The sequence below is a fragment of the Flavobacterium sp. AC267 genome (genome assembly GCF_979258715.1).
This window is the reverse complement of the sequence record NZ_OZ409875.1, coordinates 2,879,851-2,937,521: the sequence shown is the minus strand read 5'-3', so window position 1 is coordinate 2,937,521 and position 57,671 is coordinate 2,879,851. Positions and strand designations below refer to the sequence as shown.

Here is a 57,671-nt window from a genome sequence, read left to right as displayed (position 1 = left end):
CATTCTTCAGTTTTTAGGAGAATTTGAAACGGCTGTTCAAACTTTATTACAAGCTTCAGAATATTTTCCGGAAGAAAATGAAATTGAATATCGTTTGGCTGGATTATACTTTATGATTCAAGACAGCACGAAAGCTAAATTTCACTTAAGTAATGGTTTACGTCTGAATTTTGACAACTATATCTTAATTGAAGATTTATTTCCAGTTGTATGGGCAAAGAAAACAGTAAAAAATTATATAGAAAAACATCGTAAATAATAATGGTTGATATTTTACTAAGAAGACGTTTTGGATTATTGGGTCGTAATATTAGTTACTCTTTTTCAAAAGGTTATTTTACAGAGAAATTTAATAATGAAGTTTTTGAAGGCAACAGCTATGAAAATTTTGACATTTCAGAAATAAATTACTTTACTGAATTGATTAAAAACAATCCAGATTTAAAAGGTTTAAACGTTACAATTCCGTACAAAGAACAAGTTATTCCTTTCTTAGATAAACTATCAAAAAAAGCGGCCTTAATTGGCGCTGTCAATACTATTAAATTTACCAGAAACGGTAAGTTAAAAGGATACAATACGGACTATTACGGATTCAAGAAATCGCTAAAACCTTTATTGGAACCGCATCATAAAAAGGCACTTATTTTAGGTACCGGCGGAGCTTCTAAAGGCGTGGCTTTTGCTCTGGATGAACTTAATATCCCTTACACTTTTGTTTCAAGACAAGCCAAAGAAAACATAATTGATTACGATTTGATTAATGCCACAACTTTCGACAATTTTCAAATTATAATTAATTGTACGCCAGTTGGAACAAGTCCAAATATTGAAGCATGTCCAAATCTGCCTTATGAGTTTTTTACAGAAAAGCACATCGCATACGACTTAATTTACAATCCGGCAGAAACGACTTTTTTGAAAAAAGCTAAAGAAAAAGGAGCCGTAATCAAGAATGGTCATGACATGTTGATTTTTCAAGCAGAGAAAGCCTGGAAAATCTGGAACAAATAAATAAGAAATAAAATAAAATGTTAATGTATTTTTTGTATTTTTAAACCACTTACTAACAGGTGGTTATGAGAAAAATACAAGTACTTAGCATTTTATTTTTTTTATGTAACAATCTACTTTCGGCTCAAGAAAATGATACTTTACAAGGTCCTTTTTCCGAGCCTCGCTATCATTATTTTCTCAAGACAATCATTTTATTTGATGAATATCTAGACACTGATAACGGATCTTTTAATACCACTCAAGTACGTGTCTTACTGCCAATAGGAAACAAAGCCTGGAATTTACGTTTTGATCTTCCGCTGATTTCCGCAAATACCAATTCCATTAATAAAACAGCAATTGGCGATGTTGGTATGGGTGTCACCTATATACCTTTTATGCAAAATAGTAACGGTATAGCTTTACGAACGAGAGTGTATGCTAATACTGCAAGCAGATCCAAATTTTGGAACTGGAAAATGGGTCGTTATGCCGGCAGTTGTTTATGGAAAATACCTCTATGAGAAAAAATTTCTCTGGCTTTCAACTTTAGAATATCAAGGCTGACTTTGCGGGCGCTGAAGACCGAAATGACATTAGCGTCACCGTTTTTGAAAATGTTATACTTCATTTTTTTGGCAAAAACTGGATTGCCGGAGATGTAGCATTTAGATATAACGCTATTTTAGACGGATTTCAAAACAATGCTTTTCTTGAATTCGGTCGTAAAATTACGCCGACCAATTTAGTTTACATACATCCGAGCGCAGGATTTGGTGTTAATCGAACCTATAATTTTGGTATTGAAATGGGAGTGTCGCTCCTTTTTTAAATATTAAAAATTAGAAAATACTTTTATAAATTTACAGATATAGAAGAATATTGTAAAAAGAATATATAATTTGAATTTATAGATACTGTAATAATTCAATAAAAATATATTCAACATAATAGCGAATAAGTCCAAAGAATAAGAATTTCATCGTAAAATACAGCATAAACAAGCGATTTATTTTGTATTTAGAAACACCTTTACTATCTTTCGCACTGTTAAAAACCAAAACCTTACACATTTTAAAGATGTTAGAAGAAAAGAATGATAACCTGCATGAAGCAGACGGAAAAACAGGAATCGAAATAAACGATTCTATAACAGATGATGCGACTGAAATATCTAATTCAGAAACTCTAGCTGAAGATGCGGCTCCAGAGACTGAAAGCACATTAGATACAAATGAAAATGATCATCAAGAAGCGCTGGATGTAATTACTAATTCAAACGCAAGCAGAAAGTGAAGACGAAACATTAAAAGACCGTCATGACATTCCTATGCAGGATTATAACACATTTTCTCTAGATGCTCTTGTTGACGAACTTAAAAAATTAGTTAGTACAGACAAAGTAATGTCTGTAAAAGAACATATTGAAGAAATTAAAAAAGCTTTCTTACTACAATACCACCATCTTCTAGAGGAAAAAAGAGAAGAATTTAATGCTTCTAATCCAGATCCAAACGAAGAATTTGAATATCATCTGCCGCTTAAGTCAAAATTTGACGAATATTATAACGTTTTTAGAGACCAAAGAAATGCTCACTTTAAACATTTACAGACTAATTTAAAAAGCAATTTAGAAAATCGTCTGGCAATTGTTGAAGAATTGAAAGAGTTAATTAACCCTCAAGAAAACATTAAAGACACTCTTAAACATTTTAATGAATTAAGAGAAAGATGGAAAAATGCAGGTTCTATTCCAAAAGACAAATACAACCACGTTTGGAACAATTATCATTTCCATGTGGAGAATTTCTATGATTATCTTCATTTAGACCGTGAGGCCAGAGATTTAGATTTCAAACACAACTTAGAATTAAAACAAAAAATAATTGCCCGCGTTGAAGAATTAGTAGAAGACACTGATGTAAGTAAATCTTTCCGCGAATTACAGGATTTACACAGAATCTGGAAAGAAGAAATCGGACCTGTTTCTAAAGAACACCGTGATGCTATTTGGAATAGATTCAGTGAATTAACTAAAAAAATCCACGATAAGAGAGAAATTTTATTTGAAAACCAAAGAGCCAACGAACAGCAAAACCTCGAAGTTAAAAAAGAGATTATCGCTAAAATTGAAGTACTAGGAACAGAAAAAAGTGAATTCTCACTCGCAATGGCTGGTACAAATTCAAAAAGTAGAAGATCTTAGAAACGAGTTTTTTGCAAGCAGGAAAAGTGCCTTCAGAAGTAAATGAAGAAACTTGGGTCGCTTTTAAAACAGCCGTTAGGAATTTCAATGCATTCAAAAATTCTTTCTACAAGGATATCAAAAAAGACCAAAACGACAATCTTAATAAAAAATTAGCTCTTGTTGCTAAAGCCAAAGAACTCCAAGAAAGTACCGATTTTCAAGCTACAACTCCTGTAATGAAACAAATTCAGGAAGAATGGAAACAGATTGGCCACGTTCCTAAAAAGTATTCAGACAAAATCTGGAAGGAATTTAAAGATGCCTGCAATCACTATTTCGACAAGTTAAAAGAACACAAATCGGAAGAAAACGGTGAAGAAGTTGTCGCTTTTGACAACAAAAAAGCATACCTAGAAACACTAAGAGCTTTTCAGCTAACAGGAGATCATAAAACAGATTTAGACGCTATAAAAGCTCATATTGAGACTTGGAAAGGATTTGGAAAAGTTCCTTTTTCAAGACGTCATATCGAAGGGAAATTCAATAAAATTTTAGATGCCCTTTTTGAAAAATTAAGTTTGAGTAAAAAAGAAACTGAAATGATGCGTTTTTCTAACAGAATCGATTCTCTGTCTGACAGCAACGACACTCGTAAATTAGACAATGAAAAGATCTTCTTAATGCGTAAAATTGAAGAAGTACAAAATGAGATTTTCCAATTAGAAAACAACATTCAGTTTTTTGCCAACACAAAAAATGCTAAAAAAGAAAATTCAATTGTTCTTGAAGTTCGAAAAAACATCGCCATTCACAAAGAAAGCCTTGAGGTTTGGAAAGACAAATTGAAGCAATTAAGAAACCTAGGTCAAGAATAATTATTTGGCTGAGCAAAGGCTAAACTATTTAAATATAAAAGGTGTAATGAGATTCATTGCACTTTTTTTGTGTTCATTTTTTAACGCAAAGACCGCAAAGATTTTTTACTAAGGAATGTTTAAAAACATAAGTTCGCAAAGCTGTTGTCAAAACAAAACTTTGCGAACTTTCTATACTAGTATAAAAACAAAAAACTTTGCAAACTTTGCGCAAATCCTTAGCGTTCTCTGCGTTAAAATCCCAATCCAACTTTCAACAAAAAACTTTGCGTGCTTTGCGTAAATCTTTGTGTGCTTTGCGGTTAAATTCTCATTCCAAAACCCAAAACTTAACATTCTCGTTAAATTCTATAAAACAATTCTGCTAAATATTGATTATATTTGAGTTACCACTATTATTTGGTAATCAAACAAATAACATTTAATACTAATTTTTTAAATAAGAAGAATATGAAATTTACAAGAAAAGCACACGCCAACTGGCAAGGAACTGGTATGGAAGGAACTGGAAAAATCAGTACACAAAGCACAACCTTAGATAATGCACAATTGTCATTTAAAACCAGATTCGCAGACGGCGTTGGAACAAACCCTGAAGAATTAGTTGCTCGCGACGCATTCTGGATGTTTTACGATGCAGTTAAGTTTTTTATTGAATGAAGCTGGGTTTACAGCAGATGATTTAACCACAGAAGCTACAGTAACTTTTGAAGATGGTACAATAACATTAATTCATTTGGATTTAAAAGGAAAAGTACCTTCTATCTCTGCAGAAGAATTTGCTTCGACAGTTGCTAAAGCAAAAGAAATTTGTCCAATTTCTAAATTATTAAACACAACTATTACACTTTCTGCAGAATTAATCAGTTAGAAAAAATAGAACACATAAAAAAAACCATTCGCCGTGACGAATGGTTTTTTTTATACACTCAAATGAGTTTATTTATTACATTTTAGCTTTTAACGCTTTAGCTTCAGCAGTCATTTCAAGAGCACTGTAAACCCCTAATAAAGTTTTAGCAACGTCTTGATTTTTAGGATCTAATTCGTTTGCTTTTTTAAGGTAAGGAATTACACCTTTGAAAACATTTTCTCTCTGTGCTTTTAAAACATCATAACGCTTCATATCTTTTGCAGTTGTACCCAATTTATTCATTTCATCAATGATTGGTTTCTCAGCTTCTAATTTTAAAGCGACAAGGTTTAAATAAGCATTAGTATACTCAGGGTTGATTTCAATTGCTTTTAAGTAATATTTCTCAGCATCTGCATTGTTTTTTGCACCTGCACTAATAACTCCTAAGTTGAATACTAAATCAGCATTTTTTGGATCTTTCTCTAAAGCTTCACCAACCAATTTTTTGTACATATCAAAGTCTTTAGTCTCTAGGTACAAATTAGCTTCAGTTAGTAGCAATGAACTATCTTCTGGATTCGCTTTTCTAGCTTCAGCAATTGCTTTTTTAGCATCTTCTGTACGTCCTTTTTGAACAAGGATTAAAGCCAAGTTTTTGTAGATTTCACCTCTTTTAGACGGAACTGCTTCTGTTCTTGGTTTTTCATGTGTTCCCAATTTAACAGCCATGTCTCTATCTTTAGCACTTGCGAAGTTATCTTCATTACTGTTAACTTTATTTGTAGCTAAGTATAAAGTTCCTTTTCCAGAAAAGTTCAATTGTTTTAACTCTTCGTACATTGGTAAAGCAAGGTCAAAATCTTGTGCATTTACAGCAGTTGATGCGAGCATAGTACAAGTTAATTGTATCTTTTTTATCCAATGCGTATGCATCATATAATTTTTTCGCTCCTTCTGCATTTTTATTAGCCTGCGTATCAGCGATAGCGACATTGATTAATTTTCCTTTAATCTGCCCAATTGAAGTTGCAGCTTCTGTAGAATATTTCTGTTTTCCCGAAGCTTTTTCAACTTCGATTAACTTTTTGTAGCTTTCAGCAGAAAGAGATAAATTTTTGCTTGTTTCAATATTTTTATCAGCAAGATTCAAATAAGCATTTCCTTTTACATAATAAAATTGAGCCTGCTCTGTATCTTTAGCATTAGCAACCATATTTTCAGCGTCATTTAAAATTGAAACTGCTCCTTGAGCATCGTCGCTTTTCAAAGCTTTTTCAGCACTTTTAATTTGATCCTTTTGCGCAAAAGAAGCTACAGAGATCAATAACGCTGAAGCAAGTATTACATATTTACTTTTCATAGTGATATTTATTTGTATTTAATTTTGTTTTAATCTAATTTAATTATTCTTCTGATTCTTCTTCGTCAGCATCTTCACCTTCATCATCAATTACTTCGTCGTCAGAATCGTCATCGTCTTCAACAGGTCCTTCATCTTCTAAAACTTCCAAATCAGGCTTAACTCTTTCAATTACAGATTCGATTACATTACCGTCTTCATCAACAACAACTTCTTCCACATCGTCTTTCATAACCTTTGTTACAGCAGCGATAGAATCTTTTCCTTTAAGGTTAATCAATCTAACCCCTTGAGTTGCACGTCCCATTACACGTAAATCCTCAATTGCCATTCTAATTGTTAATCCAGATTTATTAATAATCATTAAATCATCTGCATCTGTAACGGCATTAATAGAAATCAATTTACCTGTTTTCTCCGTAATATTTAGAGTTTTCACACCCTTACCTCCACGGTTCGTAATTCTGTAAACATCTTCTCCATCTTCGTCGACCAATTTGGTACGTTTTCCGTATCCGTTTTCAGTTACAACCAAAATTTGCGAATCGTTAACATCATTTTTTCCAACAGTAACCATACCAATTACTTCATCGGTATCGTCTTTTAACGTAATTCCACGAACTCCAGAAGCTGTTCTTCCCATCGGACGTGTTTTAGTTTCTTCAAAACGAACTAGTTTACCAGACTTAACAGCCAAAATAATCTGGCTTTCACCATCTGTTAATTGCGCTCCCATTAATTCGTCACCTTCCTTAATAGTAATAGCGACAACACCATTTACCCTTGGTTTAGAATATTTCTCTAAAGACGTTTTCTTAACCTGTCCTTGTTTGGTAACCATTACAAGGTTATGACTATTGATATAATCTTTATCTTTTAAGTCTTGTGTACAAATGAAAGCTTTTACTTTATCATCACTTTCAATGTTTACCAAGTTTTGGATTGCTCTACCTTTTGCGGTTTTACTTCCTTCAGGAATTTCGTAAACACGCATCCAGAAACATTTTCCTTTCTGGGTAAAGAACATCATATATTGGTGGTTGGTTGCGACGAACATATGCTCAAGGAAATCCTGATCTCTTGTTCCTGCACTTTTTTGTCCAACTCCTCCTCTATTCTGCGTTTTGTATTCTGTTAAGTTTGTACGTTTAATATAACCTGCGTGCGAAATTGTAATTACTACATTTTCATCAGCAATTAAATCTTCGATACTTACATCCCCACCAGAATATTCGATTTTAGAACGACGCTCATCTCCGTATTTCTCACGAATTTCTTCAAGTTCTTCCTTAATTAAGTTAGTTCTTAAATTTACATCTGCTAATAAAGCTTTTAAGTGCTCGATTAATTTCATTAATTCCTCAAACTCAGCTCTTAATTTATCTTGCTCTAGTCCTGTTAACTGACGTAAACGCATCTCAACAATAGCACGAGCTTGAATATCTGATAATTTAAATCTTTCGATTAATTTTTCACGAGCTTCCTCTGTGTTTTTAGAACCTCTAATTATAGCGATTACTTCGTCAATATTATCAGAAGCAATAATTAAACCTTCTAAAATATGTGCTCTTTCTTCGGCTTTACGCAATTCAAACTGCGTTCTTCTCACTACTACATCATGACGGTGCTCAATAAAATAGTGAATCATATCTTTTAGATTCAACATTTGTGGGCGACCTTTTACCAATGCAATATTATTTACACTAAAAGATGATTGTAATGATGTGAACTTATATAAGGTATTCAAAACTACGTTTGGCGTAGCATCACGTTTCAGGATATAAACGATACGCATACCGTTTCTGTCAGACTCGTCACGAATATTGGCAATACCTTCGATTTTTTTATCGTTAACTAAATCAGCCGTACGTTTGATCATTTCGGCTTTATTCACCTGATATGGAATCTCTGTTACGATGATACATTCTCTTCCGTCAACTTCTTCAAAACCAACTTTCGCACGCATTACAATACGTCCTCTGCCGGTTTTAAAAGCTTCACGAACACCTTCATAACCATATATTACACCTCCAGTTGGAAAATCTGGAGCTTTAATATGCGTCATTAATTCATCAACTTCAATATCATTATTATCAAGGTATGCTAAAGTACCATTGATAACTTCAGTTAAATTGTGTGGCGGCATATTGGTTGCCATACCAACTGCAATACCAGTTGCTCCATTTACTAATAAAGTAGGAACTCTAGTAGGCATCACTTTTGGTTCATATAAAGTATCGTCAAAGTTTAGTTGAAAATCAACTGTTTCTTTTTCGATATCTGCCATAATATCTTCTGAGATTTTACGCATTCTAGCCTCAGTATAACGCATTGTCGCCGGACTGTCACCATCGACAGAACCAAAGTTACCCTGACCGTCCACTAATAAATATCGCATACTCCATTCTTGGGCCATACGCACCATCGCATCATAAACAGAAGTATCTCCGTGCGGGTGATACTTACCCAGAACCTCCCCTACGATTCTTGCAGATTTTTTATGGGCAGATCTTGAAGTTACACCTAAATCATACATTCCATAAAGAACTCTTCGATGCACTGGTTTCAAGCCATCTCTAACATCAGGAAGCGCTCTCGATACGATTACTGACATCGAATAATCGATGTAAGCTGATTTCATTTCATCTTCTATGTTAATAGGAATTAACTTTTCTCCTTCAGACATAAGTTGTTATATTAAATAATTATATTAGTTTCAAAGCGTGCCAAGATACGTTTTTTTGAAATTTTTTCAGCTATTTCCTTACACTTATTTCAATGATTTATTAACAACTTTATTTTGCTATTTAGTTAATAAATTAAGCGTTTTTTAACGCTTTTATTGTCTTTTTTTTCGTCTATTAGCTGTCAGGAGTTCTTGAAGGGTACGGTTTTTGTTTTTAAAACTGTAATTCACTAAATTTACAATACCAATTATATATTATGGATGATAATTTTTCACCAAGAGTAAAAGATGTTATTACATACAGCAAAGAAGAGGCTTTACGTTTAGGCCACGACTTTATTGGTACAGAGCATCTAATGCTGGGCATTTTAAGAGATGGTAACGGAAAAGCTATTCATATACTTAATAACCTGGCAGTCGATCTAGATCATTTACGCAGAAAAGTAGAAATACTAAGTCCTGCCAACCTGAGCGTTGAAGTAAATGCAGAAAAGAAAAACCTTCATCTGACCCGACAGGCCGAAAGGGCGCTGAAGACCACTTTTCTAGAAGCAAAAGTATTTCAAAGTTCATCAATTAGCACGGCCCACCTGCTGTTATGTATCTTACGCAACGAAAACGATCCAACAACCAAGCTATTGAATAAACTAAAAATAGATTATGACGTAGCTAAAGAACAGTATTTAAATATGACTCCAAACGAAGAAGAATTCTTAGAAAACTTACCAAGAAACGAATCGTATAATGACGATTCAGGACAAGATGACAGTCTTAAAGAAAGTAGTTTTAATAATCCCGCCAATAAGTCAAACAAAAAATCTAAGACACCGGTTTTAGATAATTTTGGGAGAGATTTAACAGAAATGGCTGAAGAAGGAAAATTAGATCCAGTTGTAGGACGCGAAAAAGAAATTGAGCGTGTTTCACAAATTCTAAGCCGTAGAAAAAAGAATAATCCGCTTCTTATTGGAGAACCTGGGGTTGGTAAATCTGCTATCGCAGAAGGACTTGCTTTACGCATTATACAAAAGAAAGTATCACGTATCCTTTTCAACAAACGTGTTGTAACTCTTGATTTAGCAAGTTTAGTTGCTGGAACAAAATACAGAGGACAGTTTGAAGAAAGAATGAAAGCCGTAATGAACGAGCTGGAAAAAAACGATGATATCATTCTTTTTATTGATGAGATCCATACTATTGTAGGTGCTGGAGGAGCAACAGGTTCGCTTGATGCTTCAAACATGTTCAAACCTGCTTTAGCAAGAGGAGAAATACAATGTATTGGTGCTACTACTCTTGACGAGTACAGACAATATATTGAAAAAGATGGCGCTTTAGAAAGACGTTTCCAAAAAGTAATTGTTGAACCAACTTCTGTTGAAGAAACTATTGCAATTTTGAATAACGTAAAAGACAAATACGAAGATCACCACAACGTAACTTATACTCAGGAAGCAATTGAAGCTTGTGTTAAATTAACGAACAGATATATGTCTGAGCGTTTCTTACCAGACAAAGCTATTGATGCTCTTGACGAAGCTGGTTCTCGTGTACACATTACGAATATTGATGTTCCAAAACAAATTTTGGATTTAGAACGTCAGTTAGAAGAAGTGCGTGAAAACAAAAATATGGTTGTTAAAAAACAAAAATATGAAGAAGCGACCAAACTTCGCGATGATGAAAAACGTATCGAAAAAGATCTAGCTATTGCACAAGAACAATGGGAAGAAGATTCTAAAAATAACAGAATTGAAGTTACAGAAGATAATGTAGCCGATGTTGTTTCTATGATGACTGGAATTCCTGTAAACAGAATTGCGCAAACGGAGAGTAACAAATTAGCTCAATTGCCTGAATTAATTCAGAACAAAGTAATTGGTCAAAATGAAGCTGTTCTTAAAATTGCACGTTCTATTCAACGTAACAGAGCCGGACTTAAAGACCCTAATAAACCTATTGGTTCATTCATTTTCTTAGGACAAACTGGAGTTGGTAAAACACAGTTAGCTAAAGTATTAGCAAAAGAATTATTTGATTCTGAAGATGCTTTGGTTCGTATCGACATGAGTGAATACATGGAGAAATTTGCGATCTCTCGTTTAGTTGGAGCGCCTCCGGGATATGTTGGTTACGAAGAAGGTGGTCAATTGACTGAAAAAGTTCGTAGAAAACCATATTGTGTTGTACTTTTAGATGAGATCGAAAAAGCGCATCCAGATGTATTCAATATGATGCTTCAGGTTTTAGATGACGGATATTTGACAGATAGTTTAGGTCGTAAAATTGACTTTAAAAACACTATCATTATCATGACATCTAATGTGGGTGCTCGACAATTGAAAGACTTCGGACAAGGTGTTGGATTTGGAACTGCTTGCGAAAGTGGCTCAAGCTGATGAAAACTCAAAAAGCATTATCGAAAATGCATTGAAAAAAACTTTTGCTCCTGAATTCCTAAACAGAATTGACGACGTAATTGTATTCAATAGTTTAGAAAAATCTGACATTGATTTGATTATCGAAATCGAATTGAAAAAACTGTATTCTCGTATTGCTGAACTAGGTTACAAATTAAGCTTAACAGACAGAGCAAAAGCATTTATTGCTGAGAAAGGTTTTGACAAGCAGTTTGGAGCTAGACCATTAAAAAGAGCAATTCAGAAATATGTTGAAGATTTATTGGCAGAAGAAATCATTACTTCGAAAATACATTCAGGTGATGAGATCATGATGGATCTAAAAGATGATTCACAAGAACTTTCAGTGGAGATTCATAAAGCAGAAGAGCCGACTAATCAATAAATTAGTTTAATTTTATAACAAAAATAATTTACCCGTTACGTTTTCATAACATAACGGGTATTTTTTTTGCGGAAATTACTATCTTTAGTAAAAGCAATTAGCTATTTTTGATTTTAAATTCTATAATAAAAAAACAATATATGCTTCAAAACAAAGTCATTTTAGGCGACGAAGAATGGTGCTCATTTCCAGAACTTGGAATCCCGACAATCAAGGCTCGCGTTGATTCTGGTGCTAAAACTTCTGCAATGCACGCTTTAAACATAGCTCCTTTCATAAAAAATGATGCCAATTGGGTAAAATTTGATATTAATCCAATTCAGAATAATATTAAAACCATTATCCATTGTGAAGCACCTTTGGTAGATAAACGAATTGTAAAAAGTTCTAGTGGTTTTAGAGAACACCGTTATGTAATTCAGACGAGTATTAAAATTGGCGATTCAAAATGGCCGATCGAGATGACTTTGACGAATCGTGATTCAATGGGTTTTCGTATGCTCTTGGGCCGCGAAGCCATGAGCGGACGCGTATTAGTAGATCCTGAAGAAAAATATCTTTTAGGACAGCCTACTCCAGAATCTCTTAAGGAATTATACCAAAACTCAGAAAAAGCAAGCTCTGGTTTACGAATTGGACTTTTAGCCAGTAATCCTGAATTGTACAGCAATAAAAGAATCATGGAAGCCGGCGAAATGCGCGGTCACGAAATGCATTTTTTGAATATCAAAGAATGTTACATGAAACTGGACGCAAAAACTCCTGAGATTCATTATAGAGGCGGAAAAATATTAAATCAATTTGACGCCATCATTCCGAGAATCAGACCAAGCATTACTTTTTATGGCTGTGCTTTAACGCGTCAGTTTGAAGCGTTGAAAGTTTTTGTTTTAAACTCGGCTACGGCAATAACACAATCTAGAGATAAATTATATTCTTTACAATTGCTTTTAAACAGTGGTATCGACATTCCAACAACTGGATTTGCTAATTCTCCGCTTGATACAGACAATTTAATAAAGATGGTTGGCGGTTCACCTTTAATTGTGAAATTATTAGAAGGAACGCAGGGAAAAGGCGTTGTTTTAGCTGAAACCAAAAAAGCGGCAGAAAGTGTAATTAATGCTTTTAAAAGTTTAAATGCCAATATATTAGTTCAAGAATTTATTAAAGAAGCAAACGGAAAAGATATCCGTTGTTTTGTAATTGACGGAAAAGTGGTTGCGGCGATTCAGCGTGAAGCTATGCCAGGCGAATTCAGAGCTAATATCCACCTTGGAGGAACAGCATCTGTCATAAAAGTAACTGCCGAAGAAAAAAAGATCGCTATTAAAGCCGCAAAAGCAATGGACTTAAAAGTTGCTGGTGTAGATATTATTCGTTCTTCTAAAGGTCCTTTATTGCTTGAAGTAAATTCTTCTCCAGGTCTTGAGGGAATTGAAGGTGCCACAAACAAAGATGTTGCAGGTGAAATGATTAAAGCAATTGAAAAAGAATTTCAAATTATAGTTAAGTTCATTTAAACTTAATTACTCTTAAATAATTTAGCGACTTTGTCAAAGTTTAGAACTTTGGCAAAGCTTTTTTTATTTAACTTTAAGATAAAAAATATGCATTTTCCTTATATAGATATTATTATACGCAGTGTTGCCGTTTATTTTTTTATGACAATCGCTTTACGTATTTTCGGCAAAAAAGAACTTTCGCAATTAAATACTGCCGATATTATTCTGATTTTATTAATTAGTAATTCTGTTCAAAACGCCATGGTTGGTCCAGACACCAGTCTTGTCGGAGGTTTGGTTCTTGCTTTGGTTTTATTTGTGATTAATTTTGTCATAAAAAAACTGACACGCAGATATAAATTTTTTGGAAACTTATTACTTGACAAACCAGAAGTTTTAATTCATGACGGAAAACTTGATTTTAAAGCTTTAAAGACGCCTAGATATTTCCGACGAAGAATTAAAGGAAGCCATGAGAGAACACGGAATCGAATTTTTTAAAAATGTAAAACTCGCTATGTTAGAGATTGACGGAACAATCAGCATTATTTCAGAAGATAAAAAGCATTTGAAACAGACGCATTATAAGAGAAAACATAATCATAAGAATTTGCAGAAGTTTTAATTGACTTTAGTTTTTTCTATAATATTTGATCTGCACATTTTAAGACGATTTGAATATTCTATATCTTCTTTAAAGTATTCTATTGGTATTAATACCTGACTATTAACATCAATAGCTCCCCATTTTCCATTTAAACTAACTAAAGCTACTCCATCTTCAAATGATTTTGCATCATCATATTTTATTTCTATAACTAACTCTCCTTTTTTATTAATAAAGCCATATTTCCTATTTAATTTCACTAGCGCTAATTCATTTTTAAATAATTCTGCTCGATCATATTTCATTTCTATAATCTGCCTTCCTTTTTTATTTATAAAGCCGTATTTGTTATCCAACTCAACTAGCACTAATTCATCTTCTTTTATTGTAAGTAGATAATCATACTTAATTGGAGCGATAAGTTCTCCTTTTTTATTTATCAATCCATATTTCCCATTCAAAATTACCTCCGCAACCCCATCTTCAAATGAAACTACTTCATCATATTTTGTCTCTATAACAACTTCACCTTTTCGATTTACAAAACCATACTTCCCATTTAGTTTTACAAACGCCAACCCTTCAGCAAATAATCCTGTATCTTCAAATTTTAGATTTACTACTGGCTTTCCTTTTTTGTTCAGAAAACCATTCTTTCCATTCAAACTAATCGCCACCAAGCCATCAATAAAAGGCTGATCCACAGCTTCACAAAACCTCTCACAACAATCATAATCATAAATTGTTGGAATAATTTCTTTACCAGTTTTATCAATATAACCGCATTTTGCAATATTACTACTATTAGAAGAGCCTTTGCCATTTGAGTTACAGTTGACAATTACCTGTGCCATTCCTTCGTGAAAGTCATGTATATCCGAATATTTCAAAGAAATTGGGATTTCTTTTCCTTTTTTATCTATTATAAACCACTTATCATTTAAAAATGCAGATGTTACTTCTTTATTAAATTCATTTATTAAATCATATTTACAACCTATTATTTCTTTTCCTGCTTTATTGATAAAACCTGTTTTTCCTGCTAACTCAACAAAAGCAATATCATTATAAAATGGATAGATATAATCATAAATATAAGGCACTATTTCTTGCCCAGTTATATTCAGTATTCCATATTTCTTATTTTTTTTAATAATTGCAAAACCATCGTCAAAATTCCCAATAGAATCATATTTAAAAGCAGTAATTGAGTTATGCCTAATAATTTGATTAGACGCTTTAGTTAGACCATAAACCTTACTATGTTTATTTGAACACTTTGCTTCATTATACTTTAATACATGTAATACAAAACCTCCTAAAACAATAACTAATATTGATAAATATACTTTTTTCATGTTGATTTTATTGTATCATATTAGATCCCAAAAATTGATAATGGAGTAGACAGGAAAACCATATTTAGTAAATTTCATTTCTGCTATTGCCAAACCATTATTAAATTCTTCTATTACATCATATTTAATTGGAGTTGTAAGTTTATTATTCTTACCGAGAACACCCCATTTCCCGTTAATAGAAACTAATGCAACTTTTGCATAACACTTCTCTATTTTATCATATTTTAAGGTTTGCGCGACCTTTCCTTTCATATCGATTATGTACGAATTATTATTAATCGTTCCAATAGAAAATCCCCATGCAAAATCTGTCATACTATTATATTTTGGCTGAACGATGTTAACACCAATACTGTCAATTGCTCCCCATTTATTATTTTCTTTGTAAATCAAGATTCCTTCGCCAAAATAATTATACATTTTTGAAAGCGGAATATTAAATTTTGCAGGTATTGTTTCCCTACCGTTTTCATTTACATAGCCACATTTTTTATTAACTGCGACAAATGCTCCTCCTAAATAGCGACGTTCGATTGAATCATATTTTACTGGGGTTACAATTTCTCCTTTTTTATTAGTAAAACCATATTTATTATTCTGGTATAATAACAACAAGGAACTTACCTCAGTAATATTACCACAAACTTTACTAAAAAAATCATGATCGTTAATGTAGTCATTTACAACAGGAACAATGACTTTTCCGTTGCTATTAATGTATCCGTACTTTTTATTTGTATAAACTGCACAGATTTCTCCTGACGCGTCGATTGCGTCATAAATGGGAGGAATTATAATCTTGCCGTTTTCGTTTATTATTCCAACTTTATTAGCTGAAGTTGTTATTCTGGCTATTTTTTTTGTATTATAAAAAAAACGATTTGCCATCTGTGTTCGCTGATATTTTAACGGAGCAATTAATTTACCTGTTTTCTCATTTACGACACCCCACATGTAAAAAAAAGAAGAGGTGTTTATTCCAACATATGCAAATCCATCATCTAATCGTTCTATCTCATCATAAATGGGCGGTATAATTTCTTTTCCGTACTTATCAATTAACCTTTCCTTATAATCGACAGTTACTTGAGCTCTTCCGTCTTCAAAATCACCTGCATCTTCATACTTTATTTTGATTATTTCTTTTCCCTTTAAATTCATGTAACCCCATTTATTGTTTAATTTAACAGATAAAATCCCTTCATGAAAAAATCCGTAACTATCATATTTAATAGAGGTTATTTCTTTACCTTGACAATTAACAAAACCCCATTTATCATTTAATTTTACTGCATAAACACCTTCTCCTACATAATCAAAATAATCATATTTAAAACTTGTAACTTCCTTCCCTATTTTATTTATAAATGCCCATTTATTTTTAATTTGAACAGGTGCTAAATCCCCCTCAAACCTCCATACATCATAATACTTTACCGGAGCTATTATTTTTCCTGTAGAATCAATAATACCGTATCTAGTTTTTTTATTTACGATTATATATCCATTATAAAAATCACAGATATAATAATAAATAGGAGGAATTATTTCCTTTCCATCTGCATTTATGACTCCGTATCTGGAGTAACCATATTTTCTTGTTTCTATTTTTTCTGTTTTTATTTTTCCTTGATTAGGGGCATTAGTTTTATAAAATCTAACGATAAAAAAAGACTGCTTAAAAATATAAGAATTGTAAATATGTATATTATCTTCTTCATTTGTCAAATCTCACTCGTTTATCATTTTTACAACAGCAAAATCTTCTTTAAAATCTTCTATCTCATCATATTTCAATGACGTGATTTCTTCACCGCTTGAATTGATGCGACCCCATTTATTATTTATTCTAACTCTCGCAAAACCATTTTTAAACGAATGTGTTTCATCATACTTAAAAGGAGTTATTTCTCTACCAGTTTTATCAATAAATCCAACTTTTCCAGCGTAGACAACATCTGCAAAACCTTCATTAAAGGAGTCTCCATTACTATAGATCGGCTTTATTATTTCATTACCATTTAAATCAATAAAACCTATTTTTTTTCTTAGTTCTACCATAGCAAATCCCTCCTTAAAATCCTTTATAAAATCATATTTAATTGGTGTTAGTTCTTCGCCTTTATTGTTAATGATACCCCACTTTCTACCGTTGCTATCCTGAATATAGAAGCGAGCAATTCCATCGAAAAAAAAGTCTACACTACTATATTTAAGCGGTGTAATTTCTTCTCCTTTTGTATTTATCAAACCAGATTTTCCATTTAGACTTATTTCAGCCACTCCATCTTTAAAATCACGCGCGTGTTCATATTTGAACGGAATAACCATTTTTCCTAATGTATCAGCAAATCCATACTTCCATCCATTCTCATATTTTTTTCAATAATCTTAAATCATCATAAAAAAACTGCATTTTTGTTCTTCCAGAGATATAATATAAATTAGCCACAGAATCATATATTGTTGATTTTACTTCTTTACCTTTTTTATCTAAAAAAATATATTTTGGATATTTAGCACTCCAATTATAGTCTTTATATATATTTTTAGCACGCACACAAACTAATCCGTGATTAAAATAAGTATGCTCTTCGTCAAGATATTCTGAGTCATAATAATCAATATGTTTTCCGTCTTTATATAAGTAAATAGGTCGAACATAATTACTGATAAGCGATTCAAAGATATGTCCAATTTCACGATCTGATTTAAAATCAAAAGGCATTGATTCATCTAAAAAGTCGTAAACCAAGGAATAACTTCAGTACCTAATTCATTAATAAATCCCCATTTATTATTCAATAAGACCCTTGCCATTCCTTCACTAAAAAAGAAAACGTAATCGTATTTTATTGCTGAAATTTCTTTACCAGTTTTGTCTATAAATCCCCATTTACCGTCTGCGCAAACTTTTGCAATTCCTGAATCATCAAAATAAGATGTAGTATCATTAAAATATCCTAATGGATTTGCTTCTATTAGCAAGGAACTTTCATCTATCAACATCTTTTTATCTTTTCCTTTTAAACATAAAATACCGTATGAATCAGTCTTTTGCATATAATCATATTTCAAAGGAGTAATTTCGTTTCCTTTATTATCAATAATTCCCCACTTACCATTTATTTTTACACAGGCAACATCATGATCAAAACGTCCAATATTGTCATATTTTAGCTCAGTAATTTCTTTTCCTGTTACATCAATTAAACCATATTTTCCATTGAGTTTAATTTTTGCAACACCACTTTTGAAAGTATATGCTTTATCGTATTTTATAGGGGTTATTTCTTTTCCATCTTTATTAATAAATCCCCATTTTCCTTTTAAACTTACTTTTGCTATACCTTCAAAAAAGCTGTCAGCATTATCGTATTTCAGATCGGTAATTTCTTTACCCTCTTTATTTATATAGCCGTATTTGTAACTATCAAATTTATTTTTTTGTGAATGGCAAAAACCTGTAATTACTAAAAAAAGAATGAATGTTATTTTTTTCATTTCTTTATATAATCTTTTATCTAATAAAAAACTCAAATCAATAATTACAATTACTAATTTGAGTTAATCTATTTTTAATCTATTTTTAATTATTTTACTGCTTTGATTTGATAAGGAGGATTTGCTATTCTTCTAACTAACCATAACAAACACAACAGCGTTAAGATAATTGTCAGAACCAAAAATGGAACATATCCGACAGCTTTCGCTAATTTGTCAAATAAATAAACATACCACTTTATTCTTCTGCGTCGCGTTTCATAATCCTGAACAGCATAAGCAAACCAAGTAAGTAACGCACCGCCACCAGCTACAAATAAAGCAGATAGTCCTGGAGTAACAGTCGCTTTCAATGGTGTTAGCTGTATTTCTGCTCTTTTAAAACCTAGTTGTTTAAAATGCTCTTTAAAAGTTATTTCGGCATCTTTGGAAACTTCAACATTCTGAAAATACATTTCCTGACTAGATTTTTCTCCATTTTTTTCTATCGTAAACGTAATATTCGAATCACATCCAAGTTCAAATTCATATTCTGTAACATCTCTTACATCTACAATTGATTCAAATTCAGAAGCATTAAATACCTCTTTATTAACTCTTTCAATAATTAAATCTGTCTCTTCTTTGGCAATATTTCCAATAATATAGTTTCCGTAAAATAATACTACACTACCACCTTGTCCATTAATAAGCAATGGCTTTTCAAAAATTGATGTCATTTTGCGAATTTTAAAATTGTTATCTCTTTAATTTGCAAAAGTCCTTCTAATAAGCTTCAATAATAGCCCTTAAAAATTTTATGACTAACACTTTAAGACATAATTTCAATATTAAAATTTTACCCAATAAAAAAGCCGATTTCAGTTTTGAAATCGGCTTTCGTAAATTATTTTACAGCACTAATCTTAATTGGAGGATTTGACATTCTTTTAATCATCCATATCAAACAGCCAACTGTCAGAACTACCGTAATAATTAAGAATGGATAAAACCCTACTACTTCCGCTACTTTTTCAAAAATATAAACATACCATTTTATGATTCGTGTACGAGTTATAACTCGAGTTTCAAGATACTTTGCATACCAAGTAAAATTCCTCCCATCACGGCAACAAAAGCCGCAACAGATCCAGGAATAACAGCAAGACTAAGAGGCGTTATTTGTTTTTCCTCTCGCTTAAACCCTAATTGCTTAAATTTTTCACTTATTAATTTCTCTGCTTGTCTTGTAGTTTCAGAATCTTTAAAATCAATAGTTTTATAAGTTATAGAATCACTATTTCTAACTTCGAACATAATATGTGAATCATTTGCAGGTTCGAATTCATATTCAAAGATTTCGCTAATATTTATTATTGTTTCAAATTCAGCAGAATTAAAAACGCTTTTATCTATTCTCTCAATACTTAGATTTGCATTTTCTTTTGTAATATTTCCAATTATATGTTCTCCATAGATTAATACTACACTTCCTTCGTCACCTTCAAGAATTATTGGTTTATCAAAAATCATTGCCATTTGCTTTTAAATTAATTTATAAATTTCTTTTAAAATAATTTTGCAAAAATCTTTATATAGAATTCAATAAATAATCCCTAAAAGTTTTTAAATCGTCATTTTAAGACATTTTTTAACCTCCATTTTTATTCACAAAAGCCATTATTTCTATAAATTCACTTCAAATAACGTTTAATCAATTCTCACTTTTACAGTAGCAATACCCTCTCTATAAAAATGTGCTCTACTATCACTTTCAATTGGTAAAGTCACTTTATTACCTTCATTATCAATCAACATCCACTTGTCATTTATTTTAACTTTAATCAAATCAGAAGTTCGTTGTTCATTTTTTTCTTGCTCCAATCTATCATCACGATTAGAATTTCCGCTTCTAGTGCCGCAATAATCGTTATAGTAACTACCTTTATATACAAGTTTTTTCTTTTTAGAAATGATGTTGCCTTTTTCATCAAAAACTATTGTCTTATTTTTTAGGGTTCCTGTAATTTTTGAATCTACAGGTGAAAACAAAAATGATTCGTCATACTTGGCTGGAATAACTATTTGATCTGCCCCACTAACAACCCCCCATTTATCATTTATTTTGACAGCAAATAAATCATTATGATAATGAAATTCTATCTCCTGATACTGGGCGGTCAAAATTTCTCGGCCACTTCGATCCTTAACTCCCCATTTCCCATTCATTTTAAAAAAATAAAACCAGAATATTGTACATCTATTTCATCACATTCAACTCCTACAAGTTGATTCCCCAACATATCAAAAACTCCCCATTTATTATCTAATTTTACATTAATAACATTTAGATTTTCTCCTAATTGCTTAAAATAAATTTCATCGTATTTCGGCGGAACTACTTCTATTAGATTTTCATTAATACACCCCCATTTACCATTATTGCTTATCTTCATCATTTCGTATAAATTAGAAGAAAATCCTAAACTTTCATATGCATCGTATTTAACTGGAAAAGCTTCTTTACCCTCATCATTAAAAAAACTCCATTTATTGTCTATTCTGGCAGGAGTAAGTGAAACTTTCCCAATATTAACCACGTATCCAATTTGGTCATATTTTATCTCTGTTGTTTCCTCACCTTGCTGATTAAAAAAGCCATGTTTGCCATTAATTTCTACAACGTACAAGGGTAAAGTATCATCTATATAACTAATCGAACGAATCTGATCATAAATAGGAGCATTAAGTTCAAATCCCTCTAAATCAAAAGCTCCATATTTACGCTTATTTTCTACAACGATCATGTATTTGTACCTAAAAATGTAGTCAAATGCAACTGGGATAATTTCTTTTCCTACCCTATTAATGATTTCAAATTTTCTATCAAGCTCAACTACGGCCAGCCCTTTTTTAAAACTACGTATTTTGTCGTATTTTAAAGGAGTAATTTCTTTACCTGTTTTTATATCAATAAAACCGTATTTATAAGTGCCTTCCTGACCATAGAAAACATTAGTTACCAGAATAAAGAATAAGATTATTTTTTTCATTTGTGCTTCGTTTATGATTGTTTAATAGCAGTAATTATAAATGCTGTATTAAAATCTCATAAAGATCATTATCACTAACAACAAAAATGGTCCCGAAAAGTTTTTAAACTTGTATATTAAGACAATGATTCAACTCCAGTTTTATCCAATAAAAAAGCCGATTTCAAATTTAAAATCGGCTTTTTTGTTATTTCCAAAATTGAAACCATTTTCTTCTACTAGATGCAGTCGTTTTCAATTTATTTATATCAATAGTTTTAATTTCTGTAGAAGACAATCCGAAAACTTCAAGATTACGGTTTAAATTTGATAAGATGTAATCCTCTTCTTTTGGATATCGCTCCGCAATCACTTTATAATATTGCAACAGTTTTTCATCTTTAATTCCATTTAAAGCCTGTATTGAAGCATGCACAACCCAATTAGATTTGTCTTTTAACCCTATTATAAACGTATCAAGGTAATCTTTTTTATTTTCTAATTGTCCAAGCGAATAATAAAGCTGTCTTCTAATTTCTTCATTTTCATTGAATGCAAATGGAACAATCATGACTCCATAATCCAACTTCATTTCTTTTAGCAGATAAGTACAGAATTGAAATGTTTCTTCATCATTTATTCTTTCAATATTTTCTTGTATAAATTCAAGCCAGTCAGCACTTCTATCTTTTGCATACCAAAACACAAATTGAAACGCAGATAGAATATCCTCTTTAGCAAATTCCATCAAATAAGGATATGCCCTGCTATAATCAAATTTTGTAAGTATTTGAAGCAGTTTTTTCTGGATTTTATCTTCACTTGTATTATACTCTTTTTCTAAAATATCTAATGTTTGCGAAGCTATCTTTTTCTTTTTTAAAATTGCAAACAAACATTCTAATTTAATTTCCTCATCATCCGCAGATTTGTACACCTCTAAAATATGAGTTACTCCGCCACCCAATGTATGATTAAATAGATCATTATCATCATTTGCATTTTCTGCTGTGATTTCATCAAGCCAGCGTTCATACCAATCTAAAAAATCAGATTCAAAAGCAAAGTATGGTTTACGTCGATCGACATCAATATTAACAACCCTTCCCTTAAATTCCCCATTTAAAATAAGACCATAATAGTAAGTACAGCCTTCTGTTCCAATAGGCAAGATCCCTGCGAAAATTTTACCTAATTCGTCTTCAAAATCCTCATCAGAATTATCTCCATCAATTTTCTTATTTAGTTCTTTCCAAAAATCATCACTCATTTCAGGATGAATTTTGCAATCTTGTTTTAAGGAATTTTCAGGATTACTATAAACAAATTCTGCAATATTTTTACCAAAAAGGAAATATTCCGTACCCAGGGCCTGCAACGAGATTTTTCATAAGACATTCCTCCATTGCCAATATGCATTAAAAACGCTTTGTAACATTCAGGAAGAGAAACATTATAATCGCTTTCAAATTGCAAAATATCCTCATTACGCAACGTTTCTCCAACAACATAATTATGACTGTCCGCGACAAAAACTTCAAAATCACTATCAGTATCTTTTGCTAAAATCAGCTTCTTTTTTATTCTTTCTATTTGGCTTAAAGTTTTTTGATCGATCATAAATGGCTTTTAAATTGACATCAAATATATTACTTTATAAGTATTGAAAAAGATGTTTTAGAAACAAAAAAAAAAACCGATTTCAAAATTGAAATCGGCTTTAAAATATTTTGATAAATGTGATTTTATCCCTCACATTTCACAATAATCATTTATTAAATAAATACGCTCAGTATAAAATAAACTAATCCTGCTAATAAAGCCGAAATTGGAATAGTTAAAATCCAAGCCCAGATTAAGCTTACGGTAACTCCCCAGCGAACTGCAGATACACGTTTTGTTAATCCAACTCCAATAATAGATCCTGTAATAGTATGTGTTGTACTTACTGGAATTTTTAAATGTTCTGTAAAGTAAAGCGTTAAGGCTCCAGCAGTTTCAGCAACAACACCTTCAAATGAACTTACTTTTGTGATTTTAGAACCCATTGTTTTTACAATTTTCCATCCACCACTCAAAGTTCCAGCAAGAATTGCAGAATAACACGCTAAAGGAATCCATGGCGGCATTTTAAAAGCACCATCTTCAGAAGGAAGAGCCACATCTAACCAAGAATCCATATGAACACCAGGATTTGTATTAACATAAACCACAACAGCGTACTGCTATGATACCCATTACTTTTTGTGAATCATTTCCTCCGTGACCTAAACTAAAGGCCGCAGAAGATAATAACTGCATTTTTTTCAAAGCCGCATCAGCCTGATGAAGATTCAAACTACTAAATATCAAACAAAAACCACTCACCGTCAATACAATAAACGCAACCAAAAACCACTTAATATTATGTGGCTCAAATGCTACACTCCAAAAAACAGAAGTTGCAAAACGAGGTTGATGTCCATCTTTTACAATTTCGTCATATGGAATCATTTGTACGTAAACAAACCAAATAGTGGCAATCATTAAAGCAACAGTAAATATTTTTGGTCCTATATTTTTACGAGAAGCATTTAAAAGCCAGATCGAAATTAAATAAGAGGCCAAAGCTCCTAATAATGGTGCTAAAACAATAAAAGCAATAATGATAAGTACTCCCGAAGGCATACCACCATCTTTTCCAGCCTTATACCAACTCACTATATCATACCAATGATGTGTTGTACCATCTGGTCCCACATAACCTGAAAAACCATGAATTGCAATGGCATGCGCCACCGCAACTCCAGCAAAACCACCAATAAGAGTATGAGATGAACTTGAAGGGATTCCTAACCACCATGTTAATAAATTCCAGCAGATTGCAAGCAATTACACCCGCTAAAATTACCACTAGGTCAATTTGCATTGTATCTGCTGTTTTTGCAACAGTATCTGCAACACCAAATCCGAAAACCCAATAAGCTAAAAAGTTAAAAAATGCGCCCAAAGAACGGCCTGAAAAGGCGTTAAAACCTTTGTAGCAACAACAGTCGCTATAGCATTTGCCGCATCATGAAAACCATTGATGTAATCAAAAATTAAGGCTAATACTATAATTAATATAAGTAGCGTCATAAATTATAACTTCAGAATGAAAAATTGAATTAAGAATGTTTTACAGAAATAGATTCTAGTATGTTTGCAACACTCTTACATTTGTCTGTTGCTGATTCTAAAACAGATAACACTTCTTTATATTTAATAATATTTTTAGCGTCTGTTTCGTTTTCAAAAATTTCAAAAACTGCTTTGTTATAAACGTTATCAGATTTGTTTTCCAGTTTATTAATTCTAGAACAAGCATCTTTAATAACCTTGAAATTCTTTAAATTTCTCAATTCTTTAACCGCACTGTCAATGTTTTGACAAGCCTCAAGGTTGATTTCTGTCATCTTTCTGATAGATTTTGTAATCTTATCAACTTGATACAATCTCATACGGCTTGCGAGCACCGTGAAGGTAATCTGCAACGTTGTCAATAGAAGTAATCAGCGTATGAATATCTTCTCTATCAAATGGAGTAATAAAGTTTCTGCTTAATTCCAAATTGGTCTGACGTGTAATGTCCTCACCTTTTTGCTCTAATTCGTCAATCTTTTGAAAAAGAACTTCTCTTTCTTTTAATGGTAAATTTACAGCTTCGTGTAAGTTAGAAGCTAATTCAATTAAATTGCTTGAAGCCTCTTCAAAAAGTGGAAAGAATTTTTTGTCCTTCGGCACTAAAAATTGGAAAATACTGTTTATTGACATTGTTTTATTTTTGATAGTGCAAAATTACTTCAATAATATTTTGCAATGTTAAGCCATTGTTAACAAATCGTTTTCTATTTGGAAACTCTCCAAGAATAAAACGGTGTTTTCTATATCGTTATGTAAGATTCTGTCTTCTTTTACCAAAGGCACAACTTCTCTGTAGCTATTTAGGAACATTTCGATGAAATCACTTGATTTTAGAGGCTCTCTGTAGGCAATTGCCTGAGAAGCATTCAACAATTCGATTGCCAAGATACGCTCTAAATTATCTAAAACTCGTAAGGCTTTTGTAGCTCCGTTTGCTCCCATACTCACGTGATCTTCCTGTCCGTTGCTCGAAACAATGCTGTCAACACTTGACGGCGTTGCCAATTGCTTGTTCTGGCTTGCAATACTTGCTGCAGTATATTGCGGAATCATTAATCCTGAATTTAATCCTGGATTATCTACTAAAAATGCGGGAAGATTGCGCAGTCCTGAAATCAATTGATAGGTTCTTCTTTCAGAAATACTTCCTAATTCTGCCAAAGCAATTGCCATAAAATCTAAAGCTAAAGCTAAAGGCTGTCCATGGAAATTTCCGCCAGAAATAATCTGATCAGCTTCAATAAATATATTAGGATTATCTGTAACCGAATTAATTTCTGTTTTAAACACTTTTCGAACATAATCAATGGCATCTTTTGAAGCACCGTGAACCTGCGGCATACAACGGAAAGAATACGGATCTTGAACATGTTTCTTTTCCTGAGCGATAATTTCGCTTCCCTCCAAAAATTCTGTAACGCGCTGTGCAGTTATAATCTGCCCTTTATGCGGACGTATATAATGTATCAATTCATTAAATGGTTCAATTCTTCCATCAAAACCTTCTAAAGAAATCGTTCCAATTAAATCTGCCAAGTACGAATATTTGTATGCTTTAATTAATATATGAGCTCCATAAGCGCTCATAAACTGCGTTCCGTTCAACAAAGCCAAACCTTCTTTTGACTGTAAAACAATTGGTTCCCAGTTAAAATGCTTGCAAAACTTCAGCTGATGCTGTTTTCTTTCCTTCAAAAAACACAATGCCTTCTCCTATTAAAGGTAATGACAAATGTGCTAAAGGTGCTAAATCTCCTGAAGCTCCAAGTGAACCCTGCGTATAAATTACAGGTAAAATATCATTATTATAAAAATCAACTAAACGCTCTAACGTTTTCAACTGCACTCCAGAATGTCCGTAGCTTAAAGATTGAATTTTAAGCAAAAGCATCATTTTTATAATTTCCGACGGAACTTCTTCTCCCGTTCCGCAAGCATGAGATTTTACTAAGTTTTCTTGAAGTTTAGATAAATTTTCATTCGAAATCTTCACATTACAAAGTGATCCAAAACCTGTATTGATACCGTAAATTGGTTCAGAATGTGATGCCATTTTTTTATCTAAGTAATCACGGCACTTTTGAACATTTACTTTTGCTTCTTCAGATAATTCAAGCGATTTATTATTAGATAATATTTCTTGTAAAGTTTCTAAAGTTATAGTTTCAGTACTTATATAATGGATTTCTCTCATGACGTTTTTCAATTTAAGATGTCAAAATTCAACAAATCAATATTAAAAAGCAACATTTTATCACAATAATTAAAATTTCGGCATTGGCTATTCTAAGCTTTTAACTTTTCATCAATATTAAAAATCAAGCTGATTAACGTATTTCAGTCATTTTTTCATTAAAAATCAAATCATTATAAGCCATAAACAAAAGAAAATGAAGTCTTAAATATATCAAAACCTCAGTTTAGCATCTTTAATTTTAACAAATGCTCAATATTAAATTATTGATATTTGAATTATTAAAATATTCGCAAAAAGCCTTTAAAAATTTTTAATGCTTTTAAAAAACTGTACTTTTGAAAAATCAAAATGAAAAGTAACAGCACAAAATATCAATCTACAACGACAACTCCAACTCGAGTTGCAATTGTCGCTACAATTATTTCTACTACAACAACTACTACCCCTTAGGGGTATACATTTTTACATATAATCCTTGGTTGTCTATACTTTTTTTAAAAGAAGAAAGGTATTGGATACATGAAAAACAGTTACAAAAGAAAAAAATAGCCGCAGTTTTCAGTTTCAGTTCACAGTTCATAACCTTTGAACCTTTGTTACTTAAAACCTTTGCACCTTATTAAAAAAATATCATAAAATGAAAGTATTAAAATTTGGCGGAACTTCGGTTGCCAATGCTCAAAATATAAAACTCGTTCTCGACATTATCAATCAAAAAGCTCAAAAGGACAAACTAGTTGTTGTAGTTTCTGCACTTAGCAAAGTAACCGATTTATTGCAATTGGCGTGCAAAAGCGTGACAGAAACGACGAAAGTTTTAGAGAAGTTGTTGCCGAAATCGAGAAAAAACACCTTGATACGCTTAAAGAACTTATTCCGGTAAGCGAGCAAAGCAGTTTGTTAAGCCATGTAAAAAGAATCATCAATCATCTTGAAACTTTATTAGACGGTTGTTTTTTATTGGGCGAATTATCTCCAAGAACTGCCGATACTATTTTGAGTTTTGGAGAATTGCTTTCATCTTATATTATCGCGCAGGCTTATCAGCAAGTTGATAAAAGTGCAAGATACAAAGACAGCCGTGAATTGATTAAAACAAATGCTGATTTCGGAAAGGCTGTTGTCAATTTTGAAGTTTCAAATAAATTGATTCAGGAGTATTTCGCTTCAAATGAATCAAAAATTAATATACTGCCGGGTTTTATCGCGCAGACTGTAGACGGAATTACTTCTACTTTAGGACGCGATGGATCAGATTATACTGTTGCTATTATTGCGGGTGCCCTTGATGCAGAACAATTAGAAATTTGGACTGACGTAAACGGAATGTTTACTGCTAACCCGAAAATCGTAAAACAAGCGCGACCTATTGCAAATATCTCGTATCAGGAAGCGATGGAATTGTCGCATTTTGGTGCCAAAGTTTTATATCCACCAACAATTCAGCCGGTTTTAAGAAAAAATATTCCTATTTTAATCAAAAATACTTTTGAGCCGGAAGCTGTAGGAACTTTGATTTCTGATACTATTTCTTCTAAAGATTCGGTTGTAAAAGGAATCAGTCATATCGATCATATTTCACTTCTTACACTTGAAGGTCCTGGAATGATTGGAGTTGCAGGTTCTTCAAGACGTTTGTTTGAAGTATTGTCTCAGGAAAAAAATCAACGTCATTTTTATTACTCAGGCTTCTTCCGAACATTCCATTTGTATCGGAATTTTAAATTCGGATGCAGATAATGCCGAAGCAGCTGATCAACAGAGCTTTTGAAATCGAGATTTCGCAAAACAAAATCGATCCTTGTTATGTAGAAAAAGACTTGTGTATCATTGCTTTGGTGGGTGAAAACATGAAAAATCACCAAGGTTTAAGCGGAAGAATGTTTAGCACTCTTGGAAAAAACAACGTAAACATTCGTGCAATTGCGCAGGGAGCTTCTGAACGTAATATTTCGACTGTAATTAACGAAAGAGACGTTAAAAAAGCGTTGAATACTTTACATGAGAATTTCTTCGAAGAAAATACAAAACAGCTGAATTTATTCGTAATGGGAGTTGGAAATGTGGGTGAAAAATTCATCGAACAGATTCACAGCCAGAAGAAATTCTTAAAAGAGAATTTGAAAATTAATGTTCGCGTAATCGCTTTATCCAACTCTAGAAAAATGCTTTTTGATGAAGACGGAATTTCATTAAAAGAGTGGCAGTCGGCTTTGGATAATGGTGAAACTGCAAACAAAGAAGATTTTATCGCCCGTGCGAAAGAACTGAATTTACGTAACAGTATTTTTGTGGACATCACAGCAAATGCAAGTGTTTCTGAAACCTATGAGCAGTTTTTAAAACAAAGTATGGCGGTTGTAACTTGTAACAAAATTGCTTGTTCCTCTGCTTACGATAATTATAAAAAATTAAAAAGCTTATCACGCCAATACAACGCTCCGTTTTTGTTTGAAACGAATGTTGGTGCGGGATTGCCGATTATCGATACTGTAAAAAACTTAATTGCTTCTGGCGATAAAGTGCATAAAATTCAGGCGGTTTTATCTGGAAGTCTGAACTTTATTTTCAACAATTTTGATGAGAATAATTCTTTCCACGATGTGGTTAAAGAAGCAGGAGTTCAAGGTTTTACAGAACCAGATCCAAAAATTGACTTGAGCGGTATCGACGTAGCGCGTAAAATCCTGATCCTTATTCGCGAAAGCGGTTATGAAATGGATATTGACGCCATCGCAAACGAATCGTTTTTACCTGCAGAATGTTTGGCAACAACAAACAACGAAGACTTTTTTGCATCGTTAATCAAACACGCGCCGCATTTTGAAAATATCTATAAAGAAGCTTTAGCCAGAGATTCTCGTTTGAAATATGTAGCACAATTCGAAAACGGAAAAGCAAGTGTTGGCCTGCAATTCATTCCAAAAGATCATCCTTTTTACAATTTAGAAGGAAAAGATAATATCGTATTGTTCTACACAGATCGCTACGTAGACCAGCCTTTATTGATCAAAGGCGCCGGTGCAGGAGTCGCGGTTACAGCATCCGGAATTTTTGCTGACGTAATTCGAATAGGGAATAACTAAAGAAGGTACAAAGGCTCAAAGGTGCAAAGCAACAAAGTTAAAACCTTTGAACCTATAAACCTTTGCCACTCTGAACCTAAAATAAAAAATATTCTGTAGCAAAGCCTTTGTTCCTTTGAACCTTTGCCACTCTGAACCTTTAAAAAAATGGAAATAAAACTATTTTGCCCAGCAACTATCGCCAACCTCTCATGCGGATTTGACGTACTTGGACTTTGCTTAGACAATGCGGGCGATGAAATGATTGTTCGTAAAGTCGATCAAAAAGGAGTTCGAATCACTAAAATTATAGGTGCTGACCTGCCTTTGGAAACCGAAAAAAATGTTTCTGGAGTTGCAGCTTTGGCGATGCTTGAAACTTTAGACGAACTGGATTTTGGATTTGAAATCGAAATTTATAAAAATATAAAAGCCGGAAGCGGAATTGGAAGCAGTGTCGCAAGTTCTGCCGGAGCGGTTTTCGGAATTAATGAATTATTAGGAAGACCGTATTCTCGTAAAGATTTGGTTCAGTTCGCCATGCAGGGCGAGAAATTAGCCAGCGGCAACGCACATGCAGACAACGTTGCTCCTGCTCTTTTAGGCGGTTTTACTTTGGTAAGAAGTTATGCTCCGCTTGATATTATCCGAATTGACAGTCCAGAAGAATTATATGCGACGGTTGTTCATCCGCAGATTGAATTGAAAACGTCTGATGCTCGTTCGGTTTTAAAACAAAACGTTTCGCTGAAAAGCGCTATTATGCAATGGGGAAATGTAGGCGGACTTATAGCAGGTTTATATACAAAAGATTACGAATTGATTGGAAGATCACTTCATGACGAAATCGTAGAACCTTTAAGGAGCGTTTTAATTCCAGGTTTCGATTTAATCAAACAAACGGCATTAGAAAACGGCGCCTTAGGTTCTGGAATTTCAGGTTCTGGTCCATCGATTTTTGCTTTAAGCCGAGGAAAAGAAACCGCCAACCAAATCGCTAAAGCGATGAGCGAGGTTTATGAAAACATGAGTCTGCCGTATGAAATACACGTTTCGAAAATTAATCCCGACGGTGTTCGCATCCTTTGAAAGAATTAAAAATCAAAAATTTAGAATTAAAAATCATGCTTGTCAGACTGAGCGTCCCGAGCTTCGGGAGAAGTCCCGCAAAGTATAGCACACAAAGTATAACAAATATAGTTTGTCAATTTCGAGGAACGAGAAATCACACTAGTTTGTCGACAAAGATTGGCGAATTACTATACGGAGTTCCGAGTGTGATTTCTCCTTTCAGTCGAAATGACAAAAAAAGCGAATAATAAATTATTGAAGAACAAAAAATATCACCACAAAGCTTTGCGATCGTCGCGTTTTCAAAAGAAACCTATTCCTTGCGTTCTTTGCGGTTAAAAAACAATCATTGGAATTTGGTCCCGAAGCCTCGGGATAAAAAATTGGAATTTGATTTATCCTTTTTCTAAAATCTAAAATCTAAAATCTAAAATTAGAAATGAAATACTATAGTTTAAACCATAATGCCCCAAAAGTTTCGTTTCAGGAAGCTGTAATTCAAGGATTAGCGAGTGATAAAGGATTATATTTCCCAGAGAATATTACGCCATTAGATCCGTCATTTTTTGATAAAATTGAAACTTTGAGTCACGAAGAAATTGCTTTTGAAGCGATTAAACAATTTGTGGGCGACGAAATTCCAGAAGAAAAATTAAAAGAAATTATTGCCGATACTTTAGTTTTTGATTTTCCAGTTGTAAAAGTCGAAGACGGAATTTATTCACTAGAATTATTCCACGGTCCAACAATGGCTTTTAAGGATGTTGGCGCGCGTTTTATGTCGCGTTGTCTTGGTTATTTCAATAAAGATAAAAAAGATGCTAAAAACACTGTTTTAGTGGCAACTTCCGGCGATACAGGCGGAGCTGTTGCAAGCGGATTCCTTGGCGTTGACGGCGTTGATGTTGTCATTTTATATCCGTCAGGAAAAGTGAGCGATATTCAGGAAAAGCAATTGACTACTTTAGGGCAAAACATTAAAGCGCTTGAAGTTGACGGTGTTTTTGACGATTGTCAGGATATGGTGAAAAAAGCGTTTTTAGATGAAACTTTAGCGCATAAAAACCTGACTTCGGCGAATTCTATCAATATTGCGCGCTGGTTACCGCAAATGTTTTATTTCTTCTTTGCTTACAAAGCGTTGAAAAACCAAAACAAACCTTTAGTTTTCTCTTGCCCAAGCGGAAACTTCGGAAATATCTGCGCCGGAATTATGGCTAAGAAATTAGGTTTGCCAATTGAACATTTCGTTGCGTCTACAAACGTAAACGACACGGTGCCAAGATTCTTAGAAAACGGAAAATACGACCCGAAACCTTCTAAAGCAACAATCTCTAACGCTATGGATGTTGGAAACCCAAGTAACTTTATTAGAATTCAGGAATTATACAATAACGATTTAAAAGCTTTCGAAAAAGATTTTTCTTCTTACAGTTATACCGATGAAGAAACACTTGTTGCTTTAAAACAAATTTATAACACAGACGGTTACATTGCAGAACCACATGGCGCTGTTGGTTATTTAGGTTTGAAAAAAGAATTACAAAAACACCCTAATGCAATTGGTATTTTCTTAGAAACGGCGCATCCTATTAAATTCTTAGATGTTGTTGAACCTGCATTGGGAATTACACTTCCTATTCCTACTCAAATTGAGAGTGTTATTAATGAGGAGAAAGTTAGTGTTAAGATTTCTAGTTATGAGGAATTGAAGACTTTCTTGGGGTAAAGAGCCTTTTTTATACAATTTTTAAAGCCAAGTATTTTAAATGTGAATACTTGGCTTTAAAATTTATGCACTTAATTATTTGGTAAGAAATTAGTATGTTTGAAATAAAGAAAAAAAGAATTATTGTGGAAAATTTTACTGATGATATAAGACCAATTGAAACAAGAAAAACTCTTAAGCTGATTATGACTTCTGGTGCAATAATATCTACAGTATTAGGAGTCACAATCTTAATAATTTTCATAATAAATCTCCAAAAAAGCCATCCTTTTCCGTTGGGTAAGCATACATATGAATTAGATAATTATGCTAAATTTGGCGATTTTGTTGGTGGCTTTATTGGAACTTTATTTTCACTCGCAGGCTTTTTTCTTCTTTATTTAACTTTTAAAGATCAAAGGGAAAGTTTCCATAGGGAAAGATTAGAAAATAATTATTTTGAAATGATTTCTTTCCACCGTGACAATGTTAACGAACTTACATATACTTACAAAGAAAATCATACAGACCATAATTTCTCAACAGCTGAAAGAAGAAAAGTATTTAAAATTATTTTTACTCAATTCAAAGAAGCTTGGGAGGAATTATCTCATTTTTTCGACCAAAATCAAATCAACCTAATTTATAAAATAGATTACCTTTCGAAATTAGAAAATAATTCTACCTTAAATGAGAGAAAAATTGATTTGAAACAATACGCACAAATCGATATCATTTACACAATTATATTTTTTGGTTTAAGTGAAGAAGATCGTGAAACCATATTTAATATTTTTAAGGAAAAATATAATGAGAATTTTATTAAAACGATAATTGATTATTCAATACTAAAACCTAAAAAAGAATCAGATTTTTGGAGGAAATGGCAATTGATAAATAATAGTAAAAATAAAATAAGCATATTTAACAAAATAAATAAACAACGAAACGATCATAAATCTCAATCTATACTGTTTCCTAAAGGAACCTTTTCAACTGAACAAATCAAATTTGATTATGATCATTACTATCCAGATAATTATAATAAATATTATGGAGGACATCAATTTAGGCTAGGTCACTATTTTAGACATTTTTTTCAAACCGTTAATTTTATTGATAAAGAAATCTACCTCACTTTTGATGAGAAATATAAGTATATAAAAATATTAAGAAGTCAATTATCTAATTATGAACAAATCATTTTCTTTCTCAGTAGTATTTCTGAAGTAGGAAGAACTTGGGAATTTGAAACTAAAAAACAAGAGTCAATTGAAGAAAATAAGCAGTTGATAACAAAATATAATTTAATTAAAAATATTCCAATGAAAATCATAAGTAGCGAAATTTTCGTTAATAAATACTATCCAAATGTAGAATTTGAAACATTTGAAAATGGAGATGGATTAACCAAAAAGAAAAAAAATAGCACAAAAATATTATTAATCTCTTTGGAACGAGCTTTTCGCTCGTGAAAATAAAGAAATTCAAAAAAGCCAATTGGGATGGGCACAAACGAGATGCTCGCGCTAGCTGAGCAATTTACTAATATAACTTTTTTATTTTTTTATGACTAATAAACTAGAAGCACTGCCCTATTTTCCATTTGATGCTGAAATATGGGGAACAGTATCAGATTGGATCATGATCTTTGTTACTGCTTTTACTGCGCTATATCTTGTAAAAACTTTTAGACAACAAAATACCGCATTAAAAATGGAGAGGTATAGATTTTCAATGTCTATTCGTCCTTCCTTTTCCGCAAAGATAAACTTATTCGAGCCTTTAGTCCAATTATCTAAAGAAAATATGATTAAAGTAAATTTGGAAATTAAAGTTGAGAATCACAGAGCCTTGATGGAAAAAATTGAGGTTGAAGTAAGTCATATAGTCACTCCTCAAAATTTGTATCGACCATTCGCAGGAAATCGTTGGATGGAAGCAGGTGCTTTGTGGAATGTGTCTTTTACTTTTTCTGAACAAGAAAAAATAGGAAATGGATTTCTGCCAATATCTCCGTCAATTTATATATATTTTCAAGACATCGAACAAAGGAGATTTAAGCAATTAATTTTTCTTAGAACAAAACCTGAGTTTAAATTATATGTACATCCTCCAGAAGAATTAACAGAAAAAGATCTATCGATTACTACATAAATTCTCGCTCGTGAACACAAAGAAATTTAAAAATCAATTGGAACGCTCACGAGCGGGGCAAAGCAAATTACAAGATATTGGAACGGAATATAGGAGCGGGTACGAAGTCGGGAGACTTCGCACAGCATAAGAAACAAGAATAAAAAAAGAGATCTAAATAAGATCTCTTTTTTCTTTAAATATATATTTAAAAACGTTTATTTCCCGTTCAATAATTTCTCTAAATACTCAACTTTATCTTTTTCAGCTTGCACCAAACGTTCGTAAAGTTCAACTACTTTATCTAAAGGATTAAAAGTGCAATTAAAATTACCTGTCGTAGTTGAAAGCGTTCCGTTATCTTGAATAGTATTTCCAATAATATTAAAAACCGCTTCTTCTGAAAAATTCTTAATTGCTTCAACAGAAACTCCAAGAGCTTTTGCGATCTCAATTAGTTTTTGTTCGTCTACAGTTTCGCTGTTTTCAATAGCCGAAATCGTCTGCTGATTTGTTCCTATAGCCTGCGCCAGTGCTTCCTGTTTCATATCTTTAAGCTCTCTGATACGGCTTATATTTCTGCCGATATGTTTTGGTTTTATTGCTGTACTCATAATTCAAAGATATTTAAAATTCTTAAACGAAAATCAGTTTCGGTAAAAAACAAAACTGTTTTTGTAAGATACTATTTTCAATTTTATATTTGAACGCAGATTTAACAGATACGTTATTACGAAAACGCAAATTAATACGGATTTTAAATATATGAGCCGTGTAAATCCGCGTTTTTGCGAAAGCAAATCTGTTTAATTCGTGTTCTATCAAAAAGATTAGGCTAAAGCCAATTTTCTAATGTAATTTTGTTTCTCCAGCTAAAGCTGGAGGCAATTCATATTTTTATTCAATTAAAATTAGCTAATTTTTCTTTTTACAATACAATTAGATTAACATGATTACAAAAGCGACAATCGAAGACATTCCCGCATTAACAACTTTAATAAACTCCGCATACAGAGGCGAAACTTCTAAAAAAGGCTGGACAACCGAAGCGCATTTATTGGAAGGAAAAAGAACCAACGAACAGGAAATGACCGAAATATTTCTGGATCCTAAAAACACGATTCTGAAATTCACTGAAAATGATACAATTATTGGTTCGGTTTTATTGATTCAAAAAGAAAAACAATTGTATTTGGGAATGCTGACGGTTTCTCCTGAATTGCAAAACAGCGGAATCGGAAAGAAATTATTGGCTGAAGCCGAAAATTATGCTAAAACACTTGGTTTGTCAAGTATTATTATGACGGTTATTTCGGTTCGTGAAGAGCTTATTGCTTGGTACAAACGTCATGGATATGTTGATACGGGCGAAAGAGAGGCTTTTCCTGAAAGCGAAATTCATATTACGATTTCTGATGTGCCTTTGGAATTTATTTTCTTGGAGAAAAGGCTCTAAGTTTTTTGCCGTGAAGACACGAAGGCACGAAGTTTTTTTTAAATCTCGTAATCCTGATAGCTATCGGGAGCAAAGTTGCTAAGTTTTTTATACGGTTTCTTAGCAGTTTGTCATTTCGACGAAGGAGAAATCACACTAGTAATTCTACAAAGATTGGCGACAAACGTTGCGGAATCACGCTTGTGATTTCTCCTTACTCGAAATGACAAAAAAATGGATAATAAAACTATCAGGATTGCGAAATTTCATATAACGTTAGACGCACCGAACTGCGTCTCTACAGAGAAACCTTTGTCCCTCTGCCCCTATGTTCCTTTGAACCTCAAAAAACTAAGAAACTCTTCGTTTAATTTTTGACAAGAACTCATGTGAGACTCCCAAATAAGACGAAAGATTCTTATTGTTTATGGTCTGGACTTTTTGCGGATAACGATCTTTAAAATCTAAATAACGCTGTTTTGAGGTTTTATTTAAAACATCTAAAAGTCGTCGCTGGATCGCGACATTCGCACGTTCTATCATGAGAACATGAAACTGCATTATTTTGGGAACTTCTTCAAACAATTGTGCTTTTTTGACTTTACTAATTACCAAAATCTCGCTGTCTTCAATCGCTTTAATATTATACGTTGTTGGTTTTTGATGGTAAAAACTTTCGAGGTCACACATCCATTCATTTTCAAAGGAAAAGAAAATCACCGTTTCTGTTCCGTTTTCGTTAAGAACATACGTTTTAAAAGAGCCTTTTAAAATAAATCCTTCGTAACTGTTGTTGGAGTCCTGGGTTTGTAGAAATTGATTTTTTTTAAGTTTGATGAGTTCGGCTTTTGAAACTATTAAGTTCCATTCTTCATCTGTGAGCGGAATCTTTCGCTCAATGTTTTTTCTTAGTAGGTTGTACATCTTTGTGGTTTTTGTGGGGGAATAAATTTGTTTTCAATTCATTATTTATTAGGGGCTTAAAAAATGTAATCGATTACGTAAAAGTACGGTATTTATGTCTTTTTGTAAATTAACAACTGTTAAAAAAACATATTTATTAGAATTTTTTACAAAAGTTTGAACTTGTTCAATTTTTTTCCTACAAATTATAGTCAGTTTTGCGTTGTTAAAATTTTTATAAATAACCCAAACTCTTATTATGAAATTAAAATCGACACTCTCAATGTTTCTACTGACATTGACTTTCGGATTTACAGCATGTAATTCTGAAGAAATCGCTTCAAACACAGAAGCAAGCACTGAAACAGCAAGCTGAAACTGTAATTGACGCGCTTCGAACGTTACAGCTAAAATTGGAAACTGCGCTGAAGTTCCAGGATGGGCTTCACAAAACGGAGGCACAACCGGCGGTGGTTCATCGGCAGAAACAACTGTTACTACCTACGCACAGTTGAAATCGGCTATTGAAAACACATCAGTAAAAGTGATCAAAGTTTCTGGAACTATTACAGTTACAACAAGATTGTCTTTCCAAGACCAAACTGGAAAAACGATTTACGGAGCAAATGGCGCTAAATTAGTTTCGACTAATCAGACTAAAGATGCGTCTGGAATTATCAACATTAAAAGATGTAAAAACATCATTATCAGAAATTTAATTTTTGAAGGCCCTGGTGCTTATGATACTGACGGCTGGGACAATGCAATTTTGGACGAATGTACAAATGTATGGGTTGACCACTGCGAATTTAGAGATGGTGTAGACGGAAACTTCGACATCAAAAACAAATCAGATTATATTTCGGTTACGTATTCTAAATTCCATTACCTAAAACCACCAAAAGCGGGAGGTTCTGGAGGATCTGATGATCACAGATATTCTAATTTAATTGGTTCTAGCGACGGTGCAACTGGTGACCGTGGAAAACTTAGAATCACATTTGCAAGATGCTGGTGGGCGCCTGGATGTAAAGAAAGAATGCCAAGAGTTCGTTTTGGAAAAGTACATTTAGTAAACAACTTCTTTAACAGCACCGTAAGCAACAAATGTGTTGCGGCAGGTTTTGAAGCTAGCATTCGTGTAGAAAGCAACGTTTTTGAAGGTGTAAAAACACCAATCGATTTAATGACAGGATTTACAGCTGTTACTGCAACTGACAATGTTTTCACGAATACAACTGGAAATCAAGCAGGAAGCGGAACAGCGTTTACGCCACCATATTCTATTGTAAAATTGAATAAAACTGCGGTTAAAGCTGATATTTCGGCTAACGCGGGAGCAACTTTAGGCGGTAACGTCTGCGGTTCATTTTAATTGACTCTGGATAGCAAAAAATGAGTTAGTTTAGTTTCTAAAACCATACATTATTTTATATAATGTGTGGTTTTTTATTTTTTACCGCAAAGTTTATCTGTAGAGACGCACCGCAGTGCGTCTAACACACAGTATGGACAATTGGAGCGTAGACGCACTGCAGTGCGTCTCTACAGAAAACCTTTGTCCCTTTGTCCCTTTGTCCCTTTGTTCCTTTGAACCTTTGAACCTTTTTCCTTAAAGTACCAATTCTTCAAACAAACGTTGAATCGTTTTCTCCAAATCCTGACTTAAACCTGGATGAGGTCTTGAAGTTTGAATTGCCGAACTCCGAATTGCAGTTAACCATCTAAAACGTTCTGGAATATCAAATGCGACAATTGGACCGCCGTCTTTGGCTCCGTTTGTTATTTTTTCTAGTGAAGTTAAATTGCACTCGAATTGTTCTACATCAAAATCGGCAGAGAGTGATTGGATTTTTTCTTTATTTAAATGAAACAGGACTTTTATAAATTTAGCTTTTTTGCAAAATAAAATAATTCCGATATTCAGGAATTCTTCGCGCTCTACCCTTGGCACAACACGAATCACAGCATATTCGTATAAGTGGTTATCTTGCATTTTGAGCCTGATTTACAAAAATTTCTGAATTCTCTAATCTTGTTTTTAAAAACTGTAAGTATACATTTCGCAAACCTTCAGGCGTTTCGTCGGTATCTTCCCATTCAAGCCAGTCTACTGGAATTGTATTTACAATTTCTTCTAAAATTTCTGGTTTTAAAAGCGCTTTAAATTCGGCATCAACTTCTTTTAAAAGTGAAGCTTGAGGCAGTAAAACGTGGTCTTTTATCAATGCAAACGGACTTCTGGCATGTTGTTCCCAATTGTTCCAGGAATGGTGAAAATACAAACACGCTCCGTGATCAATCAGCCATAATTCTTTATGCCAGATTAGCATATTGGTATTTTTGAAAGTTCTGTCGACGTTGGTAATATAAGCATCCAGCCAAACAATCTGCGAAGCTAGTTTGGCGTCGACAGTAGTTACAACGGGATCAAAAGTAATAGCGCCAGATAAAAAATGAAGCGCGAGATTCAATCCCTGACTTCCCTGCAGTAAGTCCTGAATTTCTTCATCGGCTTCGGTTCTTCCAAATGCTTCGTCGAGATTAGCAAAAACCAATTCGGGAAGCTGTAATTTTAAAGCTTTTGCAATTTGTCCGCCTACTAGTTCGGCTATAAGGGCTTTTACGCCGTGTCCGGCACCTCTAAATTTTAATACGTATTTAAAATCGTCATCGGCTTCTGCCAAAGCGGGTAAAGAACCGCCTTCGCGCAATGGCGTGATGTAACGAGTAACATTTACCGTTCTAAGATCGAAGTTGTTTATCATTTTTAAAGATTCAAAGATGCTAAGGAACTGAGTTGCTAAGTTTCTAATCTTTGACATTACAAACTTACGATTTTTGATTTTAGATTGTATTTTTTACCGCAAAGTTCGCAAAGGTTTATGCAATCCCGAAGCCTCGGGACGCGCTGTTTTTTAAGTATTCCTTTTAGTTCCCAAAGATTCATCGATATTTTTTGTCATCCTGAGGCACGAAGGATCACACTAGAAGCTCCGTAAAGAAATTCGCCAATCTTTGTAGAGTTACGTGTGTGATCCTTCGTGCCTTTACAAGGACGACAAACTAAATGCAATTATCTAATTATCAAATTGGCACATTACCTAATTCTAAAAATGCTTTCCCGAGATTCTCTATAATATCTGAGGCTATAAAAGATTCATAACCCGTTTGGGGTACAGCAATATCTGCTGTTAAGCCATGAAGATAAACGCCAAATTTTGAGGCGTATTTGGGTTCGTAGCCTTGCGCGAGCAGACTTGTCAGGATTCCGGTTAAGGTGTCGCCGCTTCCTGCAGTTGCAAGTCTTGCATTTCCTGTTGTGTTTTCGTAAACCGAATTTCTGTTGATGATAAATGTTGGTGCGCCTTTCATGACCACAATGATTTTGTATTTTTCTGAAAAAGCAATCGTTTTTTGAAACTTTTCAGATTCTGAGTTCCATTTGCCGATCAAACGTTCGAGTTCTTTTGGATGAGGTGTTAGAATTGTATCTTCGGGAACTAACTCCAGCCAAGATAAATTTTCTGAGATAATATTTAAAGCATCGGCATCGAGAACTAAGGGAACTTTGTTGGATCTTAAAAATTCAAATAAAGCTTTTTGGGTTGCCAGTTCTTTTCCGATTCCTGGTCCGATTCCAATGGCTTGAGGAACTAATGGCAGGTGAATATTAGTAATGAAATTGGTGTTTTCATCGGTAACTGTCATTACTTCTGGAATGGGAATTTGAAGGATTTGATAACCGCATTTGGGTACAAAAGTCGTAACAAGTCCGCATCCTGATTTTAAGCAGGCCTTGGAAGCCAGAACCGGCGCGCCAATTTTCCCGTAACTTCCTGCAATAATTACAGCGTGTCCCTGAATTCCTTTGTGCGTGTGCGGATTTGCGGGTTTGTAAATCTTTAAAATTTCTTCTTTGTTAATTAAAAACGGAGACTTCATTCGGCTTCTTTTATATATTAAAGTTACAAAAAAATTGAAAGCACGAAATCTTTCTTTTGAACGGTCAGCCCTAGCCCCGGGAGAAGCAGCATCCTTTTTGTTTTTTCTTTAAAAACAAAAAGATATAGCGGATCACGGGAAATAGCTCCTAATCATTGCGAAATTTATAATTTAGAGTGTCATTTTTCGATATTTTTTGAATAAATTTGCGACTCAATTTTATAAAACAACACAATGAAAAATACTGCGCTTACGCACATACATGAAGGTTTAGGAGCAAAAATGCTTCCTTTTGCGGGCTATAACATGCCTATTACTTATGAAGGGGTTAATGCTGAACACGAAACGGTTCGTAACAGTGTGGGCGTTTTTGACGTTTCGCATATGGGTGAATTTTTGTTAACAGGTCCAAATGCTTTGGCTTTGATTCAGAAAGTGACTTCGAATGATGCGTCTACTTTAACAATTGGCAGAGCGCAATATTCTTGTCTTCCTAATAATGAAGGCGGAATTGTAGACGATTTGATTGTTTATAAAATGAAAGAGGAGCAATATTTACTAGTTGTAAATGCTTCGAATATTGAAAAAGACTGGAACTGGATTTCGTCTCACAATGATTTGGGTGCCGAAATGAAAAATCTTTCTGATGATTATTCATTGTTGGCTATTCAGGGTCCAAAAGCGGTTGAGGCTATGCAGGCTTTGACTTCTGTAAATTTAGCATCGATTCCTTATTATCATTTTGAAGTTGGTGATTTTGCTGGAATTGAACATGTAATTATTTCTGCTACAGGATATACTGGTTCTGGAGGATTTGAAATTTACTGCAAAAACAATGAAGTAGAACAGGTTTGGAACAAAGTTTTTGAAGCTGGTGTCGCTTTCGGAATCAAGCCAATTGGTCTTGTTGCGCGTGATACTTTGCGTCTTGAAATGGGATTCTGTTTGTATGGAAACGATATTAACGATACAACTTCTCCACTTGAAGCTGGTTTAGGATGGATTACTAAATTCACAAAGGATTTTACTAATTCTGAGAGCTTGAAAAAACAAAAAGAAGCGGGTGTTACTAAAAAATTGGTTGCTTTTGAAATGCAGGAACGTGCAGTGCCAAGACATGATTATGAAATCGTTGACGGTTCTGGAGCTGTAATAGGAATTGTAACTTCTGGAACTATGTCTCCTTCTATGAATAAAGGAATTGGTTTAGGATATGTTACTGTTTCAAACAGTGCTGTTGACAGTGATATTTTTATTAGAATTAGAAAAAATGATGTTCCGGCTAAAGTGATTAAACTTCCGTTTTACAAGAAATAATTTTTCTAGACATATATAATTTAAGAGTGCAATGCTTGTAAAGTATTGCACTCTTTTTTTTTGCTTTAAAACTAAAAATTTATTGGTAAAAATTATCGTTTTATGCATTTCGCGACTAAAAACTTTTGGTTGTCGATATTTTAGTAAAAAGACTACTATTTGTAAAAAAATTAGTGTAACTTTAATCTGAACGATGAATTTCCATTTATGAAAAAGATTTCACTACTCCTACTTTTACTGACTTCAACAGTCTTTTTTGGTCAGAACAGCGCAGAAACTTGTGAAATATTAAACAAAATAAATGCGCTTATTCAAGCCGAACATCTTCGCCCTAAACCTGTTGACGACAGTTTGTCTGTGTTTGTTTTTGATAATCTCATTAACGAACTTGATCCTTCCCGAAATATCTTTTTTAAGAGTGAATATGAAGAACTGGCTTCTAAATACCGTTATAATTTAGATGATCTGATTCTCAAAAATGACTGCAGTTTCCTTACTGAAATTAAAGCGAAATATGTAAATGGTCTTGTGCGCACTAAAAAAACATTAGAAAAGATACAAACTACAGCGATAGATTATGCTAAAAAAGATACGATTCGTTTCTATAAAAAATCTTTTGATTTTTACTTAAAAAACGAGGATTTAGAAAGAGTCTGGATTAAAAAACTTCGCTATCAAATACTGGACGATATTGCTGAAACAAGCACTAACTTAGATTCTATTAAAGCTAATTTTAAATCGATTGAACTGGTCTCAAAAAATAAGATTCTTACTAATGAGATCTGCCGTTTTACTACTTTATTAGACACGAATACAAAACAGGAAGAAAAATTGTATAATTATTTCTGTACTTATTTTGATCCGCATACTGCTTATTTTAGTGATGATTCGAAAACGAGTTTTATGGCTTCTTTGTCTAAAGAACATTTATCTCTTGGAATGACTGTTAACTTAAATGAAAAGAATGAAATTATAATTGATGAGGTCGATCCGAATGGGCCTGCGTATCAAACTGGACAAATAAAAAAGGGCGATCAGATTATTTCTATTTCCAATCAAAAAGATACTTTGCAGGTTTCTTGTGCTTCTTTAGAATCTATTTCGACTATGATTTTATCGGAGACAAATAGACAAATTACGCTAACTTTAAAGCGCAATTCTGGGAAAACTTTTGATGTTTATATCGAAAAGCAAGTGATGAAAGACGAGGACAATTCGGTTTTCAGTTTTATTATTGGTAAAGACAGTAAAATCGGCTATATAAAAATTCCGAGTTTTTACGCTGATTTGGATGGAAACAGTAGAAAAGGCTGTGCTGATGATGTGGCGCGAGAAGTCGTCAAACTAGAAAGAGATAATATAAAAGGACTTGTAATTGACTTAATTGACAACGGCGGCGGTTCTATGGAAGAAGCTATAAAACTGGCTGGAATGTTTGTAGATTATGGGCCGATCTCAATTGTGGTTGATAATCGAAAAGAAAAATCGGTGATTAATGATCCTTTTAAAGGTGTTATTTATAGAGGTCCGATTGTGGTTTTAGTAAACAGCAATACGGCTTCTGCAAGTGAATTTTTTGCCTCCATTATGCAGGATTACAATCGAGCTTTATTATTAGGAAGCAGTACGCTGGGGAAAGCTACTATGCAAACCATTCTTTCGCTTGACGAAGAAAAAAATACCGATTTCTTAAAAATCACGATTAATAAATTTTACAGAATTACAGGTAAAAGTCATCAATATATTGGCGTAAAGCCAGATGTTGTACTGCCTGAATTCTATGAGGATATTTACCAGAAAGAAAGTGATTTTCCGACTGCTATGAAAAATGACAGTATTGCCCCGTTTTTGAAGTACAAAACGTATGTAAAACGAAATTTAATCGATAAAATTGCTAAAAATAGTTCTGCAAGACTTGCTGATAATTATTTCTTTAGCAACATAAAAAAGATTAACCTCAAAATTGATCAGCTCGTAAATACACCAAAAGCTGAAATTCCGATGACTTTAGATGCTGTTTTTAAACAAAAAAACTCCTTAGAAGCGCTTTGGACAGAGATTAATACTTTTAATGATGAAAATAACCCGCTTGATGTTTATAATTCAAGCATTAATCAGCTTTTATTGGGGGCTTATCCAACAGATAAAACGATCAATCAGTCTCAAATGGATAATCTTAAAACAAATCCGTACCTAAATGAAGCGGTGAATATCATTAATGAATTTAATGGTGGGAGTAAGTAGTTTTTTGTTTCAGGTTTAACCGTGGTAGACGCTTTTTTTACCGCAAAGTCCGCAAAGATTTACGCAAAGTACACAAAGATTTTTTGAGTTAATTTTATAAAATAAAAAGAGTTCGCAAAGTTATGCAGATAAAGCTTTGCGAACTTTTTCTTTTATAAACACAACTTTATACAAAAAATCTTTGCGGACTTTGCGGTTAAATTCAACACAAGATATGGGACTTGAAAGAATATTTATTTTAAACGCAAAGTCGCAAAGATTTACGCAAAGTACACAAAGATATTTTTTAGTTAATTTTATAAAATAAAAAGAGTTCGCAAAGCTATGTAGATAAAGCTTTGCGAAATTTTCTTTTATAAATACAACTTTATACAAAAAATCTTTGCGGACTTTGTGGTTAAATCCAACACAAGAAACAGGACTTGAAAGATTTTTTTAACCGCGAAGTCCGCAAAGATTTACGCAAAGTACACAAAGATTTTTTGGGTTCATTTTATAAAATAAAAGAGTTCGCAAAGCTATGAGGATAAAGCTTTGCGAACTTAGCATTTATAAAAACAACTTTATACAAAAAAATCTTTGCGGACTTTGCGGTTAAATTCAACACAAGATATGGGACTTGAAAGAATATTTATTTTAAACGCAAAGTCGCAAAGATTTACGCAAAGTACACAAAGATTTTTTGAGTTAAGTTTATAGAATAAAAGAGTTCACAAAGCTATGTAGATAAAGCTTTGCGAAATTTTCTTTTATAAACACAACTTTATACAAAAAAATCTTTGCGGACTTTGCGGTTAAATTCAAAATAAGATACAAGACACAGGACCTAAAACCTCAACACCAAAACATTCCATAAAAAAGAGTTGTTTTGATTTTGGAAAAATAAGGAATAACCGTATTTTTGCATTACAAAACTTAAAATTAGAAATGGGAAGAGCATTCGAATTTAGAAAAGGAAGAAAAAATGAAACGCTGGTCTGCAATGGCCAAAACTTTTACCAGAATTGGTAAAGATATTGTAATGGCTGTTAAAGAAGGCGGTCCTAACCCAGACGCCAATTCTAGATTAAGAGCTGTTATACAAAACGCGAAGGTCGCCAACATGCCGAAAGACAATGTGGAGCGCGCGATTAAAAATGCAAGTAATAAAGATACTGCCAACTATAAAGAAATTTTGTTTGAAGGATATGCTCCTCACGGAATTGCAATCTTAATTGAAACTGCATCTGATAACAATAATAGAACTGTAGCAAACATTAGAAGTTATTTTAATAAATGCAACGGAACTATGGGAACTCAAGGTTCTGTTGAGTTTATGTTTGATCATACTTGTAATTTCAGAATTGCAAAAGGCGATCTTGATCCAGAAGAATTAGAATTGGAACTTATTGATTTTGGTGCCGAAGAAGTTTTTGAAGACGAAGACGGAATTTTAATCTATGCTCCTTTTGGAAGCTTTGGTGCTTTGCAAAAAGAATTAGAAAACAGAGGTTTGGAGATTTTATCTTCTGGTTTTGAGCGTATTCCGCAAATCACAAAAGAACTTACGGAAGCGCAAATCGCTGATGTTGAAAAATTAATCGAGAAAATCGAAGAAGATGATGACGTTATGAACGTTTATCATACAATGCAGGAAGAAGCATAATTTTTTCTTTTTATAAATTATACTAAAGCTCTAGATTTTTCTAGAGCTTTTTTTATTTAATAAATTTTAGCATCCTAGATTCAAATAAAAATTTATATTTGCTAATCTCAGAAATAAATTAATTTAAATATAAAGTTATGCAGGCCTCAAAAATCACAAGATTTGCTGTAATATTACTAGTAGTTCTTTTTATAGTAATCAGCGTAATCAGCTAAAAAACAGAAAGCCTTCTAAATTTAGAAGGCTTTCTGATTATATAAAATTAAATCAATTATTTTTTAGGAGTTCCATGAGTAACTTTAATCAAATACGTTCCTTCTGGTAAATCGCTAATATTAGATCCATTCGAGTCCATTATTTTTTTGCCTTGCGAGAAAACCTCAATGTTTTTTCCGCCTTTATTTATGTCATTGGAAGAAGCAACAATAATTGGAGGAACCACTGCTTTTACCGTTGCAGGTACTGTTTTCTTAACTGCATTAGAAACAGGTGCAGATTCTGTCGGAGCATCAACAGCAGGAGCCGCTTTAGAACTGTTATAAGCTTCCCTAACCTGTTCATCTGTCATAGCAACGGTATATAATCTAAGATCATCAATATCAGCATTGATACTTGTAGAAGTATTTAGTTTTCCGATATTCAAAATATAACCTTTTGCCGAACGCTGAATTCCTTCTACGGATTTTAATAATTCGCCATTACGATATATTTTGGATATATTTCCGTCATAAGTAATGCTATAAAAATACCAGGTTTCCTTTACCAATGGTACAGAAACCACAACATTATTGGTATCTCCCCAGCCTACCAAACTTAAGTCCGAACTGCCAGAAACTGCTGGCTGTTGAATTAAACCAAAATATTGTCCATTTACAGCAGTACCGTAACCTAAAATATAATTGGCGGCGTTTACAGCATTAAATTTCACCCAAATAGATATTGTTTTTGGTTTATTATCTTGCGGAAGATCTCCTACTACGGCTTGATAAGCTTTATTAGTAAGCCTTAAAGCCTTTTTAGGGGTTCCCATTCTGTCATTTACAAAAACAGGAGCTCCCAGAAAGGAAATTGTATTATCTGCACTATTTAAATTTCCGTTGAAATTAAATTCCTGAACCGGATTTTGTGCATTAGTATTTAAAAAACTTACCAACAGTAGTGTGAGTAATATTTTTTTCATAGGTATAAATTTATCAGAATGTTTTTGGTTTTGGGGAAAATCTTAATTGAAACAGCTTAGAATAAGCTTCCTTTACAATTCAGGTTTTCGAATATTTTTTTATAAATTTTGTTAAAACTATGATTTTAATTCAGCATCACCAAACAATTCCTACACATAAATATAGAATTCTCACAAAATTAAAAACATAGATTTTACTGTTTAATATTTTAAAGATTTTACATTAAAAATTATATTTGTATATATTAGAAATAACTTTAATTACAAAACATGCACACTAATAACAAAACCCTAACGATATTGATACTTTTATTTTTAGCTTTAAATATCACCAGCTGTAGTACACATACACACTCTTCTGGAGCAGTATCTGGTAAAAAAGTACCACCTGGGCAAGCAAAGAAAATTTCGGGAAGCAAAAGTGCAAAACCGTATGCTCCTGGCCAGCAGAAAAAGAGATAAAAACAAAAGCCTTTTTAATTAAAAGGCTTCTTTTTTACTATTTCAAAAAAACTCTATTGCTCGCGCAACATAAAACTAACTACATCAAAAAACTAAATAAAAAATCTATTATTTGGAGGTTATCTTTTTGGCTGGAGCACTTGTAACTTTCAGTAAATAAGTTCCTTCTGGCAGATTACTGATATCCATTGCATTGGTTCCAACTATTTTTTGACCTTGGGAGTAAATCTCTATATTTTTGGCAGTTCCGTTAACGTCACTTGATGTTATAATCGTTGCATTATTGGGTTTTGAAACAGTTTTTCCTTTAGTCGCTGCGGTTTTAGAAGTTTTCATTTCAATTGTCGGAGCTGTGGCAAGAGAAATAACTGGTTTTCCGCTTTCGTAAAGATCATTAACCTGCTCTGGAGTCAATGCAACATCATAGATCTTTAAATCGTCTATATCAGCGTTAATTCCGATTGTGGTGTTAATTTCTCCCAATCTAAAAATATTGCCATTTGTAGATCGTGTCATTCCTTCTAAAAATTTCAGTAACTTACCGTCACGATATATTCTGGAAGTTGCACCTTCATATGTAATTGTATAATTGTACCAAACATATTTTTCAAGTGGAATCGACACTATAACATCATTAGAAACTCCCCAGGCGACTAAACTTAAGTCAGCGTTAGAAGAAGACGTTCCTTGGTGTAATAAACCACAGTATTGCGCATTATAAGCGTTTCCATAGCCCCAGATATAATTAGCATTTGAGATATCGTTGAATTTAACCCATAAACTCACTGTTCTGGCACTCTTACCTTGCGGCAGATTGTCTATTACAGCCTCTAAAGCTTTATTATTTAATCGTTGGGCTCCTTTCAAATCTCCTGCTCTATCAGCAACGAAATTATCAATTCCCATAAATGAAGTTGTGTTGGAGGTGTTATTTAAAGTACTGTTAAAGTTAAATTCCTGAATTGGCGTTTGCGCATTAACATTCAAATAACTTACAAACATTAATGTGAGTAGTAATTTTTTCATAATAATAGATTTTAGGGATTAAATAACTTGTGTCATTTTAACCCTGCTAAACTAGATTATTACAAATTGGAGCAAAAATATTTCCGACAACTTACATAAATACTCGTTAAAATAACAAATTATGATCATTTTTGTCGTTAAACAACATTTTTAAACTTTTAATGATATTCTTAAAATACCATTCTAAATTCAATCAACTTAATAATTTCTTACGTATAAATACGCTGTTTTACTAAATATTCAAATTTGAAACCTAAAATGAAATGGCATAAAAAAACTCCATTCGTAAAACGAATGGAGTTTGATATTTATAAAAGTAATTTTTATTTACTTTACGAATTCAATTTTTTGAACTTCTTCTTCATTAACACTGTCAAAGAAGCCTTGTTCGTTCATCCAGTCATCGCTAAACACTTTACTCATGTATCGTGAACCGTGATCAGGGAAAATCGCAATAATATTGCTTTCTTTTGTAAACTCACCTTCTTCTGCATATTGTTTAATAGCCTGCATTACTGCTCCAGAAGTATACCCAACAAATAAACCTTCTTTACGAGTGATCTCTCTAGCAGAGTGAGCACTTTCTTCGTCGGTTACTTTCATGAATTTATCAATAATATCAAAGTCTGTTGCTGACGGAATCAAGTTTTTACCCAAACCTTCAATACGGTAAGGATAAATTTCTTTTGTGTCAAATTCTTTTGTTTCGTGGTATTTTTTTAATACCGAACCAAAAGCATCAACTCCCAGTATTCTAATATTTGGATTTTTTTCTTTTAAGAATTTTGCAGTTCCTGAGATAGTTCCCCCTGTTCCGCCGCAAGCAACTAAGTGCGTGATCTGCCCTTTGGTTTGTTCCCAGATTTCTGGACCTGTAGTGTTGTAGTGGGCATCAATATTTAACTGATTAAAATATTGATTAATATAGACTGACCCTTTTGTTTCTTCGTGCAGACGTTTTGCTACATTATAATATGATCTTTCATCATCTGCAGAAACGTGAGCTGGACAGACATACACTTTGGCGCCTAAACTTCGCGACATGTCAATTTTATCTTTGGATGATTTTGAGCTTACGGCTAATATACAATTGTAACCTTTAATAATGCTCACCATGGCTAAACTAAATCCTGTGTTACCAGAAGTTGTTTCGATAATGGTATCTCCCGGAGAAAGAATTCCTTTCTTCTCGGCTTCTTCAATAATATATAATGCTATTCTATCTTTTGAGGAATGACCTGGGTTGAAAGCTTCTACCTTTGCGTAGAAATTCCCTTCTAACTCTTCGGTGATTTTATTTAGCTTAATAAGGGGGGTATTACCTATTAACTCTAAAACATTATTATAAGCGGTTATTTCTTCTTTCATAAAAAAATAGTTAATCAAAGGCATTTTTCAAATTAACCTTGATAGGTTGCAAATTTAACAAAAAATTTCTAATTAGCTTTTAATTTTTTCTAAATCTAGTAAAAAACTAAATTCTTTTGCTAAGTCTTTTAAAGCTTCAAAACGTCCCGAAGCTCCGCCATGCCCTGCATCCATGTTGGTATCTAAGAACAAAAGTTTATTATTTGTTTTCAAATCTCTCAATTTCGCAACCCATTTAGCTGGCTCCCAATACTGTACCTGCGAATCATGCAAGCCGGTCGAAACATACATATTAGGATATTCTTGCGCTTTTACATTATCGTAAGGCGAATACGACAACATATAATCGTAATATTTTTTGTTATTTGGGTTCCCCCATTCATCATACTCTCCAGTTGTAAGCGGTATACTGTCATCCAGCATCGTGGTAATTACGTCTACAAAAGGCACCTGAGCGATGACGCCATTATATAATTCTGGAGCTTCATTTACAATTACTCCCATTAAAAGTCCGCCGGCAGATCCTCCTTCTGCATATAAATGTTCAGGAGAAGTATACTTTTGGTCTATTACAAATTTAGAGCAATCGATGAAATCTGTAAAGGTATTTTTCTTTTTTAACAGTTTTCCATCCTCATACCATTGTCTTCCTAAGTCCTCACCTCCTCTAATATGCGCAATTGCATAAACAAATCCGCGGTCTAAGAGCGACAATCTTGTTGACGAAAAATAAGTATCCATCGTAATTCCGTAAGAACCATAAGCATAAAGCAACAATGGATTTTGACCATTTTTCTCTAGTCCCTTTTTGTAAACCATCGAAATAGGCACTTTTACACCATCTCTGGCCGTTGCCCATACTCTTTCTTCTACATAATTATTTTTATCAAACTTTCCGCCTAAAACCTCTTGCTCTTTTAAAATCTCTTTGGTTTTAGTCTTCATATTAAAATCAATTATAGAAGACGGCGTTGCCAGTGATTGATAACTGTAACGTAATATATCGGTATCAAAATCAACATTGGTTGTTGTGTACGCATTATATGTTTCACTGCCGAAAGGAAGATAATAATCTGGTTCTCCATTCCAAGGCATGATTCGGATATGACTTAATCCGTTAGAACGCTCTTCTACAACTAAATAATTTTTAAAGATTTCAATATCTTCTAACAAAACATCTTCTCTGTGCGGAATTAAATCTACCCAGTTTTTCTTTCCTGTTTTGTCTTCAGGCGTTTTCATCAACTTAAAATTGGTCGCCTTATCTTTATTTGTCAAAATATAAAACGAATCCTCGTAATGTGAAATACTATATTCTAAACCGCGCACGCGTGGCTGAAAAACAGTGAATTCTCCATCTGGAGTATTAGAGTTAAGAATTCTATATTCTGTCGTTAAAGTACTTCCAGAGCCGATAACAATATATTTTCTTGACTTTTCTTTACTGATAGAAACATTAAAAGTATCATCGACTTCATCAAAAACCAAAACATCTTTTTCAGAATCTGTATTTAATTTATGTTTAAAAACTTTATCTGCTCTCAGCGTTACCTGATCTTGTCTCACATAAAAAATAGTATTATTATCATTAGCCCAAACCGAAGCTCCTGTAACACTTTCTATTTTATCAGCTAGAATTTCTTCTGTTTCTAAGTTTTTAACTTGAATGGTGTAAATTCTTCTTCCGACAATATCCACTCCAAAACTGGCAAATTTATTATCTGGACTAATACTTAATCCGCCCAATTTGAAATAAGCGTGTCCTTTTGCCATTTCGTTACAATTGAACAAAATTTCTTCCTGTGCAGACAGGCTTCCTTTCTTTCTAGCAAAAATTGGATAATCCTGCCCTGTTTCAAAACGGGTAATATAATAGTAACCATTGTAGAAATAAGGAACAGAAGAATCATCTTCCTTAATTCTTGCTTTCATTTCTTCAAAGAGATTATCTTTTAAAGTTTGAGTGTGAGAGGTCATACTCTCATAATAAGAATTCTCTTGATTTAAGTAATCAATTACCTCCTGATTTTCGCGGTCGTTAAGCCAGAAGTAGTTGTCAATCCTAGACTCTTTATGTTTTTTTAATGTTTTTGGAATTATGTTGGCCTTTGGAGCCGATATATCATTTTGCATTGACTGAGCATTAATTTTTAAATATGAAGACGCAAAAATAGTACAAACACAACAGAACAGAATTAATATTTTCATAAAATATTCTATTGATTTAACACAGCAATATACTAATTTTGTCTGAAATAATTTAAAAAATCAACAAAAATGGACTTAATGGGAATGATGGGCAAACTTAAAGAAACCCAGCAAAAAATTGAAGATACAAAAAAGCGTCTAGATACTGTTTTGATTGATGAACAAAGTGCTGACGGATTATTAAAAATTACAATTACAGCTAGCAGAAAGATCAAATCAATCTCTATTGATGATTCTTTACTAGAAGATAAAGAACAACTGGAAGATTATTTGATCGTTACACTAAACAAAGCTATCGAAAACGCTACAAATGTTAACGAAAGAGAATTAGATGCTGTTGCCAGAATGGATATGCCGTCTATTCCTGGAATGGATAATTTGTTTAAATAGAGGTACAAAGGTTCAGAGTTGCATAGGCTCAAAGTTTTTTATACTTTGTCCTTCCATGTAATAAAAAAAGACGCATTAATGCGTCTTTTTTTTAAACCTTTGTTCCTCTGTACCTTTGCTACTTTGCACCTCCTCCCTAAAACTTCGAAAGCGTTTCCAACACATACGTATGCATTACTTCTCTGTAATCTAGATGCGTTACGATTCGGAGTTTGTTGTGCCCCATAGAACTTATGGAGATATTTTTTTGTTTTAATTTCTCAATTAACAACTGATCGCTGTAACCTTCGGCAAGCGAAAAGATTAAAATATTAGTTTCTACAGGTTCTATTGCCGAAACCCAAGGTTTGGTACTCAAAATTTTTGCAATTTCTTTTGCTCGGCGGTGGTCTTCTGCCAATCTTTCAATATTATGCGCTAAAGCGTACAATCCTGCAGTACGCTAAATAACCCACTTGTCGCATTCCGCCACCAAGTATCTTTCTGATTCTCAACGCCCTGTGAATATCAGCCTTACTTCCTAATAACACCGAACCGATCGGAGCGCCCAAACCTTTAGATAAACAAACTGAAATAGTATCGAAAATAGCTCCAAATTCCTTCGGATTTTGTCTTTTGGCTACTAATGCATTCCAGATTCTGGCGCCATCCATATGAAATTTCAAATTATTGGCGTCGCAGACTTTTTTTATTTCTCTTAAATCTTCTAATTCATAACAAGCACCACCGCCTTTGTTGGTTGTATTTTCAACACAAACCAAACTTGTTAACGGACTATGATAAAACTCAGGATCGTTTATCGCCGCAACAACTTGTGAAGCTGTAATCATACCGCGATTACCATCTAATAAACAGCAGGAAACACCGCTGTTAAACGAAACTCCTCCTCCTTCATAATGATAAACGTGAGCATATTTATCGGCTATTAACTGCTCACCCGGCTGTGTATGCAGTTTAATTGCGGTTTGATTTGCCATAGTTCCAGACGGAAAAAAAAAGTCCAGCTTCCATACCAAAAAACTCTGCTGTTCTATTTTCCAATTCAATCACCGTAGGGTCCTGTTTGTATACATCATCGCCAACATGAGCGTTAAACATATACTGCGAGCATTTCATAAGTAGGCTTTGTTATGGTATCGCTGATTAAATTTATTTCCATATTCTAAAAACTATATCTTATTTTTGTATGCAAAATTACGTATTACAAATAGTTATTCTGAGCAAGTTTTAGTAAATTTTAACTTGCTAGTTTCTATAGACCAAATTAACGTAATAATTCTAAAAAACATATAAAAACCTATTAATTAATTTATGACAACAGCCGAACAAGTAAAAGGTATTGTGGAGCGCCTTGGTGCGTTGAGGAGGTATCTTTGACGTTGATGCCAAGCTAATCGAAATTGCAAACGAAGAAGAAAAAACGTTTGCACCAGATTTCTGGAACAATGCCAAAGAAGCAGAAATTATTGTAAAAAATCTTCGAAACAAGAAAAAATGGATTGAAGATTACAACAAAGCTATCGAACTTACAGACGAATTACAACTTGCGTACGATTTTTACAAAGAAGGAGAACTTTCTGTAGAAGAATTGGATGAACAATACAGCAATACTCAAACGCATATTGAAAACATCGAATTTAAAAACATGCTTTCTGATGAAGGTGACAGTTTAAGCGCTGTGGTTCAAATTACTGCAGGAGCCGGCGGAACGGAAAGTTGTGACTGGGCAGGAATGCTGATGCGTATGTACATGATGTGGGGAGAAAGTTATGGCTATAAAATAAAAGAACTGAACTTTCAAGAAGGCGATGTTGCGGGTATTAAAACCGTAACTTTAGAATTTGAAGGCGATTATTCTTTTGGTTATTTAAAAGGGGAAAATGGTGTACACCGTTTGGTTCGTATTTCACCTTTTGACAGTAACGCCAAACGTCACACCTCGTTTGTTTCTGTTTATGTTTATCCGCTTGTAGATGATAGTATCGAAATTGACATTAATCCTGCCGATATTGAAATTACAACGTCTCGTTCGAGTGGTGCCGGTGGACAAAACGTAAATAAGGTTGAAACTAAAGTTCAGTTAGTGCATAAGCCAACGGGAATCCAGATTCAATGTTCTGAAACGAGATCACAGCAAGACAACAGACAGCGTGCGATGCAGATGCTTCGTTCTCAATTGTACGAAATCGAGCTAAAGAAACAACAAGCACAACGTGCCGATATTGAAGCTGGAAAAATGAAAATTGAATGGGGTTCGCAAATCCGTAATTACGTAATGCGACCTTATAAATTAGTAAAAGACGTTCGTACAGGTTACGAAACCAGTGACGTTGACGGCGTAATGAACGGAAATATAGATGCGTTTCTTAAAGCCTATCTGATGATGATGGGACAGAAGGAGGAAGAATAAAGTTTTCAGTCGCAGTCTCAGTTTTCACTAAACTGGGACTGAGACTGAAAACCGAGACTGAAAACTAAAAAATAAAGTTATGATAAAATGGGCAGATGTAATTCATTTTACAAATAAAGGAAATCCGACTCCTGATAAAAGAGTGGAGAAAACGGAGGAAGAATGGAAACAAATCCTGACTCCGGAAGAATTTCAGGTAACGCGTTTAAAAGGAACCGAAAGATCTTTTAGTTCTGAATTATGCAGTTTGTTTGATCCTGGAATTTACGAATGTAAATGCTGTGGAACTGTTCTTTTTGATGCGAGTGAAAAATTCGAATCAGGTACGGGATGGCCTTCTTTTACACAGCCTGTAAAAGAAAATGCTGTTGGTTACCATGCCGATAAATCACACGGAATGATTCGCGTTGAGGTTACCTGCAATGTATGCGACGCGCATTTAGGACATATTTTCCCCGACGGTCCGTCGCCAAGCGGATTACGATACTGCATTAATGCTGTTTCATTATCAAAAAATTAAAGAATAAATTATCAAAGCGATTCCTTTACAAAAAGCGAATCGCTTTTTTTTTTAATAATCACGAAATGAATCCATTAACAAAACAAATGTAAGTCATCACTTAACAATTAAATTAATTATTTTTCAGCTCTTTTTTTAATAAATTAAGAGGCGAAATTGAGCTGTAACACTTTCAAACATTAAAAAACTGTCAGTAAATTAATATTTAAAGTGTTAATTTTTAAATTTTAAGCCTTATATTTTAAATTTTTATTAAGGAACGCGAAAAATTAATTAGGTAATTAAAATCTAATTCATTTTATTTGGCAAAAATTAACCCTAAGTCGATTAAAATTTGTCAATGAGATCCTATTCAATTCAAGAAATCAATGAAGTAATTAATGGCGTAATTTACGGCACTACTTCACAGAGCATTACCGCAACAGAGCAATTAGAAAAAGCTACAACTTCAGAAATTTCTTTTATAGGAAATAAAAAATACGAAAAGTACTGGTCAACATCTAATGCTTCAATTGCTGTAGTAAATGAAGACATTTCGATTGAGCCAGGCGAAAACCGTGCTTTTATTAAGGTAAAAAATGCCGATTTGGCTATGTCGCAAATTCTTGCTCTTTTTGCCCCTCCTACTCCAATTTTTCATACCAATATTCACAAAACGGCTACTATAGACGAAACGGCTATAATTGGCGAAGGTGCAAAAATTGGCGCTGGTCGCTATATTGGACCAAAAGTTGAAATTGGTGCCAATGCAACGATTTATCCAAATGTGACTATTCTGGACGAATGCACTATTGGCAAAAACACTATTATTTGGTCTGGGACCGTTGTTCGTGAGCGTTGCCATATTGGAAGCGATTGTATCATTCATCCAAATGCAACTATTGGTGCCGATGGTTTTGGATTTCGCCCTTGTTCTGAAAAAGGTTTAGTAAAAATTCCACAAATTGGAAATGTAATTATTGGAAACGGAGTTGAAATTGGAGCCAATTCTTGCGTTGACCGCGGAAAATTCAGTTCAACAGTTTTAGGAGATGGCTGTAAAATTGATAATTTAGTACAAATTGGTCATAACAGTAAACTTGGAAAGTTCTGTATTATGGCTGGAAACAGTGGTTTGGCAGGTTCTGTAACTTTAGGAAATGGCGTTATTATTGGCGGAAGTGCTTCTATAAAAGACCATACGACGATTGGCGACGGAGCTATAGTTGGTGCTGGATCTGGTGTTATTGGCGATGTGCCAGCAGGCAAAACAATGCTGGGTTATCCTGCTGTTGAAGCTCGTGATGCTTTAAAACAATGGGCAACACTAAAAAGAATGGCTTGCGCTGTTAAAAAATAATTCAAATCTAATTGATATAAAAAAACATCCGCTGATAACGGATGTTTTTCATTTTATATACTTTACATTAAAGTAAATCTCTTTATTAACAGAATAGATAAGAATGAAGTTTAGAAGCGACTTCTTAATTCACAAAGCAACTGGTTTATTTCAATTGATTTTGTAAATTAGCCAACACTATATTAC

At 33.4% G+C, this 57,671-nt stretch carries 38 protein-coding genes and 13 pseudogenes (1 of these 51 running past the window's edge); 23 read left to right on the top strand and 28 right to left on the bottom strand.

Translation table 11 applies throughout. From position 1 onward, the window contains the following. From ACZZ95_RS15355 to ACZZ95_RS15335, 5 genes and pseudogenes are all read left to right on the top strand, one after another. Window positions 1–259, top strand: partial view of a tetratricopeptide repeat protein gene (locus ACZZ95_RS15355; protein WP_463469704.1) — the 3' portion only. 1,136 nt of this gene lie to the left of the window's left edge; the window shows 259 of its 1,395 coding nt (coding positions 1,137–1,395); its start codon lies off the left edge, out of view; its stop codon occupies window positions 257–259. A gap of 2 nt (window positions 260–261) precedes the next feature. Beyond that, a complete protein-coding gene (locus ACZZ95_RS15350; protein WP_463469703.1) occupies window positions 262–1,014 on the top strand; it encodes a shikimate dehydrogenase family protein in 753 nt (250 codons plus the stop codon). Between the two features lie 65 nt (window positions 1,015–1,079). Then, window positions 1,080–1,520, top strand: coding sequence for a hypothetical protein (locus ACZZ95_RS15345; RefSeq protein WP_463469702.1), 441 nt, complete (start codon window positions 1,080–1,082; stop codon window positions 1,518–1,520). A 556-nt stretch (window positions 1,521–2,076) separates the two neighbouring features. Then, window positions 2,077–4,059 (top strand): annotated as a pseudogene (locus tag ACZZ95_RS15340) (DUF349 domain-containing protein). Between the two features lie 450 nt (window positions 4,060–4,509). Beyond that, window positions 4,510–4,930: pseudogene (locus ACZZ95_RS15335) on the top strand (OsmC family peroxiredoxin). A gap of 75 nt (window positions 4,931–5,005) precedes the next feature. On the opposite strand, the pseudogene ACZZ95_RS15330 reads toward ACZZ95_RS15335, so the two are convergent. Next, window positions 5,006–6,275, bottom strand: a pseudogene (locus ACZZ95_RS15330) (tetratricopeptide repeat protein). Between the two features lie 43 nt (window positions 6,276–6,318). Continuing rightward, entirely contained in the window at window positions 6,319–8,961 is a 2,643-nt protein-coding gene (gene gyrA / locus ACZZ95_RS15325) for a DNA gyrase subunit A (RefSeq protein WP_463469701.1), read from the bottom strand. Between the two features lie 257 nt (window positions 8,962–9,218). Here gyrA and ACZZ95_RS15320 point away from each other — a divergent pair. The 3 genes and pseudogenes from ACZZ95_RS15320 to ACZZ95_RS15310 all read left to right on the top strand — a co-directional run bounded on the left by ACZZ95_RS15320 (window position 9,219) and on the right by ACZZ95_RS15310 (window position 13,896). Beyond that, a pseudogene (locus ACZZ95_RS15320) lies at window positions 9,219–11,766 on the top strand (ATP-dependent Clp protease ATP-binding subunit). Between the two features lie 140 nt (window positions 11,767–11,906). Further along, a complete protein-coding gene (gene rimK / locus ACZZ95_RS15315) occupies window positions 11,907–13,289 on the top strand; it encodes a 30S ribosomal protein S6--L-glutamate ligase (protein WP_463469700.1) in 1,383 nt (460 codons plus the stop codon). 87 nt (window positions 13,290–13,376) lie between these two features. Then, a pseudogene (locus tag ACZZ95_RS15310) lies at window positions 13,377–13,896 on the top strand (DUF421 domain-containing protein). On the opposite strand, the gene ACZZ95_RS15305 reads toward ACZZ95_RS15310, so the two are convergent. The 16 genes and pseudogenes from ACZZ95_RS15305 to hutH all read right to left on the bottom strand — a co-directional run bounded on the left by ACZZ95_RS15305 (window position 13,893) and on the right by hutH (window position 27,110). Beyond that, entirely contained in the window at window positions 13,893–15,236 is a 1,344-nt protein-coding gene (locus ACZZ95_RS15305) for a WG repeat-containing protein (RefSeq protein ID WP_463469699.1), read from the bottom strand. The pseudogene ACZZ95_RS15310 and the gene ACZZ95_RS15305 overlap by 4 nt on opposite strands. Before the next feature lie 15 nt (window positions 15,237–15,251). Then, window positions 15,252–16,967: a WG repeat-containing protein gene (locus ACZZ95_RS15300; RefSeq protein ID WP_463469698.1), complete on the bottom strand. Its 1,716-nt coding sequence runs from the start codon at window positions 16,965–16,967 to the stop codon at window positions 15,252–15,254. A gap of 3 nt (window positions 16,968–16,970) precedes the next feature. Then, window positions 16,971–17,522 carry a WG repeat-containing protein gene (locus ACZZ95_RS15295; protein ID WP_463471691.1) on the bottom strand — a complete coding sequence of 184 codons (552 nt, stop codon included), beginning with the start codon at window positions 17,520–17,522 and terminating at the stop codon, window positions 16,971–16,973. Next, window positions 17,508–17,585 (bottom strand): annotated as a pseudogene (locus ACZZ95_RS15290) (WG repeat-containing protein); the annotation flags it as partial. The gene ACZZ95_RS15295 and the pseudogene ACZZ95_RS15290, both read right to left, overlap by 15 nt. Window positions 17,586–17,610: 25 nt before the next feature. Then, window positions 17,611–17,994 carry a hypothetical protein gene (locus ACZZ95_RS15285; protein ID WP_463469697.1) on the bottom strand — a complete coding sequence of 128 codons (384 nt, stop codon included), beginning with the start codon at window positions 17,992–17,994 and terminating at the stop codon, window positions 17,611–17,613. After that, window positions 17,976–18,743 (bottom strand): WG repeat-containing protein, encoded by a 768-nt coding sequence (locus ACZZ95_RS15280; protein WP_463469696.1) that lies wholly within the window; start codon window positions 18,741–18,743, stop codon window positions 17,976–17,978. Before ACZZ95_RS15280 ends, ACZZ95_RS15285 begins: the two co-directional genes overlap by 19 nt. Window positions 18,744–18,832: 89 nt before the next feature. Further along, window positions 18,833–19,462, bottom strand: a complete 630-nt coding sequence (locus ACZZ95_RS15275; protein ID WP_463469695.1) for a hypothetical protein — start codon at window positions 19,460–19,462, stop codon at window positions 18,833–18,835. Window positions 19,463–19,796: 334 nt separating this feature from the next. Next, complete coding sequence (locus ACZZ95_RS15270; protein WP_463469694.1) at window positions 19,797–20,255, bottom strand: hypothetical protein; 459 nt, start codon at window positions 20,253–20,255, stop codon at window positions 19,797–19,799. A 177-nt stretch (window positions 20,256–20,432) separates the two neighbouring features. Then, window positions 20,433–20,951, bottom strand: coding sequence for a WG repeat-containing protein (locus ACZZ95_RS15265; RefSeq protein WP_463469693.1), 519 nt, complete (start codon window positions 20,949–20,951; stop codon window positions 20,433–20,435). Then, window positions 20,948–21,775 (bottom strand): WG repeat-containing protein, encoded by an 828-nt coding sequence (locus ACZZ95_RS15260; RefSeq protein ID WP_463469692.1) that lies wholly within the window; start codon window positions 21,773–21,775, stop codon window positions 20,948–20,950. The genes ACZZ95_RS15265 and ACZZ95_RS15260 overlap by 4 nt, the downstream gene beginning before the upstream one ends. A 187-nt stretch (window positions 21,776–21,962) precedes the next feature. Next, a complete protein-coding gene (locus tag ACZZ95_RS15255; protein ID WP_463469691.1) occupies window positions 21,963–23,024 on the bottom strand; it encodes an SMI1/KNR4 family protein in 1,062 nt (353 codons plus the stop codon). Between the two features lie 26 nt (window positions 23,025–23,050). Next, window positions 23,051–23,374 carry an SMI1/KNR4 family protein gene (locus ACZZ95_RS15250; protein WP_463469690.1) on the bottom strand — a complete coding sequence of 108 codons (324 nt, stop codon included), beginning with the start codon at window positions 23,372–23,374 and terminating at the stop codon, window positions 23,051–23,053. A gap of 155 nt (window positions 23,375–23,529) precedes the next feature. After that, window positions 23,530–23,967 (bottom strand): anion permease, encoded by a 438-nt coding sequence (locus ACZZ95_RS15245; protein ID WP_463469689.1) that lies wholly within the window; start codon window positions 23,965–23,967, stop codon window positions 23,530–23,532. Further along, window positions 23,954–24,871 (bottom strand): annotated as a pseudogene (locus tag ACZZ95_RS15240) (anion permease). Before ACZZ95_RS15240 ends, ACZZ95_RS15245 begins: the two are co-directional and overlap by 14 nt. Window positions 24,872–24,900: 29 nt before the next feature. After that, window positions 24,901–25,546 (bottom strand): annotated as a pseudogene (locus tag ACZZ95_RS15235) (DUF47 domain-containing protein). Window positions 25,547–25,594: 48 nt separating this feature from the next. Continuing rightward, window positions 25,595–27,110, bottom strand: a pseudogene (gene hutH / locus ACZZ95_RS15230) (histidine ammonia-lyase). Window positions 27,111–27,750: 640 nt separating this feature from the next. Here hutH and thrA point away from each other — a divergent pair. From thrA to ACZZ95_RS15205, 5 genes and pseudogenes are all read left to right on the top strand, one after another. Beyond that, window positions 27,751–30,199 (top strand): annotated as a pseudogene (thrA, locus tag ACZZ95_RS15225) (bifunctional aspartate kinase/homoserine dehydrogenase I). Between the two features lie 147 nt (window positions 30,200–30,346). Continuing rightward, entirely contained in the window at window positions 30,347–31,267 is a 921-nt protein-coding gene (locus tag ACZZ95_RS15220; RefSeq protein ID WP_463469688.1) for a homoserine kinase, read from the top strand. Between the two features lie 421 nt (window positions 31,268–31,688). Continuing rightward, on the top strand, window positions 31,689–32,978 hold the full coding sequence (thrC, locus tag ACZZ95_RS15215; protein WP_463469687.1) for a threonine synthase: 1,290 nt from the start codon (window positions 31,689–31,691) through the stop codon (window positions 32,976–32,978). Window positions 32,979–33,073: 95 nt separating this feature from the next. Then, on the top strand, window positions 33,074–34,432 hold the full coding sequence (locus tag ACZZ95_RS15210; protein ID WP_463469686.1) for a putative phage abortive infection protein: 1,359 nt from the start codon (window positions 33,074–33,076) through the stop codon (window positions 34,430–34,432). A gap of 94 nt (window positions 34,433–34,526) precedes the next feature. Beyond that, complete coding sequence (locus tag ACZZ95_RS15205) at window positions 34,527–35,114, top strand: hypothetical protein (protein ID WP_463469685.1); 588 nt, start codon at window positions 34,527–34,529, stop codon at window positions 35,112–35,114. A gap of 197 nt (window positions 35,115–35,311) precedes the next feature. Here ACZZ95_RS15205 and ACZZ95_RS15200 read toward each other — a convergent pair whose 3' ends face one another. Then, window positions 35,312–35,707: a helix-turn-helix domain-containing protein gene (locus ACZZ95_RS15200; RefSeq protein WP_463469684.1), complete on the bottom strand. Its 396-nt coding sequence runs from the start codon at window positions 35,705–35,707 to the stop codon at window positions 35,312–35,314. Between the two features lie 335 nt (window positions 35,708–36,042). Between ACZZ95_RS15200 and ACZZ95_RS15195 the strand changes: the two genes are divergently transcribed. Beyond that, window positions 36,043–36,549: a GNAT family N-acetyltransferase gene (locus tag ACZZ95_RS15195; protein ID WP_463469683.1), complete on the top strand. Its 507-nt coding sequence runs from the start codon at window positions 36,043–36,045 to the stop codon at window positions 36,547–36,549. Between the two features lie 330 nt (window positions 36,550–36,879). Here ACZZ95_RS15195 and ACZZ95_RS15190 read toward each other — a convergent pair whose 3' ends face one another. Next, window positions 36,880–37,452 (bottom strand): Crp/Fnr family transcriptional regulator, encoded by a 573-nt coding sequence (locus ACZZ95_RS15190; protein ID WP_095954676.1) that lies wholly within the window; start codon window positions 37,450–37,452, stop codon window positions 36,880–36,882. A gap of 238 nt (window positions 37,453–37,690) precedes the next feature. Here ACZZ95_RS15190 and ACZZ95_RS15185 point away from each other — a divergent pair. Continuing rightward, a pseudogene (locus ACZZ95_RS15185) lies at window positions 37,691–38,806 on the top strand (pectate lyase family protein). Window positions 38,807–39,043: 237 nt separating this feature from the next. On the opposite strand, the gene ACZZ95_RS15180 reads toward ACZZ95_RS15185, so the two are convergent. The 3 genes from ACZZ95_RS15180 to ACZZ95_RS15170 form a co-directional block, all read right to left on the bottom strand. After that, complete coding sequence (locus ACZZ95_RS15180; RefSeq protein WP_463469682.1) at window positions 39,044–39,427, bottom strand: DUF3037 domain-containing protein; 384 nt, start codon at window positions 39,425–39,427, stop codon at window positions 39,044–39,046. Then, window positions 39,417–40,199, bottom strand: coding sequence for a HipA family kinase (locus tag ACZZ95_RS15175; protein ID WP_463469681.1), 783 nt, complete (start codon window positions 40,197–40,199; stop codon window positions 39,417–39,419). Before ACZZ95_RS15175 ends, ACZZ95_RS15180 begins: the two co-directional genes overlap by 11 nt. A gap of 319 nt (window positions 40,200–40,518) precedes the next feature. Then, window positions 40,519–41,376, bottom strand: coding sequence for an NAD(P)H-hydrate dehydratase (locus ACZZ95_RS15170; protein ID WP_463469680.1), 858 nt, complete (start codon window positions 41,374–41,376; stop codon window positions 40,519–40,521). 234 nt (window positions 41,377–41,610) lie between these two features. Between ACZZ95_RS15170 and gcvT the strand changes: the two genes are divergently transcribed. From gcvT to ACZZ95_RS15155, 3 genes and pseudogenes are all read left to right on the top strand, one after another. Further along, window positions 41,611–42,693, top strand: a complete 1,083-nt coding sequence (gcvT, locus tag ACZZ95_RS15165; RefSeq protein ID WP_463469679.1) for a glycine cleavage system aminomethyltransferase GcvT — start codon at window positions 41,611–41,613, stop codon at window positions 42,691–42,693. A gap of 207 nt (window positions 42,694–42,900) precedes the next feature. Beyond that, window positions 42,901–44,937, top strand: coding sequence for a carboxy terminal-processing peptidase (locus ACZZ95_RS15160; RefSeq protein WP_095954670.1), 2,037 nt, complete (start codon window positions 42,901–42,903; stop codon window positions 44,935–44,937). Window positions 44,938–45,864: 927 nt separating this feature from the next. After that, window positions 45,865–46,582, top strand: a pseudogene (locus ACZZ95_RS15155) (YebC/PmpR family DNA-binding transcriptional regulator). A gap of 271 nt (window positions 46,583–46,853) precedes the next feature. Here ACZZ95_RS15155 and ACZZ95_RS15150 read toward each other — a convergent pair. Next, window positions 46,854–47,762 (bottom strand): LamG domain-containing protein, encoded by a 909-nt coding sequence (locus ACZZ95_RS15150; RefSeq protein WP_463469678.1) that lies wholly within the window; start codon window positions 47,760–47,762, stop codon window positions 46,854–46,856. Window positions 47,763–48,062: 300 nt separating this feature from the next. On the opposite strand from ACZZ95_RS15150, the gene ACZZ95_RS15145 reads away from it, so the two are divergent. Continuing rightward, on the top strand, window positions 48,063–48,224 hold the full coding sequence (locus ACZZ95_RS15145; RefSeq protein ID WP_463469677.1) for a hypothetical protein: 162 nt from the start codon (window positions 48,063–48,065) through the stop codon (window positions 48,222–48,224). A gap of 108 nt (window positions 48,225–48,332) precedes the next feature. On the opposite strand, the gene ACZZ95_RS15140 is transcribed toward ACZZ95_RS15145, so the two are convergent. From ACZZ95_RS15140 to ACZZ95_RS15130, 3 genes are all read right to left on the bottom strand, one after another. Next, complete coding sequence (locus tag ACZZ95_RS15140; RefSeq protein WP_463469676.1) at window positions 48,333–49,250, bottom strand: LamG-like jellyroll fold domain-containing protein; 918 nt, start codon at window positions 49,248–49,250, stop codon at window positions 48,333–48,335. Window positions 49,251–49,577: 327 nt separating this feature from the next. Continuing rightward, a complete protein-coding gene (locus ACZZ95_RS15135) occupies window positions 49,578–50,618 on the bottom strand; it encodes a PLP-dependent cysteine synthase family protein (protein WP_463469675.1) in 1,041 nt (346 codons plus the stop codon). Window positions 50,619–50,690: 72 nt separating this feature from the next. After that, the gene (locus tag ACZZ95_RS15130) at window positions 50,691–52,826 is read right to left on the bottom strand and encodes a S9 family peptidase (RefSeq protein WP_463469674.1); all 2,136 of its coding nucleotides are present in this window, start codon (window positions 52,824–52,826) and stop codon (window positions 50,691–50,693) included. Between the two features lie 69 nt (window positions 52,827–52,895). Between ACZZ95_RS15130 and ACZZ95_RS15125 the strand changes: the two genes are divergently transcribed. Beyond that, on the top strand, window positions 52,896–53,216 hold the full coding sequence (locus ACZZ95_RS15125; RefSeq protein WP_095953313.1) for a YbaB/EbfC family nucleoid-associated protein: 321 nt from the start codon (window positions 52,896–52,898) through the stop codon (window positions 53,214–53,216). Window positions 53,217–53,352: 136 nt separating this feature from the next. Here ACZZ95_RS15125 and ACZZ95_RS15120 read toward each other — a convergent pair. Then, window positions 53,353–54,375, bottom strand: a pseudogene (locus tag ACZZ95_RS15120) (threonine aldolase family protein). 152 nt (window positions 54,376–54,527) lie between these two features. On the opposite strand from ACZZ95_RS15120, the gene prfB reads away from it, so the two are divergent. From prfB to lpxD, 3 genes are all read left to right on the top strand, one after another. After that, a protein-coding gene (gene prfB / locus ACZZ95_RS15115) for a peptide chain release factor 2 (protein ID WP_463469673.1) occupies window positions 54,528–55,626 on the top strand; the annotation gives its coding sequence in 2 pieces (ribosomal slippage) (window positions 54,528–54,590 and window positions 54,592–55,626; 1,098 coding nt in all). 79 nt (window positions 55,627–55,705) lie between these two features. Further along, window positions 55,706–56,146, top strand: coding sequence for a peptide-methionine (R)-S-oxide reductase MsrB (gene msrB / locus ACZZ95_RS15110; RefSeq protein ID WP_463469672.1), 441 nt, complete (start codon window positions 55,706–55,708; stop codon window positions 56,144–56,146). 340 nt (window positions 56,147–56,486) lie between these two features. Next, window positions 56,487–57,485 (top strand): UDP-3-O-(3-hydroxymyristoyl)glucosamine N-acyltransferase, encoded by a 999-nt coding sequence (gene lpxD / locus ACZZ95_RS15105; RefSeq protein WP_463469671.1) that lies wholly within the window; start codon window positions 56,487–56,489, stop codon window positions 57,483–57,485. The last annotated feature ends 186 nt before the right edge of the window (window positions 57,486–57,671 follow it).

Coding starts and splice junctions, on each gene's coding strand:
- ACZZ95_RS15190 (WP_095954676.1), bottom strand. CDS start 37,452: ATGTACAACCTACTAAGAAAAAACATTGAGCGAAAGATTCCGCTCACA.
- gyrA (WP_463469701.1), bottom strand. CDS start 8,961: ATGTCTGAAGGAGAAAAGTTAATTCCTATTAACATAGAAGATGAAATG.
- ACZZ95_RS15305 (WP_463469699.1), bottom strand. CDS start 15,236: ATGAAAAAAGTATATTTATCAATATTAGTTATTGTTTTAGGAGGTTTT.
- ACZZ95_RS15180 (WP_463469682.1), bottom strand. CDS start 39,427: ATGCAAGATAACCACTTATACGAATATGCTGTGATTCGTGTTGTGCCA.
- ACZZ95_RS15205 (WP_463469685.1), top strand. CDS start 34,527: ATGACTAATAAACTAGAAGCACTGCCCTATTTTCCATTTGATGCTGAA.
- ACZZ95_RS15125 (WP_095953313.1), top strand. CDS start 52,896: ATGGACTTAATGGGAATGATGGGCAAACTTAAAGAAACCCAGCAAAAA.
- ACZZ95_RS15200 (WP_463469684.1), bottom strand. CDS start 35,707: ATGAGTACAGCAATAAAACCAAAACATATCGGCAGAAATATAAGCCGT.
- ACZZ95_RS15195 (WP_463469683.1), top strand. CDS start 36,043: ATGATTACAAAAGCGACAATCGAAGACATTCCCGCATTAACAACTTTA.
- ACZZ95_RS15260 (WP_463469692.1), bottom strand. CDS start 21,775: ATGAAAAAAATAATCTTATTCTTTATTCTGGTAACTAATGTTTTCTAT.
- rimK (WP_463469700.1), top strand. CDS start 11,907: ATGCTTCAAAACAAAGTCATTTTAGGCGACGAAGAATGGTGCTCATTT.
- ACZZ95_RS15140 (WP_463469676.1), bottom strand. CDS start 49,250: ATGAAAAAATTACTACTCACATTAATGTTTGTAAGTTATTTGAATGTT.
- thrC (WP_463469687.1), top strand. CDS start 31,689: ATGAAATACTATAGTTTAAACCATAATGCCCCAAAAGTTTCGTTTCAG.
- ACZZ95_RS15265 (WP_463469693.1), bottom strand. CDS start 20,951: ATGAATGGGAAATGGGGAGTTAAGGATCGAAGTGGCCGAGAAATTTTG.
- ACZZ95_RS15175 (WP_463469681.1), bottom strand. CDS start 40,199: ATGATAAACAACTTCGATCTTAGAACGGTAAATGTTACTCGTTACATC.
- ACZZ95_RS15220 (WP_463469688.1), top strand. CDS start 30,347: ATGGAAATAAAACTATTTTGCCCAGCAACTATCGCCAACCTCTCATGC.
- ACZZ95_RS15270 (WP_463469694.1), bottom strand. CDS start 20,255: ATGATTTTTGATAAACCAATAATTCTTGAAGGTGACGAAGGAAGTGTA.
- ACZZ95_RS15250 (WP_463469690.1), bottom strand. CDS start 23,374: ATGATCGATCAAAAAACTTTAAGCCAAATAGAAAGAATAAAAAAGAAG.
- ACZZ95_RS15210 (WP_463469686.1), top strand. CDS start 33,074: ATGTTTGAAATAAAGAAAAAAAGAATTATTGTGGAAAATTTTACTGAT.
- lpxD (WP_463469671.1), top strand. CDS start 56,487: ATGAGATCCTATTCAATTCAAGAAATCAATGAAGTAATTAATGGCGTA.
- ACZZ95_RS15170 (WP_463469680.1), bottom strand. CDS start 41,376: ATGAAGTCTCCGTTTTTAATTAACAAAGAAGAAATTTTAAAGATTTAC.
- ACZZ95_RS15280 (WP_463469696.1), bottom strand. CDS start 18,743: ATGAAAAAAATAACATTCATTCTTTTTTTAGTAATTACAGGTTTTTGC.
- ACZZ95_RS15350 (WP_463469703.1), top strand. CDS start 262: ATGGTTGATATTTTACTAAGAAGACGTTTTGGATTATTGGGTCGTAAT.
- ACZZ95_RS15345 (WP_463469702.1), top strand. CDS start 1,080: ATGAGAAAAATACAAGTACTTAGCATTTTATTTTTTTTATGTAACAAT.
- ACZZ95_RS15150 (WP_463469678.1), bottom strand. CDS start 47,762: ATGAAAAAAATATTACTCACACTACTGTTGGTAAGTTTTTTAAATACT.
- msrB (WP_463469672.1), top strand. CDS start 55,706: ATGATAAAATGGGCAGATGTAATTCATTTTACAAATAAAGGAAATCCG.
- gcvT (WP_463469679.1), top strand. CDS start 41,611: ATGAAAAATACTGCGCTTACGCACATACATGAAGGTTTAGGAGCAAAA.
- ACZZ95_RS15130 (WP_463469674.1), bottom strand. CDS start 52,826: ATGAAAATATTAATTCTGTTCTGTTGTGTTTGTACTATTTTTGCGTCT.
- ACZZ95_RS15275 (WP_463469695.1), bottom strand. CDS start 19,462: ATGACATCAATTTTTGAAAAGCCATTGCTTATTAATGGACAAGGTGGT.
- ACZZ95_RS15160 (WP_095954670.1), top strand. CDS start 42,901: ATGAAAAAGATTTCACTACTCCTACTTTTACTGACTTCAACAGTCTTT.
- ACZZ95_RS15135 (WP_463469675.1), bottom strand. CDS start 50,618: ATGAAAGAAGAAATAACCGCTTATAATAATGTTTTAGAGTTAATAGGT.
- ACZZ95_RS15255 (WP_463469691.1), bottom strand. CDS start 23,024: ATGAGTGATGATTTTTGGAAAGAACTAAATAAGAAAATTGATGGAGAT.